This is a genomic window from Geobacillus sp. B4113_201601 (assembly GCF_001587475.1).
Classification (GTDB): Bacteria; Bacillota; Bacilli; order Bacillales; family Anoxybacillaceae; genus Geobacillus; species Geobacillus icigianus.
On record NZ_LQYX01000085.1, the window covers coordinates 3,929 to 58,839 of the forward strand.

General features: G+C 53.2%; 53 protein-coding genes, 1 other RNA gene and 6 pseudogenes. 40 read left to right on the plus strand and 20 right to left on the minus strand.

Annotated features, from left to right (window positions below; all coding sequences use genetic code 11):
- Positions 1 to 1,404 (minus strand): annotated as a pseudogene (locus B4113_RS12125) (IS1634 family transposase); the annotation flags it as partial.
- Between the two features lie 274 nt (positions 1,405 to 1,678).
- Between B4113_RS12125 and B4113_RS12130 the strand changes: the two are divergent.
- The 3 genes from B4113_RS12130 to B4113_RS12140 are packed head-to-tail and all read left to right on the plus strand — an operon-like array spanning position 1,679 to position 3,439.
- Entirely contained in the window at positions 1,679 to 1,957 is a 279-nt protein-coding gene (locus B4113_RS12130) for a DUF5082 domain-containing protein (protein ID WP_369802264.1), read from the plus strand.
- 4 nt (positions 1,958 to 1,961) lie between these two features.
- Entirely contained in the window at positions 1,962 to 3,032 is a 1,071-nt protein-coding gene (locus B4113_RS12135; protein WP_082799316.1) for a pre-toxin TG domain-containing protein, read from the plus strand.
- Positions 3,033 to 3,046: 14 nt separating this feature from the next.
- Entirely contained in the window at positions 3,047 to 3,439 is a 393-nt protein-coding gene (locus B4113_RS12140) for a hypothetical protein (RefSeq protein ID WP_033844582.1), read from the plus strand.
- 246 nt (positions 3,440 to 3,685) lie between these two features.
- Here the strand turns inward: B4113_RS12140 and B4113_RS18915 are convergent.
- The 3 genes and pseudogenes from B4113_RS18915 to B4113_RS12155 all read right to left on the minus strand — a co-directional run.
- A pseudogene (locus B4113_RS18915) lies at positions 3,686 to 4,309 on the minus strand (transposase); the annotation flags it as partial.
- Positions 4,310 to 4,565: 256 nt separating this feature from the next.
- Positions 4,566 to 4,742 (minus strand): annotated as a pseudogene (locus tag B4113_RS21220) (transposase); the annotation flags it as partial.
- Between the two features lie 427 nt (positions 4,743 to 5,169).
- Positions 5,170 to 5,385, minus strand: a complete 216-nt coding sequence (locus B4113_RS12155; RefSeq protein WP_033017712.1) for a hypothetical protein — start codon at positions 5,383 to 5,385, stop codon at positions 5,170 to 5,172.
- Positions 5,386 to 6,040: 655 nt separating this feature from the next.
- Here B4113_RS12155 and secG point away from each other — a divergent pair.
- From secG to B4113_RS12210, 11 genes and pseudogenes are all read left to right on the plus strand, one after another.
- Complete coding sequence (gene secG / locus B4113_RS12160; protein WP_033017713.1) at positions 6,041 to 6,271, plus strand: preprotein translocase subunit SecG; 231 nt, start codon at positions 6,041 to 6,043, stop codon at positions 6,269 to 6,271.
- A gap of 78 nt (positions 6,272 to 6,349) precedes the next feature.
- Positions 6,350 to 7,093, plus strand: coding sequence for a carboxylesterase (locus tag B4113_RS12165; RefSeq protein WP_108209725.1), 744 nt, complete (start codon positions 6,350 to 6,352; stop codon positions 7,091 to 7,093).
- A 23-nt stretch (positions 7,094 to 7,116) separates the two neighbouring features.
- Complete coding sequence (gene rnr / locus B4113_RS12170) at positions 7,117 to 9,384, plus strand: ribonuclease R (protein WP_033017717.1); 2,268 nt, start codon at positions 7,117 to 7,119, stop codon at positions 9,382 to 9,384.
- An 81-nt stretch (positions 9,385 to 9,465) separates the two neighbouring features.
- Positions 9,466 to 9,933 carry an SsrA-binding protein SmpB gene (smpB, locus tag B4113_RS12175; protein WP_033017718.1) on the plus strand — a complete coding sequence of 156 codons (468 nt, stop codon included), beginning with the start codon at positions 9,466 to 9,468 and terminating at the stop codon, positions 9,931 to 9,933.
- Between the two features lie 223 nt (positions 9,934 to 10,156).
- Positions 10,157 to 10,508, plus strand: a transfer-messenger RNA (tmRNA) gene (ssrA, locus tag B4113_RS12180).
- Between the two features lie 648 nt (positions 10,509 to 11,156).
- Positions 11,157 to 11,790 (plus strand): annotated as a pseudogene (locus tag B4113_RS12185) (ATP-binding cassette domain-containing protein).
- Positions 11,791 to 12,184: 394 nt separating this feature from the next.
- Complete coding sequence (locus B4113_RS12190; protein ID WP_033844577.1) at positions 12,185 to 12,541, plus strand: hypothetical protein; 357 nt, start codon at positions 12,185 to 12,187, stop codon at positions 12,539 to 12,541.
- Between the two features lie 12 nt (positions 12,542 to 12,553).
- Complete coding sequence (locus tag B4113_RS12195; protein WP_033844576.1) at positions 12,554 to 13,180, plus strand: PspA/IM30 family protein; 627 nt, start codon at positions 12,554 to 12,556, stop codon at positions 13,178 to 13,180.
- A gap of 134 nt (positions 13,181 to 13,314) precedes the next feature.
- Entirely contained in the window at positions 13,315 to 14,046 is a 732-nt protein-coding gene (liaF, locus tag B4113_RS12200) for a cell wall-active antibiotics response protein LiaF (RefSeq protein WP_033844575.1), read from the plus strand.
- Complete coding sequence (locus B4113_RS12205) at positions 14,043 to 15,077, plus strand: sensor histidine kinase (RefSeq protein WP_033844574.1); 1,035 nt, start codon at positions 14,043 to 14,045, stop codon at positions 15,075 to 15,077. The genes liaF and B4113_RS12205 overlap by 4 nt, the downstream gene beginning before the upstream one ends.
- Entirely contained in the window at positions 15,070 to 15,702 is a 633-nt protein-coding gene (locus tag B4113_RS12210) for a response regulator transcription factor (protein WP_033844573.1), read from the plus strand. Before B4113_RS12205 ends, B4113_RS12210 begins: the two co-directional genes overlap by 8 nt.
- Before the next feature lie 144 nt (positions 15,703 to 15,846).
- Here the strand turns inward: B4113_RS12210 and B4113_RS12215 are convergent, their stop codons facing one another.
- On the minus strand, positions 15,847 to 16,182 hold the full coding sequence (locus B4113_RS12215) for a hypothetical protein (protein ID WP_033020030.1): 336 nt from the start codon (positions 16,180 to 16,182) through the stop codon (positions 15,847 to 15,849).
- Positions 16,183 to 16,357: 175 nt separating this feature from the next.
- Here B4113_RS12215 and B4113_RS12220 point away from each other — a divergent pair, with 175 nt between their 5' ends.
- From B4113_RS12220 to B4113_RS12255, 7 genes are all read left to right on the plus strand, one after another.
- The gene (locus B4113_RS12220) at positions 16,358 to 17,821 is read left to right on the plus strand and encodes a YdiU family protein (protein WP_033844572.1); all 1,464 of its coding nucleotides are present in this window, start codon (positions 16,358 to 16,360) and stop codon (positions 17,819 to 17,821) included.
- A 67-nt stretch (positions 17,822 to 17,888) separates the two neighbouring features.
- On the plus strand, positions 17,889 to 18,677 hold the full coding sequence (locus B4113_RS12225) for a MerR family transcriptional regulator (RefSeq protein WP_033844570.1): 789 nt from the start codon (positions 17,889 to 17,891) through the stop codon (positions 18,675 to 18,677).
- Positions 18,678 to 18,812: 135 nt separating this feature from the next.
- Positions 18,813 to 20,513, plus strand: coding sequence for an ABC-ATPase domain-containing protein (locus B4113_RS12230; RefSeq protein WP_033844569.1), 1,701 nt, complete (start codon positions 18,813 to 18,815; stop codon positions 20,511 to 20,513).
- Between the two features lie 317 nt (positions 20,514 to 20,830).
- Positions 20,831 to 21,199 carry a DUF2294 domain-containing protein gene (locus B4113_RS12240; protein ID WP_033020034.1) on the plus strand — a complete coding sequence of 123 codons (369 nt, stop codon included), beginning with the start codon at positions 20,831 to 20,833 and terminating at the stop codon, positions 21,197 to 21,199.
- Between the two features lie 336 nt (positions 21,200 to 21,535).
- Positions 21,536 to 23,038 carry an NADH dehydrogenase subunit 5 gene (locus B4113_RS12245; protein WP_033844568.1) on the plus strand — a complete coding sequence of 501 codons (1,503 nt, stop codon included), beginning with the start codon at positions 21,536 to 21,538 and terminating at the stop codon, positions 23,036 to 23,038.
- Positions 23,031 to 25,643, plus strand: a complete 2,613-nt coding sequence (locus B4113_RS12250) for a DUF2309 domain-containing protein (RefSeq protein WP_061912536.1) — start codon at positions 23,031 to 23,033, stop codon at positions 25,641 to 25,643. The genes B4113_RS12245 and B4113_RS12250 overlap by 8 nt, the downstream gene beginning before the upstream one ends.
- Before the next feature lie 153 nt (positions 25,644 to 25,796).
- Positions 25,797 to 26,114 carry a DUF3870 domain-containing protein gene (locus B4113_RS12255; protein ID WP_033844566.1) on the plus strand — a complete coding sequence of 106 codons (318 nt, stop codon included), beginning with the start codon at positions 25,797 to 25,799 and terminating at the stop codon, positions 26,112 to 26,114.
- Positions 26,115 to 26,198: 84 nt separating this feature from the next.
- Here the strand turns inward: B4113_RS12255 and B4113_RS12260 are convergent, their stop codons facing one another.
- Together B4113_RS12260 and B4113_RS12265 are read right to left on the minus strand one after the other, a co-directional pair.
- Positions 26,199 to 27,398 carry an acyl-CoA dehydrogenase family protein gene (locus B4113_RS12260; protein WP_061912537.1) on the minus strand — a complete coding sequence of 400 codons (1,200 nt, stop codon included), beginning with the start codon at positions 27,396 to 27,398 and terminating at the stop codon, positions 26,199 to 26,201.
- Positions 27,385 to 28,620, minus strand: coding sequence for a CaiB/BaiF CoA-transferase family protein (locus B4113_RS12265; protein WP_165570929.1), 1,236 nt, complete (start codon positions 28,618 to 28,620; stop codon positions 27,385 to 27,387). The genes B4113_RS12260 and B4113_RS12265 overlap by 14 nt, the downstream gene beginning before the upstream one ends.
- A 358-nt stretch (positions 28,621 to 28,978) precedes the next feature.
- Here B4113_RS12265 and B4113_RS19590 point away from each other — a divergent pair, with 358 nt between their 5' ends.
- Both B4113_RS19590 and B4113_RS12270 read left to right on the plus strand, forming a co-directional pair.
- Entirely contained in the window at positions 28,979 to 29,335 is a 357-nt protein-coding gene (locus B4113_RS19590) for a hypothetical protein (RefSeq protein ID WP_131385699.1), read from the plus strand.
- Positions 29,336 to 29,713: 378 nt separating this feature from the next.
- Complete coding sequence (locus tag B4113_RS12270; RefSeq protein WP_033844563.1) at positions 29,714 to 30,544, plus strand: glycosyltransferase family 8 protein; 831 nt, start codon at positions 29,714 to 29,716, stop codon at positions 30,542 to 30,544.
- Between the two features lie 47 nt (positions 30,545 to 30,591).
- On the opposite strand, the gene B4113_RS12275 is transcribed toward B4113_RS12270, so the two are convergent.
- The 4 genes from B4113_RS12275 to B4113_RS12285 form a co-directional block, all read right to left on the minus strand.
- Positions 30,592 to 30,777 carry a YfhD family protein gene (locus B4113_RS12275; RefSeq protein WP_033018872.1) on the minus strand — a complete coding sequence of 62 codons (186 nt, stop codon included), beginning with the start codon at positions 30,775 to 30,777 and terminating at the stop codon, positions 30,592 to 30,594.
- 247 nt (positions 30,778 to 31,024) lie between these two features.
- Positions 31,025 to 31,153, minus strand: a complete 129-nt coding sequence (locus tag B4113_RS18935) for a YfhE family protein (RefSeq protein ID WP_081897257.1) — start codon at positions 31,151 to 31,153, stop codon at positions 31,025 to 31,027.
- A 125-nt stretch (positions 31,154 to 31,278) separates the two neighbouring features.
- Positions 31,279 to 31,833, minus strand: coding sequence for a GNAT family N-acetyltransferase (locus B4113_RS12280; protein WP_033844562.1), 555 nt, complete (start codon positions 31,831 to 31,833; stop codon positions 31,279 to 31,281).
- Positions 31,834 to 32,075: 242 nt separating this feature from the next.
- Positions 32,076 to 32,993 carry a TIGR01777 family oxidoreductase gene (locus B4113_RS12285; protein WP_033844559.1) on the minus strand — a complete coding sequence of 306 codons (918 nt, stop codon included), beginning with the start codon at positions 32,991 to 32,993 and terminating at the stop codon, positions 32,076 to 32,078.
- A 104-nt stretch (positions 32,994 to 33,097) separates the two neighbouring features.
- On the opposite strand from B4113_RS12285, the gene recX reads away from it, so the two are divergent.
- The 4 genes from recX (at position 33,098) to B4113_RS12305 (ending at position 35,670) form a co-directional block, all read left to right on the plus strand.
- A complete protein-coding gene (recX, locus tag B4113_RS12290) occupies positions 33,098 to 33,898 on the plus strand; it encodes a recombination regulator RecX (RefSeq protein WP_033844558.1) in 801 nt (266 codons plus the stop codon).
- A gap of 431 nt (positions 33,899 to 34,329) precedes the next feature.
- Positions 34,330 to 34,671, plus strand: a complete 342-nt coding sequence (locus B4113_RS12295; RefSeq protein WP_033844556.1) for a YfhH family protein — start codon at positions 34,330 to 34,332, stop codon at positions 34,669 to 34,671.
- A 323-nt stretch (positions 34,672 to 34,994) separates the two neighbouring features.
- Positions 34,995 to 35,192: a hypothetical protein gene (locus B4113_RS19910; protein WP_033844554.1), complete on the plus strand. Its 198-nt coding sequence runs from the start codon at positions 34,995 to 34,997 to the stop codon at positions 35,190 to 35,192.
- A 151-nt stretch (positions 35,193 to 35,343) separates the two neighbouring features.
- A complete protein-coding gene (locus B4113_RS12305) occupies positions 35,344 to 35,670 on the plus strand; it encodes a hypothetical protein (protein ID WP_033844553.1) in 327 nt (108 codons plus the stop codon).
- 293 nt (positions 35,671 to 35,963) lie between these two features.
- On the opposite strand, the gene B4113_RS18940 is transcribed toward B4113_RS12305, so the two are convergent.
- From B4113_RS18940 to fdhF, 5 genes are all read right to left on the minus strand, one after another.
- Positions 35,964 to 36,125, minus strand: coding sequence for a YpzG family protein (locus B4113_RS18940; protein WP_081897256.1), 162 nt, complete (start codon positions 36,123 to 36,125; stop codon positions 35,964 to 35,966).
- A gap of 68 nt (positions 36,126 to 36,193) precedes the next feature.
- Positions 36,194 to 36,355 carry a small, acid-soluble spore protein K gene (locus tag B4113_RS12310; protein ID WP_033018877.1) on the minus strand — a complete coding sequence of 54 codons (162 nt, stop codon included), beginning with the start codon at positions 36,353 to 36,355 and terminating at the stop codon, positions 36,194 to 36,196.
- A 174-nt stretch (positions 36,356 to 36,529) separates the two neighbouring features.
- Positions 36,530 to 36,655: a hypothetical protein gene (locus B4113_RS20990; protein ID WP_255358715.1), complete on the minus strand. Its 126-nt coding sequence runs from the start codon at positions 36,653 to 36,655 to the stop codon at positions 36,530 to 36,532.
- A gap of 191 nt (positions 36,656 to 36,846) precedes the next feature.
- Positions 36,847 to 37,335 carry a DUF1641 domain-containing protein gene (locus B4113_RS12315; RefSeq protein ID WP_033844550.1) on the minus strand — a complete coding sequence of 163 codons (489 nt, stop codon included), beginning with the start codon at positions 37,333 to 37,335 and terminating at the stop codon, positions 36,847 to 36,849.
- Positions 37,328 to 40,291, minus strand: a complete 2,964-nt coding sequence (fdhF, locus tag B4113_RS12320) for a formate dehydrogenase subunit alpha (protein ID WP_061912538.1) — start codon at positions 40,289 to 40,291, stop codon at positions 37,328 to 37,330. The genes B4113_RS12315 and fdhF overlap by 8 nt, the downstream gene beginning before the upstream one ends.
- 260 nt (positions 40,292 to 40,551) lie before the next feature.
- On the opposite strand from fdhF, the gene B4113_RS12325 reads away from it, so the two are divergent.
- The 5 genes and pseudogenes from B4113_RS12325 (at position 40,552) to mutY (ending at position 43,961) form a co-directional block, all read left to right on the plus strand.
- On the plus strand, positions 40,552 to 40,899 hold the full coding sequence (locus B4113_RS12325; RefSeq protein ID WP_011229964.1) for a DUF2294 domain-containing protein: 348 nt from the start codon (positions 40,552 to 40,554) through the stop codon (positions 40,897 to 40,899).
- A 257-nt stretch (positions 40,900 to 41,156) separates the two neighbouring features.
- Entirely contained in the window at positions 41,157 to 41,948 is a 792-nt protein-coding gene (gene fdhD, locus B4113_RS12330) for a formate dehydrogenase accessory sulfurtransferase FdhD (RefSeq protein ID WP_033018881.1), read from the plus strand.
- Positions 41,949 to 41,964: 16 nt separating this feature from the next.
- On the plus strand, positions 41,965 to 42,141 hold the full coding sequence (locus tag B4113_RS21225; protein WP_369802265.1) for a hypothetical protein: 177 nt from the start codon (positions 41,965 to 41,967) through the stop codon (positions 42,139 to 42,141).
- Positions 42,083 to 42,757 (plus strand): annotated as a pseudogene (locus tag B4113_RS12335) (MFS transporter); the annotation flags it as partial. The gene B4113_RS21225 and the pseudogene B4113_RS12335, both read left to right, overlap by 59 nt.
- Positions 42,758 to 42,860: 103 nt before the next feature.
- The gene (gene mutY / locus B4113_RS12340) at positions 42,861 to 43,961 is read left to right on the plus strand and encodes an A/G-specific adenine glycosylase (protein WP_033018883.1); all 1,101 of its coding nucleotides are present in this window, start codon (positions 42,861 to 42,863) and stop codon (positions 43,959 to 43,961) included.
- Here mutY and B4113_RS12345 read toward each other — a convergent pair.
- Entirely contained in the window at positions 43,958 to 44,182 is a 225-nt protein-coding gene (locus B4113_RS12345) for a hypothetical protein (protein WP_031405621.1), read from the minus strand. The genes mutY and B4113_RS12345 overlap by 4 nt on opposite strands.
- Positions 44,183 to 44,242: 60 nt before the next feature.
- Here B4113_RS12345 and fabL point away from each other — a divergent pair, with 60 nt between their 5' ends.
- The 4 genes from fabL (at position 44,243) to B4113_RS12365 (ending at position 46,627) form a co-directional block, all read left to right on the plus strand.
- Positions 44,243 to 44,992 (plus strand): enoyl-[acyl-carrier-protein] reductase FabL, encoded by a 750-nt coding sequence (gene fabL, locus B4113_RS12350; protein WP_033018885.1) that lies wholly within the window; start codon positions 44,243 to 44,245, stop codon positions 44,990 to 44,992.
- Between the two features lie 58 nt (positions 44,993 to 45,050).
- Positions 45,051 to 45,242, plus strand: a complete 192-nt coding sequence (locus B4113_RS12355; RefSeq protein WP_033018886.1) for a gamma-type small acid-soluble spore protein — start codon at positions 45,051 to 45,053, stop codon at positions 45,240 to 45,242.
- 229 nt (positions 45,243 to 45,471) lie between these two features.
- Positions 45,472 to 45,678, plus strand: a complete 207-nt coding sequence (locus B4113_RS12360; protein ID WP_200878272.1) for a YgaB family protein — start codon at positions 45,472 to 45,474, stop codon at positions 45,676 to 45,678.
- Positions 45,679 to 46,093: 415 nt separating this feature from the next.
- Positions 46,094 to 46,627, plus strand: a complete 534-nt coding sequence (locus B4113_RS12365; protein ID WP_033018888.1) for a DUF402 domain-containing protein — start codon at positions 46,094 to 46,096, stop codon at positions 46,625 to 46,627.
- A gap of 75 nt (positions 46,628 to 46,702) precedes the next feature.
- Here B4113_RS12365 and B4113_RS12370 read toward each other — a convergent pair whose 3' ends face one another.
- From B4113_RS12370 to B4113_RS12385, 3 genes are all read right to left on the minus strand, one after another.
- Entirely contained in the window at positions 46,703 to 47,782 is a 1,080-nt protein-coding gene (locus B4113_RS12370; protein ID WP_033018889.1) for an aromatic acid exporter family protein, read from the minus strand.
- A 480-nt stretch (positions 47,783 to 48,262) separates the two neighbouring features.
- On the minus strand, positions 48,263 to 49,321 hold the full coding sequence (locus B4113_RS12375) for a hypothetical protein (protein WP_061912539.1): 1,059 nt from the start codon (positions 49,319 to 49,321) through the stop codon (positions 48,263 to 48,265).
- 598 nt (positions 49,322 to 49,919) lie between these two features.
- Positions 49,920 to 51,206 carry a glutamate-1-semialdehyde 2,1-aminomutase gene (locus B4113_RS12385; RefSeq protein ID WP_033018891.1) on the minus strand — a complete coding sequence of 429 codons (1,287 nt, stop codon included), beginning with the start codon at positions 51,204 to 51,206 and terminating at the stop codon, positions 49,920 to 49,922.
- Positions 51,207 to 51,425: 219 nt separating this feature from the next.
- Between B4113_RS12385 and B4113_RS12390 the strand changes: the two genes are divergently transcribed.
- The 4 genes and pseudogenes from B4113_RS12390 to B4113_RS12405 form a co-directional block, all read left to right on the plus strand.
- Entirely contained in the window at positions 51,426 to 52,430 is a 1,005-nt protein-coding gene (locus B4113_RS12390; RefSeq protein WP_033844528.1) for an ATP-binding cassette domain-containing protein, read from the plus strand.
- Positions 52,423 to 53,214, plus strand: coding sequence for an ABC-2 family transporter protein (locus B4113_RS12395; RefSeq protein WP_061912540.1), 792 nt, complete (start codon positions 52,423 to 52,425; stop codon positions 53,212 to 53,214). Before B4113_RS12390 ends, B4113_RS12395 begins: the two co-directional genes overlap by 8 nt.
- A 3-nt stretch (positions 53,215 to 53,217) precedes the next feature.
- Positions 53,218 to 54,003 carry an ABC transporter permease gene (locus tag B4113_RS12400; protein WP_033018894.1) on the plus strand — a complete coding sequence of 262 codons (786 nt, stop codon included), beginning with the start codon at positions 53,218 to 53,220 and terminating at the stop codon, positions 54,001 to 54,003.
- Positions 54,004 to 54,152: 149 nt separating this feature from the next.
- Positions 54,153 to 54,872, plus strand: a pseudogene (locus tag B4113_RS12405) (L-lactate dehydrogenase); the annotation flags it as partial.
- Between the last annotated feature and the right edge of the window lie 39 nt (positions 54,873 to 54,911).

The following is a 54,911-nucleotide window of genomic DNA, read 5'->3' on the forward strand; positions in this document are numbered from 1 at the left end:
CAGAAACAGATAGCCCAATACCGCGACCCGTTCTGGTTTTTTGACGTAAATCTCATCCGTAAAGAACGGGTCTTTCAAGAAAGAGAAGTTCATCTCCACGGAGATTTGGCCTTTATACAACTTCAAGATCTCTTTTGCCTCCATCGGTTGACCCTTCCATTCCTTCGGAACGGTCGTAACGAGGACAAACCGGGACGCTTTCCGTCTCGCCTGTTCCCAAGCGTTTGGGTCGAATTCGACGCCAAGACGCACGAAATACAGCGTCTCCATCTCGGGTTCTGCCCCTTTTTTCGGTCGTCCGCGCCGTTTTTTCGGGCGCACGATCTCTTCGACTGCGGCTTCCACCCGATGAAACTGGGAGCGAAGGGACGCCTTGAGGGAGGCCAAGGCTTGTTCGGCGTCTGCCCGACAAGAGAAGGGGTGGCGTTCCCAACGGGCTTGTTCCTCGCGAAGAAGCTCCGCTTCTTTGGTCCGCTCTTTGTCGAGCGTCTTTCCTTTTCGCTGGTCGAGCGCGCTCGATTCGACGACGATCAGCCGAACCGGATGGCCTTCATAAGTCGAGGCCGTTTCCCATACCCGATACGTGGCGCCGTTTTTCTCAGCCAACGGAAAGGGATCGCTCCACGCCGAATCGGGTTGGGCATCTGCCTCCAAAAGCGCGGCTTTGACGATCCGAAGCGATGAAGGGCCTCGCGTGATCAAAAAGGCGTTGGCGGCCTTCGTTTGCGTCAGTGTGTCTTTCGTCATCGCAGCGGAATCCGCCACATAAATCCAATCGTCTCCGATTTTGGCTTGCCTCAGCTGTTCATGGACACGGGAGAGCACCTCCGGATTCCACGTTTTGTCCGTCAGGTTGCCGTCGTGCACATCGCCGTAAAACGGGATGCCATCCTCGTTGCCGATCAGCCCGAAACCGATTGGTTTTTGCCAACGATGGTGCCGGTTGTAGCCATGTGTGATCTGCAGGGCCTCTGACGAGACCGATTCATACGCGCCATAAACGGTCTTGTCCGTCGTATCGGCGTGGAAGACGCGAAGAGAGAGACCTTCTTTCTTGTAGATCTGCACGAGGCAAGACGAAAGGACTTGATGGAGATTCGCCTCATACAGGCGATCCCAATGACGCGCGATGGCATCGTCGTTGAACCAAGACGGCTCCAGCCTTGGCCGAATCAGCTTCGGCAAATCGATGTCATGCGCCCATTGTTCCAAATGAACGAGCGCTTGCCGGCCGCTCAAGATATCCAGAACGATTAGCTTGACGATATCGCTGGCTCGAGTTTGGCATTACGGATTCACGGGGACGAGATGATCCATCAACTGAGGAAGGTCAAGATCTTTGAACAGGGCGCTTATTATATTCAAATAAGAACTTTCATAAATGGCCCGAATTCGAACGTCCATGATGAGCAAACTCCTTTGCTTTCCTTGTGTTTCAAGGTTTTATTCGACAGGAAGATAAAAAAATCCTCCCGATTTTTGTCGAGAGGGTGCGAAATGCGAAGCGCACCATAGACTGTTAGATATCAACAAAAACTAGAGGGAGGGTTCAATGGAGGGACGATGTAAAGTTTTTATTTGAAACAGCAGGGGATAGCTTGATATTGGCCATTATTTCGCCACTTTAACCGGGAAGGGAATACAAGTGTCATCGATAGTAGATTCGATTGAAAAGGAAATGAAGCGGAGGGCTTACGAAGCAGCGATGGCCATTTTGCAATCTTACCAAGGGCAAGTGCATGAAGCGATGGAAGAATTTCAAGGTGGCATTCGCGGCTTTTATCGCGCCAACGATGAATCTATTCCGTACTGGCAAGGGGAGGCGCGGGAAGCGTATGAGTGGGTCTATGCCGATTTAAAGCAAATCGAGGCGCGGATTGAGGCGACGGCGGATGAATTGGTCGATGAAATCAGCAGGGAAATCGCCCGTCTTCGTCGAAGGATAGAGGAGTTGTAATCACATGATTCGGTTGAAACCGGATGAGTTGGAAGCGGTCGCGAAGCACATTCCCGATGCCAAAGACGCTTGCGAGCGGGCGCGGACGACGCTGTCATGGGAGCCCTCTTCCCTTGCGATGGACCTCCCCGGCGTCAGCACGCCCGCCATCGAAGCGCTGCGGGACGAACTCGTTCATTGGCTGAAGCGTTATGAAGACAAACTGAACGAAGCGGAAGAACTTCTGTATCGCGCCGCCGCCGCGATGCACCAAGTGGACGAGACGCTCGCGGACAACATGAAGGAATTCGGTTTGGAGCTTCTCGGCTGGTATGACGTACAGCGCGTATTTGGCGAGTACGACTCGATCACCGGCGAGCGCCTTTCGATCAGGGGTCGGCTGCTGGCAGGAGGAATGTTGCTTGCGTCGATGGTTCCTCCCGCTAAAGGGGCCGGAATGGCGGGAAAAGCGGCGATCAAGGGTGCGAAGGCGATCGATGCCGCCTCCGCCCTTGCGAAAGTGAAACATGTCGTGCGCGATGATACCATGAAGACGATCTTCCACACGATCTACCATCAAGTCATCAAAGCGCCGTTTGCGGAAACGGCCCGCCTGTTCAAGACACAATGGGACGAATTAGTCAAAAGCGTCGCCTCCGTTTCCTGGCAACCGGCGTATGCGGGAGTGGGGCCGGCGCCTCGGGGGTGGATGAGTGAGGCGAAAGATGCGTCCCTCAATATGATCAAGAAAGTTGAGGGGGAAGTGGTTGAGAAGGAGATCGATGAAGCTGAGAAGCTTGCTAAGGGGACAGTTAATGCTTTAAGAAATGTAGATGATGTACTTGTTAAACCTTTAGGCAGAGGAACCACGGGTAGAACCACCCCTCAGAATCTAAATGAACAGTTGGCAATGAAACAAGTTATGTCGAATCCAAATGCAGGTAGGCCAGTTCCTATTAGGAAAGGAATGACTGATCCTCGTTGGCCAGTAGAAGAAGGTTGGATTAAGATGACACAAAATGTAAATGGGTACGAGATTCACTATTTGAAGAACACAAAAACCGGTCAATTTGATGACTTTAAGTTTAAAAATTAGGAGGGATACAAGAGATGAAAGCCAGATGCATAGCAAATACAGGAAAAGACATATCTGAAAAAGCCTTGAGTATAGGATATTCTACAGAAACGGTCTTCGAGTTAGAAATCGGAAGAGTATATACAGTATATGGAGTCTGTCTCTGGAGGGATTCTTTACATTATCTCATAAAGGGTGAGGAGCATAACTATCCTTCTTGGTATCCTTCTGAACTTTTTGATGTTTCTGATCGACTTTTGCCTGTAGAATGGTACTATGATTATTTTAGAGCATGCGATATTACTGCGATTTGGGGCTATAAAGAATTAGTTGAGGATGATAGTCATTTTGATGGATTAATGGAACGTGATAATAAAGCATTAGAAGTTTTTTTGAAACGAAAGCAAGAAATAGATGACTATATTTGATGTCTATCATAATTGGAAATAATATCCTTTTTATAGTTGTAAATTAGTACGTTATTTCGGAAAAAATGACTATTTCTTTGCAAATTTAGACACGTTTTTGCACGTTCATTCAGCCAAAGCAAATTTTCTCCCTTTTGTTTACTGAAAAACCGTTTGGTGGCTCGATATGGAGCCTCTAATGGTAACTGTAGATGAGCATTTTTATTGCAGTAATTTCCATTCTCTGAGAGACAAACAGGGTATCCCTTAGGCAACATGGAGTTGTTTTTTGATTGCATCAATGGGAATCTCTTGCTTTGCGGCGTTATCGATGAACTCGACGATGCTGTGCCCTTTCCGAGACTGAAGAAGCTCCCGTCCGGCGGAGAGGTCTTGTGGAGATTCGGCTATACTGTACACGCAAGCCAACAACACGGTGATCCAATACCGTTTCACCGCCCGAACGTGGCGAACACGGTCCCACCTGACTTCAGCTGGTCTTTGGCCTGCTGGAAAACGCATTCGATCGTCCAGCGCTGGGCATCGTAACGCAAGATGTCTTCGTCACTCAGCTCCCGATCGGTGCTCTAGATGCAATGAAGATGTTCGGGTGTCATCGGTTGATCCGCCTTCCAAGCCAGCCAGCCGCACCACTGCATCATCAAGACCGTTGAGCGCACCTTCATAGCGGTAGACACGATCACGCTCGTTCCCCACCGTGACGAGGCGGGTGTCGTTGGGCTCGATATAGCGAGCGAACTCCTTCGCTTGGACGGCGATGCCGTTCGGATAGAGAATCCGGTTCGTCTTGAGCATGGCGGTGACATGGAATCCTTGTTTCAGGCAGGTTTTGATGAGCGCTTGGGACGGATACTAGGAATCCATGAGCACATTTTGAACGAGAGGCTTGATGACCGGTTTCGAGAAATCAAGCGCCAACCCAATGTCATGAAAAATTGGTGGATTCCTTGATGATGTGTTCATCGATTCATGAGACATGAACCTCCTTGTGTGAATGGGTTTGAGCACATCTATTTTACCCAAGGAATCGGGTTCCCGAGTTCGACAGCGACTAGGCAAACAAAATGCCTCTCATCCCTGGATACCAAGGGGACGATAGGTATTTGGGCATACGTTGGGCGTGTATCTAGGTGCGAGGATGGATGCCTACAATCTTCGGAGGCGGCTCCAGCCCTAGAGCCGCAAAGAATTGAGCCTGTTTGGCTGTCAGTTCGGTTCGTTGATCAAGGTCGCCGTTTTTTGGAGAAAAATGTCCAAGCATAAGACGCTCACATTCATCTCTTACGTTCGGCCACGATTCATGATGGAGGTAAGCTACGGTGATTCCATCCTTCTTTTTGCGTGTAACCCGTCGCATGTACATATCTATGTAATGATATTCAGCTCTTTTAAAAGTTAAAATAGAAAAGTCGTGTGCCTATGAAATTCAGTGTTTTTTCCTAGGATCTGCATCATGAAATCCTTGATATTGCAGCATTTTGGCCGTTTTCATTTGCCTAAAATGTTCTCAAAACTGTCGAACTTGGGCGCTAGGTGAAGGAGAACATTGAGGCGTTTGGCGGCGATCCGGACAACATCACGATTTTCAGTGAATCGGCCGGAGTGCGAGGCGATCGCCAACGAAATGCATTACGCTTGGCTTTCGTTCGCCCGCACCGGCGATCCGAATGGCGCGCATTTGCCAGAGGAGCGCATAAGGAAAAAAGGAACGGCCAGCCGCCGTTCCTTTGTTATTCGTTTGCTCCCGGTGAAGGAAGCCCGAACTGTTCCACGAGCGCCGGGTCGCGGTCGATCGCCTCAAGCAGTTTCCGCATGACGTTGACGTCAAACGTAAAGTTCGCCCCGATCGGCGAGGTGACGAAAATTTTTCCTTCCTTCGCCTCCCGCGCCCGTTTGAATTGGTAGCCGTCAATCGCGATGACGACTCGTTCGTCTGGTCTTGCCATTGGAGTTCCTCCCGTCGTTGCCGATTTGCTTTCATTGTAACTTATTTTGGCTGCGGACGACAATGATCATACCGCGCCCAAGGCATGGAGGGTCAAGCAGATGGAGGATCTATGCAAAGGGAGAGGCGGGGAGTTTTTTGTCTCCCGCCCTTCGATTCGGCTGTCTAGTAGGCTGGTGAAAAACCGCTGATTCGCTTCATCAATGGAAGAGCGCATGAGAAGTAGGATCGATGGAAGCAAGGTTTTTCTAATTGAGAAATGACATGGTAAACACGTATCCGCGATTAAGTCACCAGCCTCCTAGATGGCTGATGAAAAGCGGTCGTTTCTCTTGAGCAATGGGGAAACGTTTGAAAGGCGCTCCTGACGTGACAAGGCTTATCTGTTTAAGAAGCGGGCTTGATAAGAGAAGAGGCTTGCCCCCTTAAATCCCCAGCCTTCTAGGCTGATCAAGTCAGATGCGTTGCGATTTTTGCCACACATTCGTCAATGATTTCATCGATTTTCTCCATTTGAGCGTCTCCCTTATTGTGTTTTTTGTAAAAAAAGCGAATCTATGCCTTTCGGCGTGTGGAGACAGGTGAGGCAGTTGCCGCCAACAGCGATGTATGGTATAGTAAAACTATTGCAACGTAGGTCGTTGGAGGTGTCAGGCATGCATGCCTTGCTTGTGACGCTGCTTGTCATTGTGTCGGTTGCGCTGATCGTTGTCGTGCTGCTGCAATCGGGCCGCAGCGCTGGGCTGTCGGGAGCGATCACCGGCGGTGCCGAGCAATTGTTCGGGAAGCAAAAAGCGCGCGGACTCGATGCGTTGTTTCAGCGCGTGACGATCGTATTGGCCGTGTTGTTTTTTGTGCTGTCGTTTGTCATTGCCTATCTTGAATGAGCATAAGCGAAAAGCGGGGGCGGTCCTGACACGAAAACGGGCTGCCTTTTCTATTTCATCCAGAGAGGAAGGAGAACGATGATGAAACTAGTTCCACCCAAACCGTTTTTCTTTGAGGCTGGGGAGCGCGCTGTGTTGCTTTTGCATGGGTTCACCGGCAACTCCGCTGACGTTCGGATGCTTGGGCGATTCTTGGAGTCGAAAGGCTACACGTGCCACGCGCCGATTTACAAAGGGCACGGCGTGCCGCCGGAAGAGCTTGTCCATACCGGTCCGGATGATTGGTGGCAAGACGTCATGAACGGCTATCAGTTTTTGAAAAACAAAGGCTATGAAAAAATCGCCGTCGCCGGATTGTCGCTTGGAGGCGTATTTTCGTTAAAATTAGGTTACACTGTACCTATAGAAGGCATTGTGACGATGTGCGCGCCGATGTACATCAAAAGCGAAGAAACGATGTATGAAGGTGTGCTCGAGTATGCGCGCGAGTATAAAAAGCGCGAAGGAAAATCGCCCGAACAAATTGAAGCGGAAATGGAGCGTTTCAAGGAAACGCCGATGAGCACATTGAAAGCGTTGCAGGCATTGATTGCCGAGGTGCGCGACCATTTGGACTTGGTTTACGCGCCGACGTTTGTCGTTCAGGCGCGCCATGATGAAATGATCAACCCGGACAGCGCCAATATTATTTATAACGAAATCGGAGCGCCAATCAAGCAAATCAAATGGTATGAGCAATCCGGCCATGTTATCACGTTGGATCAGGAAAAAGAACAGCTGCATGACGATATTTATGCCTTTTTGGAGTCGTTAGCTTGGTAGCGTTGGAAAGGAGGGAAAGGCCGATGGATCAGGCGTTGGCTGAACGAATTTTGGCGTTTATGCGCGATGAAGCGTACAAGCCGCTCACTGTTGAGGAGCTTGAAGAAGCCTTTGGCATCGGGGATGCGGATGGATTTAAGGAACTGGTTAAAACGCTTGTCGCCATGGAAGAGGAAGGCCTTGTCGTCCGGACGCGCAGCAACCGCTACGGCGTGCCTGAGCGGATGAATCTCGTGCGCGGCAAAGTGACGGGCCATCCGAAGGGGTTTGCCTTCGTCACCCCGGAAGAGCCGGGAATGGATGATATTTTCATCCCGCCGTCCGAATTGAAAAACGCCATGCATGGCGACACGGTGCTTGTTCGCGTTCAGGCCGACTCATCCGGAGCGCGCCGCGAAGGGACGATCGTCCGCATTTTGGAGCGCGGGGTGAAAGAAGTCGTCGGTACATACACGGAAAGCAAATATTTCGGCTTTGTCATCCCCGATGACAAACGGATCGTCAATGACATTTTCATCCCGAAAAACGCGGCGAACGGAGCGGTCGAAGGGCATAAAGTCGTCGTCCGCCTCACCTCGTATCCGGAAGGGCGGATGAGCGCCGAAGGGGAAGTCGTCCAAATTCTCGGCCATAAAAACGACCCGGGCGTCGATATTTTATCGGTCATCTATAAGCACGGTTTGCCGCTGCAGTTTCCAGATGACGTCATCGAGCACGCCAACCGTGTTCCAGACGTCATTACGGAAAAAGATTTGGAGGGGCGCCGTGACTTGCGCGGTGAGATGATCGTGACGATCGACGGGGAAGACGCGAAAGACTTGGACGATGCGGTGACGGTGACAAAACTTGAGAATGGCAACTACAAACTTGGCGTCCATATCGCCGATGTCAGCTACTATGTTGAGGAAGGGTCGCCGATCGACCGCGAAGCGTATGAGCGCGGCACGAGCGTTTATTTGGTCGACCGCGTCATCCCGATGATTCCGCACCGGCTGTCGAACGGCATTTGCTCGCTCAACCCGAAAGTCGACCGGTTGACGCTGTCGTGTGAAATGGAAATCACCCCGCAAGGCGAAGTCGTCCGCCATGACATTTTCCAAAGCGTCATCCGCACCGTCGAGCGGATGACGTATTCCGATGTCAATAAAATTTTGGTCGATAAAGACGAGGCGTTGCGGGAAACATACGCGCCGCTCGTGCCGATGTTTGAGCTGATGGCCGAGCTCGCTGATATTTTGCGCACCAAGCGGATGAAGCGCGGGGCGATCGATTTCGATTTTAAAGAAGCGAAAGTGCTTGTTGATGAAAACGGCAAACCGTACGATGTCGTCTTGCGCGAGCGGTCGGTCGCCGAGCGGCTCATCGAAGAGTTTATGTTGGCGGCAAACGAAACGGTCGCCGAGCATTTCCATTGGCTGAACGTGCCGTTTATGTACCGCGTTCACGAAGACCCAAAACCGGAAAAACTGCAGCGCTTTTTGGAGTTCATCACGAACTTCGGCTATGTCGTGAAAGGAACGGGCAACCACATCCATCCGCGCGCCCTCCAGCAAATTCTCGAAGCGGTGCGCGGCGAACCGGAAGAGATGGTCATTTCGACCGTCATGCTTCGGTCGATGAAGCAGGCCCGCTATGACGCCGAAAGCCTCGGCCATTATGGGCTGTCAACCGAGTTTTACACCCATTTTACGTCGCCGATCCGCCGCTATCCGGATTTGATCGTTCACCGGCTGATCCGGACGTATCTCATCAACGGCCAGATGGATGCTGACACCCAGCAAAAATGGGCGGAAAAGCTGCCGGACATTGCCGAACACGCGTCCAACATGGAGCGGCGCGCCGTCGAGGCTGAGCGGGAAACCGATGATTTGAAGAAAACGGAGTTTATGGAAGACAAAATCGGGATGGAATTTGACGGCATCATCAGCTCGGTGACGAACTTCGGCCTGTTTGTCGAGCTCCCGAACACGATCGAAGGATTGGTGCACGTCAGTTATTTAACGGACGATTATTACCGCTACGACGAGCGCAGCTATGCGATGATCGGCGAGCGGACCGGGAAAATGTACCGCATCGGCGATGAAATCACCGTCCGCGTCATCAACGTCAACAAAGACGAGCGGATCGTCGACTTTGAAGTCGTCGGCATGAAAGGACGCCGCCCGTCGAAAGCGAAAGCCGCTCCGGTCGTCATCGAAGGGAAAAAACAAAAGAAAAAGGCGGAGCCGAAAGCGCAAAGCGGCCCAAACCGCAGCGCGAAAGCGAAAAAGAAGAAAAAGAAAAAACGGTGAGGAAAAGCCGAACAGGCGGCTTTTCCTTCTTTTTCGTTTTTGATAAAATAAGAAACGCTACGATGAGGAGGGAGAAAACGGATGCCCAAAGGCGAAGGAAAAGTAATCGCCCAAAACAAAAAAGCGTACCATGATTATTTCATCGAAGAGACGTATGAAGCCGGCCTTGTGCTGCAAGGAACGGAAATCAAATCGATCCGCAACGGCCGGGTGAATTTGAAAGATTCATTCGCCAAAGTGGAAAAAGGGGAAGTGTTTCTCCATAACATGCATATCAGCCCGTACGAACAAGGCAACCGCTACAACCATGATCCGCTGCGGACGAGAAAACTCTTGCTCAACCGCCGCGAAATCAACAAGCTGATCGGCTACACAAAAGAGCAAGGGTATACGCTCGTGCCGCTGAAATTGTACATCAAAAACGGCTTCGCCAAAGTGGAGCTTGGCGTCGCCAAAGGGAAGAAAAAATACGACAAGCGCGAAGACATGAAACGGAAAGAAGCGCAGCGCGAAATCGAGCGGGTGTTCCGCGAGCGGCAAAAGCTGTAGGGAGCAAGCGGCGTGTGAAAAAGTCAAAACCGATGTTTCTCAAGTGGGGAAGCCTTGAAACATCGGCTCTTCTTTCCTGGCGAATTCCATCCTTTTGGAAAAAAACGTTGGTTTTCACCGACATTGAAAACATTCCCATTGAAAATGCGCAAAGCCATGGTATAATAAAAAGTGCAACAGCCAGTTATCCATGGCTTAAGCTGTTCCGATCTCTTCGCACCGCGGGGACGATCCGGATTCGACAGGGGTAGGTCGAGCTTAAGCGGCGAGCCGAGGGGGACGTCCTCGTAAAAACGTCACCTAAAGATAACTGGCAAACAAAACTACGCTTTAGCTGCTTAATTGCTGCAGCTAGCTCCTCCCGCCATCGCCCGCGTGGCGTCCGAGGGGTTCATATGAAGCGGGCTACGCCCAAATCCGCCGCCTGAGGATGAGGGAAGAGACGAACCAGGCTAGCCGCCGGGAGGCCTGTCGGTAGGCGGAACGAACGGCGAAGCGAAATATACCGACTACGCTCGTAGATGCTTAAGTGGCGATGCCTCTGGACGTGGGTTCGACTCCCACCGTCTCCATTTCCAACATGTTGCTGTTTCGGATGAAGAATGGTGAACTGAATGGTGAACTGCTTGATGCGACCGTGTTTGCGGTCGTTTTTGCTTTTTCAAGAATCCGAAAGAAGCCAGCGAATGGGCGAAAATTTTGCGAGGATTTTGCACCGTGTTTTTTGCCTTGCATTGTATACGAGTTCGACAGTGACCAAGTAAACAAAATGCCTCTCATCCCTTGATGCCAAAGGGACGAGAGGCATTTGGGCATCCTTCCAGCCTGTATCTAGGAGGCTGGTGATTTAGTGCAAAAACGACGGATTCCACTCATTTCTCAATTAGAAAAACCTTGCAGAATCCGCTTTCTCTTCTGAATGAAAATGCCGCCGACCTGGAGTTGACAGTGGTTTTTCACCGGCCTTCTAGGAGGCTGGTGATTTAATCGTGGATACCGCTTTACAATGTTATTTCTCATTTAGAAAAGCCTTGTTACATCGGTCCTGCTTTTCGCTCATTCTCCCATTGATGGAAAGGAATCAGCGGTTTTTCACCGGCCTTCTAGGGGCGAGGATGGATGCCTACAATCTTCGGAGGCGGCCTCAGCTCTAGCTCCGCCAAGAGCTGCACTTGTCCTAACCAAGGAATCGAGTCCATGTCGCCTTTTTGGTTTGTCTGTGAATTTATGTTAGGGAATTTGTCGCCTACAGTAAAGGAGTAACTTTTTTTGATGGTGTTGATCTCAATGTGGAAAAAGGAAAATATACGGATATTATAGGGCCAAACAGTTCAGGGAAATCGGTATTGTTTAAGATGATCTGTGGAGTTTGTGTTCCCGGATAAAGGGACGATTACGGTGAACGGAGCCGAGATAGGAAAAAGAGAAAGATTTCCAGAGGATTTCCGCATTATTATAGACCGCTCTAGTTACATCGCGAATAAAACGGGATTTCAAAATTTAGAAGAATTGGCAATGATCAGAGGAAAAATTAATGATGATAAGATTTTTGAAGAAATGAAAAATGTTGGGTTCGATCCACGGACCAAACAAAAAGTCAAGCATTATTCGTTAGGGATGAAGCAAAAATTAGCTATTGCCCAAGCTATTATGGAAGATCAACAAGTGCTGATCCTAGATGAACCATTCAATGCCTTAGATGCAGAACGTGTAGATAGAATCCAGAATCTATTATTCTCTTTTAAGAATAAAGGACGTACCATTTTACTTACAAGTCATAATCAGGAAGATATTAACTTTCTTTGTGGCCATGTGTTCCGCATTAATAAATATAAACTGGAACCGGTTGAACGGTAATGGCAATCGTTAATGAGAAGCAACATATTTCTACCAGATACACGTCTGAAGTTTGCCAAGTGCCTTCTCCTCCCATTTGTATCAATGGGAGGCTTTTTTTGGCCTCGTCACTGTCGAACTTGGGAAGAACGGCAATGTTCCCACGGGGGATTGATGAGACGGCGAAACAATGTATTTCCATTGTTGCCGTAAAAAACAGCTTCACGCGGCACAAGGAGTGCTCTATTTGTCTTTTTTGTTTTGTATGGAAATGATTTCAATAAAAGTGGCGCGGCTGTAGTGATCACCTCGCTTCATATAAAATAAGCCTCCAGTCGTAGTCAAAATATATCTTCGGAACGTGATGGGAGTTTGCGGGGATGCGATACGATAGGAAGCGAAAGGAGGCGAAAGGATGGCAAAAAAGATCGGGTTGTTCGTTGCCGGCGCGGCCGCTTTGCTGGTGCTCTTGTTTCATCTCGTGGCGCTTGTCGGGCTGGCGATCACGCTGGCGATCTTGTACTATGCGTTCAAGAAATGTTTAAAAGCTCCGTCGACATTTGGAAAAGTGGTGTGGGCGCTTATTGGCTGTGCGGCATTGGTGGCCAGCGCTTCGAATGTGCCGGCGCTCATCGCGCTTGTGGCGGCGTATGTGTTGTATGTCGTGTATAAACAATGGAGCGGAGTGAAAGGGGAACGTGTCGTTTCGGAAAGCGACGATCCGTTTGTCAACTTTGAAAAACAATGGGCTGAGCTGCAAAAACAGTATTAAGAGGAGTGATCGATGGTGGGTGTATTCTCGCGTTTGAAAACGATCATTGAAGCCGATCTTCACGAATGGCTTGACGAAAAAGAAAAGAAAAACCCCATTGCGCTTCTTAATCACTATTTGCGCCAATGTGAACAAGAAGTCGAGCGGGTGCGGCAACTGCTTGAGCGCCAATATGTGTTAAAAGAGCAGTTTGCCCGTGAACATCGTGAGGCGGAACAGATGGCGGAAAAACGAAGCAAACAGGCGGAGGTGGCTGAGCGGGCCGGGGAAGTGGGGCTAGCTGAATTTGCCCGGCGCGAACAAGCGCAATATGCGGAACGGGCGGGCCGTCTGAAACAGTTGCTCGAGCAAGCGAGCCGCGAGCTGTTTGAGTTGGAAGCGAAATATGAGGAAATGAAGCATAAGCTGAAAGACATGCAGATGCGGCGCATGGAGTTGATGGGGCGGGAAAACGCGGCGCGGGCACACTACCGAATCCAGCGGGTGATCAGCGGGGATGCCGGCCCGGCGCTGGCGGCGTTCGCCGATGCGGAAGCCTACCTTGATCGCCTCGAGCGGCAAGTCCAGTCCGATGATTACCGGAGCACGATCGACGCGCGCATCGCTCAGCTGGAAAAGCAGTTGCAGGAAGGAAACTAACCGGATATGCTAGAAGGTGTCCCAATATAATGGGGCACCTTCTTTCATACTTGGTATGCACACCATGTTGGGCTTTGGGGCGAATCATCGTTTGAAACAACGTTTTTCATTTTGGACAACAGGGGGCTCCCCGCATGCTCGATCAACGGAAGAAAACGGGTTATGTCAGTTGGGCAGTTTTGATTGCGCTAGTGCTTTTGGCGATTGAAATTTCGTTTTTCCATCCCGGATGGTTGTTTTCGATCGGATTATCGGTCGCTTTGCTTTATATCGGCAAACAGTCTTGGCCGCGCAGACGGGGGAAAGTGCTCTTTTGGCTCGGCGGCATTAGTCTCGTGTTTCATATGTTTACGATGGTGACAGCCCGGTTGATCGTTGTTGCTAGTTTATTTTACTTTATTTGGAAGTTTGCTCAGTCCAAGCAGCAGCCGACCGTTATTCGTCCTGTCATCACGGAAGCGACGAGTGGAAACGAGGAAATCATCGAGCGGCAGCCGTTGTTTTGTAATGTGCTGTTTGGACGGCAGGCGACTCCCGAACATGTGTATGAATGGGATGACGTCAACATTCAAACCGGCATTGGCGATACGGTGATCGACGTCAGCAACACCGTCTTGCCGAAAGGGGAAGCGGTGATTATGGTGCGCGGGTGGATCGGTCATGTGCGCGTGCTTGTTCCGTACGAGGTGGAGACGAAGGTCGTCCATTCGGCCATCGTTGGTGGTGCGACGGTGTTTGGGCATGCGACAGAACAGCTGTTTAATCAGACGTTCCTTTATCAGACCCCTTCGTATCAAGCGGCCGAGCGGAAACTGAAAATTGTCACCTCGATGATGATCGGCCATCTTGAGGTGAAGCGGCTATGAGCCGGTCGTTGATTGTTTCCGTGTTATCAGCGCTGATTGTTTTTGGTTTGTTGTTTGTTTCCTTTGTGTACGCGTTTCCGCTGGGGACATGGGTGGAGCTGTGGGAGAGAACGGTGATGGGGGTCCCGTTTTTGCTGTTTGTGACAGCCGGCAGTTTGCTGGTTGGGATCGTGAGCGGGCTTCTGTTGGATATCGTTTGGCGGAGGCAGCGAGAGGCTCTCAGGCAGGCGCTGGAACACATTGAACGTGGTGAAATCGGGGAGCTTTACCGGACCGAAGCGCCATCGGAGCTGCAAGACGTCTGGCGACAAATCGAGAAGCTGCAAGCGCAATGGCGCGCGCAAACGAAGCGCGTGCAAAAGTTAGCGGCGGAAAAGGCCGAACAGGAAGAACGGCTCGTTGAACGCATTCTTTCGGAAGAGCGCACGCGGTTGGCGCGGGAGCTGCACGATTCGGTCAGCCAACAATTGTTCGCTGCTTCGATGATGATGTCGGCCGTCATGGAAACGATGCCGCCGGATGATGAACGGCAGCGCAAACAATTGACCATGGTCGAGCAAATGATTCACCAGTCGCAATTGGAAATGCGGGCGCTGCTTTTGCATTTGCGGCCGGTGCAGCTGAAAGGCAAATCGCTTCAAGAAGGGATGAACGAACTGCTCACGGAATTGGCGGGCAAAGTGCCGCTTGAGATAAGATGGAACATCGAAGACGTTCCGCTCGATAAAGGGGTGGAAGATCATCTGTTTCGCATTTTGCAGGAGTCGTTGTCGAACACGTTGCGCCATGCGAAAGCGAAGTCGTTGGAAGTACTGCTCATCGAACGGGACGGGTTTGCGATTTTGCGCGTCACTGACGACGGTGTCGGTTTTGATGTGGAACGTTCAAAAAGCGGTTCGTACGGGTTGAAGCACATGTATGAGCGGGCGGCGGAAATCGGCGGAACATTGAAGGTAGTCAGCTTAAAAGACCAAGGAACACGGCTGGAAGTGAAAGTGCCGCTTTTGCATAGGGGGGATGACCGTGATTAAGGTGCTGCTTGTCGATGATCATGAAATGGTGAGGCTTGGCGTGTCGGCGTATTTGTCCGCTCAACCGGACATGGAGGTGATCGGTGAGGCGGAGGATGGGCAAAAGGGAGTTGAGCTCGCTCTCCAGTTGCGGCCGGATGTCATTCTGATGGACTTGGTGATGGAACCAGTGGACGGCATTGCCGCGACACAGGAAATCATTCGCGCATGGCCGGGGGCGAAAATCATTGTCGTGACGAGTTTTTTGGATGATGAAAACGTGTTCGCGGCGCTCGAAGCAGGGGCGACGAGCTATTTGTTGAAAACATCGAAAGCGAGCGAAATTGCCGACGCCATTCGCGCTACGTTCCACGGACAATCGGTGCTCGAGCCGGAAGTAGCGGGAAAAGTCATGCCAAACCGGCGAAAACAACGAGAGCGGCTGCCGCACGAACAGCTTACGAGCCGGGAGATGGAAGTGCTTTTGTTGATGGCGCAAGGGAAGACGAATCAAGAAATGGCTGAGGAATTGTTCATTTCCCTCAAAACGGTGAAAGTGCATGTGAGCAACATCCTCTCTAAACTCGGCGTCCAAGACCGGACGCAAGCGGTCATTTATGCGTTTCGGCATGGGCTAGTGAAGTGAGGAGTGCATCATTTGGCCGCGATGGGAAAAAGATCGCCATGTTCAGACGAAAACCGCTCCGTTTCATCAAACGGAACCCGAGGATGAAACAGGAGCGGTTTTGTTCGTTGCGGTGGGTCAAAAAGGCTAACGTTTCGAGAGGAATTACGCTTGTTTGGCCAATTGGCGAAGCTTTCGGTCGTGATGGAGCACCTTCGTGGTCAACACGTCGACCGAGGTTTGCGTGTCTGCGAGTTCTTCTTCGAGGCGATCGCTTCGTTCGTTCAGTTGTCTGTTCATCTGTTGCATTTCCTCACGAAGGGAATCGATTTTGGCTTCAAGACGGGTTTCGACAGCATGGATTTCGCTGCGGAGCTGCTGGCCCATTTCGTGCATTTCGCCGCGGAGTCGTTGTTCCATTTCCTCCATTTTCGAGCTGATTTTGTCGGAATGTTGTTCGAGGGCGTGCAGCACCGCTTGGATGATCGTGTTTTCTTCCATTCGTTTCACCTCCTCATAGCCATTATAGGCGAAACGGAACGGAAGCGAAAGAGAAAAGATGGCGGGTTTCGTCGAAACAGGGCGGTCGAATTTTTGGAGCGAACCGCGTGTTTTCGATTTATTATGCCGCCTGCTTTGCCATACAATAGAACTATAGCTTGGCCGAAAAAAGGAGATGAGCAAATTGGATGCGGGGTGGACGTTTGACAACCGTTATGCAAGGCTGCCGGAACGCTTTTTCAGCCGTGTTCTCCCCACGCCGGTGCGCGCGCCGGAACTGGCGGTGCTCAACCGGCCGCTTGCGGCAGAACTTGGGTTGAATGAGAAAGCATTGCGAAGCGACGCAGGGGTGGCGGTGCTGGCGGGAAATCGGATTCCGGACGGGGCTGAGCCGCTGGCGCAAGCGTATGCTGGGCATCAGTTCGGCTATTTCACGCTGCTTGGCGACGGACGGGCGGTGCTCATCGGCGAGCATGTCACCCTAGGCGGCAAGCGGGTGGATATTCAGCTGAAAGGCTCGGGTCGGACGCCGTATTCGCGCGGCGGCGATGGGCGGGCGGCGCTCGGGCCGATGCTGCGGGAGTACATCGTGAGCGAGGCGATGCATGCCCTTGGCATTCCGACGACCCGCAGTCTGGCGGTCGTGACAACGGGAGAGACGATTCGGCGGGAAATCGAACTGCCTGGGGCGGTGTTAACCCGCGTCGCCTCAAGTCATTTGCGTGTCGGGACGTTCCAATACGCGGCGCAATGGGGGACGAAAGAAGAGCTGCGCGCGTTGGCCGATTACGCGCTCGAGCGGCATTTCCCTCGGTTTGAAGAGGCTGAAAACCGCTATTTGTTTTTGCTTGAACAAGTCATCGCCCGGCAAGCAGCATTGATCGCCCAATGGCAGCTGGTCGGTTTCGTCCACGGGGTGATGAACACCGATAACATGACGATCAGCGGGGAAACGATCGATTACGGGCCATGCGCGTTTATGGACACGTATGACTTGAAGACGGTGTTCAGCTCCATCGATATGGAAGGACGGTATGCGTACGGCAATCAGCCGTATATCGGGGGCTGGAACTTAGCCCGATTGGCGGAGAGCTTGCTGCCGCTGCTGGATGAGGATGAGGAAAAGGCGGTGGCGGTGGCGCAGGAAGCGCTCGATCAATATCCAACGTTGTATCATCGTCATTGGCTCGACGGGATGAGAGCGAAACTCGGTTTGGCTGAAGCGCAAGAGGGGGATGGCGGGCTTATCGCCGATTTATTGCGGCTGATGGAAGAATACCGCGCTGATTATACGAACACGTTCCGGGCGTTGACGTTAGGCGAGTACACCGGAATGGCACTCTTTGACGCTTCCGAGTTTCGCGAGTGGCACGAGCGCTGGCAAACGCGGCTCAGCCAAGAAGCGGTTTCGCGGGAAGAAGCGTATGAACGGATGCGCCGCCATAATCCGGCCGTCATTCCGCGCAACCATCGAGTCGAAGAGGCGTTGGCCGCCGCGGTCGATTGCGGCGACTACAGCGTGATGGAGCGTTTCCTCGAAGCGTTGGCCGACCCGTACGCTTATTCGCTGGAACAAGCCGAGTACGCGGAGCTGCCGCCGCCGTCCGACCGGCCGTACCGGACGTTTTGCGGGACGTGAAAAGGGCCCTTGGGAGCCCTTTTTTCATTTTCCTCTTTACTTTGACGTTGCGTCAAGGTGTATCGTCATCCATAGGGAGGTGAGGAACATCGAGTACACCGTGCATGAGCTGGCCAAACTGGCGGGGGTGACAAGCCGTACGCTTCGGTATTACGATCAGATTGGGTTGCTGAAGCCGGCGCGGTTGAGCGACGCCGGGTATCGGCTGTACGGGCCGCGCGAAGTCGATCGTTTGCAGCAAATTCTCTTTTACCGCGAACTTGGCGTCGATTTGGAAACGATCAAACAAATCATTCATTCCCCGTCCTTTGATGAACTGAAAGCGCTAAGGGAGCACCGCCAACAGCTGTTGGAAAAAAGACGCCATTTGGATGCGTTGATTGCGAGCGTTGAACAAACGATTGCCGCGAAAGAAGGGGGAATCTCAATGAGCGACGAGGAAAAGTTTGCTGCGTTCAAGGAGCAGCTGATTGAAGAAAACGAGCGGAAATATGGAGAAGAAATTCGCCGGAAGTATGGCGATGAACATGTCGATCGTTCCAACGACAGGCTGCGGAAGATGACGAAGGAACAGGTGGATGAGGCGGAACGACTCAGTCAAGAGGTGCTTGAGGCATTGAAAGAAGCGATGCAAGATGGCGACCCGGCCGGCGAGGCGGCGCAACGGGCGGCGGATTTGCACCGTCAATGGCTTTGCTTCTGGTGGGATCATTATTCGAAGGAAGCGCATGCCGGACTGGCGCGCCTGTATGTCGAGGACGAACGGTTCAAAGCGTATTATGACCAAGTGCATCCGGGAGCGGCTGAGTTTCTCAAAGAAGCGATTTGGATTTATACGGGGATGAAAGACCGGTAAGCGGCAGGCGGCCCGTCCGAAGAATAGGCGGGCCGCCGTTTTTGATGGCTCTGGATGAAGGCGCTCGGTTTGCGGTACAATCAAAGTGGTGCATAAGGGGTCCTCGATGAACAGCGAAAGGAAGGAGTGGGTGCAATGGAGGCGCTCAGACAACGACTGCGGGCCATTGACCAAAAGGGATATAAAGCGTACAAAACGATTGAGGGGGAGTATTCCTTTCCGGCATTTACCTTGGCGATTGACCATGTGCAAGGCGACCCGTTTGCGGAACCGTCGAAAATTCGGGTGATCGTGCCACGGGTGAAGACGGTGTTGACATCGGAGTGGACGAACACGAAACCGCGCCGCGTCCGTTGCGAAGATGTGCTGGCGCGCCGCGTCCATCACGAACTGCGGCAATGGCCGGCGCGGGCGCGCGGGTCGGGAAAAAGCGGGCTCGTGTCGATCGACGCCCCGGGGCAGAAGGTGCTCGAGCGAACGGCGGTGCACATCACCGATGAGACGATCGCCATTTGTTTATCGGTAGGCTTGCCGGCCAACGGGCGGCGCATTTTAGCGAAGGAAGCCGAGAGCATTTTTTTTGAACAAATTCCGGCCGTGATCAAGCGGGCGGTGTACGGCCTTCGTGAAGAGGAGATCCGCCCGGCGGTTGAGCTGGCCGATCAACAGCATGCCATCCGCCGCTATTTGCATGAGCGCGGATGGGTGGCGTTTGTCGCCAACGGCGCGATTTTGCCGCGCGAAAGCGGGGTGAGCGACAAGCCGCTGCGAAAAGGTGCGGTGCCGTTTCAAAGCCCGCCGGAGCTCGAGGTGGCGATTCCGGTGCCGCATCGCGCCGAACCGATCAAAGGCATGGGCATCCGGAAGGGGATCACGCTCATTGTCGGCGGGGGTTACCACGGAAAATCGACGCTGCTTCAGGCGTTAGAACACGGTGTGTATGACCATATCGCCGGCGATGGCCGGGAGTTTGTTATCACTGACAGCGGGGCGGTGAAAATTCGCGCTGAGGACGGCCGCAGCGTGGCCAATGTCGATATTTCCCCGTTTATCGGCACGCTGCCGTACGGCAAGGAGACGACGCGCTTTTCGACGGAAAACGCGAGCGGCAGCACCTCGCAAGCCGCGAGCATGATCGAAATGATCGAAGCCGGGGCGTCGGCGTTTTTGATCGATGAAGATACGAGCGCCACCAATTTGTTCATGCGCGACGCGCGCATGCAGGCGCTCATCGCGAAAGAAGCCGAGCCGATCACCCCGTATATCGACAAAGCCCGCCAGCTGTTTCACGACTACGGCATTTCCACTGTCTTGGTCGTCGGAGGGTTAGGGGATTATTTTGAGATTGCCGATTGTGTGATCAAACTGGAACAGTATGTTCCATCCGATGTGACCAGCGAAGCGAAACAGATCGCGGCCAAGATGCCATCGGGGCGGAAAGCGGAAGGCGGAGCGTCGTTTGGCCGCATTCGTGAGCGCATCCCGCTGCCGGAAAGCTTAAACAGCCAAAAAGGAAAGAAAGCGAAAGCGGCCGCGCGCGGTCGCCATGTCATTCAATACGGGCTGACGGACGTGCTGTTGTATGCGCTCGAGCAGCTTGTTGACGACAGCCAGACGCGAGCGATCGCTGCGTCGTTTTTGTATATGGAGCGAAAAGGGTGGCTCGACGGAACGAAGACCGTCCGGCAATTGCTCGATGCCATCGAGGAACGGTGGGACCGACACGGGCTTGGCTCGATTTCTTTCCGCAACGGCCATCCCGGCGAGTTCGCCCGCCCGCGCCGCTTCGAGCTGGCGGCGGCGCTCAATCGGCTGCGGACGCTTCGCTGCCGGTAGTGCTAGGAATAGAAGGACGGCACGTGGAGGGGAGGTTATGCCCGCTTTTTGCCGCCCGGCTGTGCTTCCGCCTGAACAAACGGCGCTTGTTGCGGGGAGGAGCATCAGTATCTTTGCTGGGAGCAAAATGAACATGCCCCGCTGGACCGCAGGGCAAAAGAGAAACATCAGCCCCTTTGCTCGGAATAGCGGCGGCTGTCCCCTGTTTTCCGGTGATTTGACTCTAGCGCCATGAAGCCATTGCCGCTATAATAAAGGTTATGAGTGCAACGTGGCGAAAGCGGCGGGAAGCCGCGGCAAGTGAGGGGGGACAGGGCATGAACAAATCCAAAGGCTGGATCGAATCCGAAATCAGCAAAGCGTTGACGAAATGGGAAAAAGACTTTCTTGGCCGCGGCTCGGTGTCGGTCAAAACGGATATTTTGCGCGACATGATCATCGTGTCCTTGCACGGCATTTTGACGCCAGCGGAGTATGCGCTGTGCGAGACGAAAGAAGGGATGCTGGCGGTAAAGCGGTCGAGAACGAGTTTGGTCGAATCGGGAGTCGATGAGTTGAAAGAGATGATTTTCGAGATCACCGGCGAGCAGGTGAAAAGCTTCCACACTGATTTGAGCACGCGAACAGGCGAGCGCATCATTGTTTTTAAGCTGTTTCACGATTTGGAAAAGCAGCTGACAAAGTAACGTTTTTCATGACATGTCCATCAAGATGTTGTATAATAAAAACAACTTTTGTATAGTAAGTATAAAATAAAATTGAGAGGACGATGCTGTCGGCAGCCCTTCAAAAAACCTAGGTCGGCTTAGGTTCGTTGAAGGGAAACCGACCGTCGCCCATCGCAAGACAGTTTGCGGGAGATCTTCAAACAATCGCATCGAAGATTGGTTGAAGGTAAACCGGCTATGAGCAATCGCTCGGCAATGGAACGGCCTTGTGGAGCCGCCTTGCCGGATTGACATAGCCGGTTTTTTCTTTTCTTCCACACGGAGTGCCAATCAAACAGAGGGGAGGAGACGGAAATGGGAATGGAATGGATCGCTTCGGGATGGTTTGCATCGGTGGTTGTTGTCCTCATCAGTGCGCTGATCTGGCTGTTCCCGCGTGTGCCGGAGCGATACGTGCATGTTCATGTTTGGCTGTTGCTTCTGCCGGGGGCTGTCGCGCTGATCGGGTGGATCGGCGCTGGGACGGTGGATATGGGCCGCTTTCGGTTTGATGCCGTTAGTTGGCTGTCCGGCGTGTATGTTTCTTTGTTGAGTTGGGCGATCCAACGGTTTTCGATTCGCTATTTGCATGGAGATCGCCGCTATCGGTGGTATTTCTCGCTTTTGACGTGGACGACGGTGGCCGCTTCGCTCACGTGGGCGGCCGGCGACTTGCGATTGATCGCAGTGTGCTGGGGGCTGCCGCTCGTGGGGCTTGTGGCGTTGACGGCGTTGAAAAAAAAATGGAGTCCGGTTCCGTTCGTCGTTCGGCAAATGGGGCTGATGTTTGGCGCGAGTTGGCTCGCTTTGATCATTGTGGCTGTCTGGCTTGGGGTCGACAGCGGGGAATGGACGTTGACCGCTGCGTTATCCGCCGAGCGGATCGCCCACTTGGAAGCTTGGGAACGGGCGGTGTTTAACGGGTTGCTGTTGGTGGCGGCCATCATTCCGGCCGGTCAGTGGCCGTTTCATCGCTGGCTGATGGAATCGGTTGTGACGCCGACGCCTGTGTCAGCCGTCATGCATGCCGGATTGGTGAATGCAGGTGGTTTGTTGCTCGGGCGCTTTGCCCCGCTCTTTACCGACACGTGGGCGCATGTTTTGCTCTTTTTGCTTGCCTTTGTCTCGATTTTGATCGGCACAGGCATCAGCTTTGTTCATGTTGACTACAAGCGTCAGCTCGTCGGTTCGACGATGGCGCAAATGGGTGTTATGCTTGTGCAATGCGCTCTTGGCGCTTACGGGGCGGCGGTGGTGCACTTAGTGCTGCACGGATTGTTCAAAGCTACGCTCTTTTTGCAGTCCGGTTCGGTCGTGCCGCGAGTGGGCCGGGCGGGAGAACGGGTCACGGCCGGTTCGTGGCGCGGAGGAATGGTTGTCGGGCTGGTGCTCGGTGCGGTCTTTTGGCAGGCGGCTCCGCATGAGCCGGCCCGGCTGTTGAGCGCGCTTTTGCTTGCGGCCTCGGCAACAGTTGCTTGGGGGCGGCTTGCGGATTTTCGCGAAGGACGATGGCTGGGGTTTGCGGTTGTCGCTGCTTTGGCGCTGGTGTCCGAAACGGTGCGCCATCAATTTATGGTGCTGCTTTATAACGGGATGCCATCCGCGTTTCTGCCGCCCGCTTCGTTCGAATGGCTTGTCTGCGCTCTGTTTGTTGCCGCAGCGCTGGTTGCTGTATGGGTCGCAAACCGGCGCAGCTCCATGCTTGCCACTCACCTGTACATGTGGCTTGTTCATCTTGGTGAGCCGCGTGCGGCGGCGACCGAAGCACAACCGCGTTATTTGGCATCCTATCTAAAGGAGGGGATGGCTCATGAGTAGAGCCGTTGTATCAATCGAACGGTCGTCGGCAGAAAAAAAAGGAGGCGCCCGCCCGCTCGCCGTCATGGTCAGCGAAGCGGCGAAGGCAATCGCTCCGCTTTGGCCGATTTCTGCGTTTATTGCCCGCCATCCGTGGATGGGGATGGAAGACAAGTCGTTTGTCGACGCGGCTGACCGGCTCCAAGAAGCTTATGGCATCGATTTGTATCCGCCAATGGCCGTTTTTCATTCGGCCCTATCCAAAGGGGAGATTGACGTTTCCTTCGTCGAGCGGCGTCTGCAACGATGGTTGGATGACGAGCCGCTTCCTGCGCCGCGCCATGAAGCGGAACGTCTATGCCGCTCCCTCCTTTGGAACGATGAGGTGCCAGAAGAGGCGCTTCAAGCGCCGGAATTGGCTGAGTTAGCTGCGATCACATTGCCGCGTCATGCTTCCATTCGTCCGGTGTCCGTACGCCTTCGTTTTGCCAAACGGCTAGATCAACAAATGGCAAAATGGTGCAAGCTGTTTTACGATCGGGGAGAGGCGGCGTGGGCGCTGCCGCATCGCGAACAAGGCTTTTACGGGTCTTGGCGTCGTTTGGCGCCTCTTGATCCGTCCTTGTCCAAGGAGGAGCGGAAACGGCTTTTCGATTGGCCTTGCCATCCAGAGGAGGCGCTGCAACGGGCGCTTGAGCAGCTCGGGGTGCAGGATGAGGAAGCGGTGGCCTATTTAGAAGCGCACTTATTAGCTCTGCCCGGCTGGGCGGGGATGATTGTCTGGAAATCGCGCCAGGCAGGCGATGAAGTGGATGGATTGATTGATTACTTAGCGGTTCGTTTATCGCTGGAGTGGGTGTTCGCAGCGCCGCATCTGCCGCTGAAGGAGGAAGAAAACGAAGACGATCGTACCGTTGGGCCGCTGTTGACCGCTTGGATCCATTGGGGCGGGATGACGGTGGACGACTGGCGCCGCCTGTCGCTCCAAGATCGCCAAACTCGCTTGGCGTTCGCCGATCGTTTTTGGAGGATCGGCCGCCGCCATCTTTGGCTTGAGGCGTGGGAAGACACGTATGAAGCGAAGCTGAAAGAAGCGGTTCTCGCCCGTCAACCAGAGGAGCCAAAAGAGCCGGTGACAGCGCAGCTATTGTTTTGCATTGATGTGCGCTCCGAGCCGTTCCGCCGCCATCTCGAGGAGGCGGGGCCGTTTGAAACGTACGGTTGCGCCGGCTTTTTCGGTTTGCCGATTCAAACGCGCGTACTGGATGGCGATGAAGCTCATCCGTCTTGCCCGGCGATTGTGGCGCCGCAGCATGAAATCAAGGAAACCGCTTCTCCGGAGACGGCAGCGCCGTACCGCCGGCGACGTGATCTGTTCCGCTTTGTCGGCCGAACGTTTAAAAAAATCAAGCAGCATCTGCTGGCTGGTTTACTGCTTCCAGAAATGAGCGGGCCGTGGCTCGGTTTGCATACGATCGCCCGCAGCGCAGCGCCGGCTTGGACCGGGCAAGCCATTCATCAGGCGGAAATGTCGGCGGAACAAAAACCGAAGACGACACTGTCGCTGGATTGCCAAGGGCATGACGAAACGACCGGATTGCCGATCGGGTTGACAAAAGAAGAGCAAGTGCAATACGTAAAACAACTCCTCGTCAACATTGGATTGACATCCTCATTTGCTCCGCTTGTCGTCGTCTGCGGCCATGAAAGCGAGACGACAAACAACCCGTATGCGTCGGCGCTCGATTGCGGGGCGTGTGGCGGCGCGGCTGGGGCGTTCAACGCCCGTGTGTTTGCCGCCTTGGCCAACTTGCCGCACGTGCGGGATGAATTGGCGAAAGAGGGAATCGTCATCCCGGATGAGACAGTGTTCGTCGCCGCTGAACATATCACGACCGTTGACGAGTTGCGTTGGGTGGAAGTGCCGCCGTTATCCGAAACGGCAAAACAGTCGTTTAAGCAACTGACACAGGCGCTGGCCGGCGTCAGCCGCCAAGCCAATGCTGAGAGGATGGCGAAGCTGCCGCATGTCGGCGCCATGCCGCGTGATCCGGTTGCCGAAGCCCGACGCCGCGCCGTCGATTGGAGTGAAATTCGTCCGGAGTGGGGATTGGCGGGGAACGCCGCTTTCCTGATTGGCCGGCGGGCGTTGACAAAGGGTGTTCATTTAGACGGCCGAGTGTTTTTGCACAGCTACGATTGGCGCGAAGATCCGACCGGTGAGGCGCTGGCCGGCATCATCGCTGGGCCGGCCACGGTTGGGCAGTGGATCAACTTGCAATATTATGCTTCGACAGTGGCGCCGCATCATTACGGAAGCGGCGACAAAACGACCCAGACGGTGACCGGCGGCATCGGTGTCATGCAAGGGAATGGGGGCGACTTGCTGGCCGGCTTGCCGTGGCAGTCCGTCGCCGCGTCTGACCGTGAGTGGTTCCATTCCCCGCTTCGGTTGCTTGTTGTTGTTGAAGCGCCGTCTTCCTATATCGAGCGGCTGCTCGATGAAAATAGCGAATTTCGGCGCAAAGTCCAAAACGGCTGGCTCCGCCTCGCTTCGATTGACCCAAACAGCGGGGAGTGGGTAAGCTGGGAGGCAGGCCGCCTCGCATCGGTACAGCAACGCTAAAAAAAAAAACGATCTGCCGCTTGCTGAGTTTGTTTGGCCGGCGGCTTTTTTTCGTCAACTGCCAAACAAGGCAGGGAAAATGGATGTACGCCGCGAAATAAGATAGTAGTTGGTACAACAGCAACAAGAAAGACGAGGAAAGAGGGAAAGAGGATGAAAACGCAGTTTATCGCTGGTCATGCGCGGCTGCCGGCTGGAATGGCGGCCAAAAGCTTGTATGATACGTTGACGATCACGGCGGAAATTGATAAAAAATACGGGGTGATCGTGGAAGCATCGTGCACACTGGCTACTGAACATGGGCGCGATTACGTGGCCCGCCTGCTTCGCGGCCATTCGCTGCGTGATGGCATCGACGATCTGCTCGCCGAGCTTGACGAAGGGTATTTAGGAAAAGCCCATTCTGCCCTGTGCGCGGCGCTAAAAGATTTGTACAAGCAATATTGCAAAATGGAGGAGAATGAGTTTTAAGCAGTTGCCCCCTTATCGGTTGATGGGGGCAACTGCGTTTTGGTGCGGGTTAGCGGTTTGGCCGTCCATGATCTCGTCGGTGTTTCAGTTTTCAGCCGGCCGCCATGCCGGCAGCGTTTTGCGCAGCGGTTTGTCCTGGCGGTAACCGAGCACATATTCAGCCTGCATGATTGTATGAATTTCCCGCGTTCCTTCGTAAATGACCGGCGCTTTCGAGTTGCGCAAGTATCGCTCGACCGGGTATTCGTTCGAATAGCCGTAGGCGCCATGGATTTGCACGGCGTCGTCGGCCGCCTGGTTCGCGTAGTCGCAGGCAATCCATTTGGCAAGGGATGTTTCTCTCGTGCAGCGCCGGCCTTCGTTTTTGAGAAAGCCGACTTTGTAAACGAGCAGGCGGCTGATTTGCAACCCGGCTTCCATGCGGGCGATCATTTGTTGAACGAGCTGATGGCGGCCGATTTCTTTGCCGAATGTTTTTCGTTCGTGGCAGTATTTCACGCTCGCCTCAAGACATGCCATAATAAGGCCAACTGCGCCGGCTGCGACGGTGAAGCGGCCGTTGTCAAGCGCTGACATGGCGATTTTGAATCCTTCGCCTTCCTCACCGAGCAAGTTTTCTTTCGGGACGCGGACGTTGTCAAAAAACAGTTCGCCCGTGTTGCCGGAACGGATGCCGAGCTTCCCTTTGATCGGCTGCGAGGAAAAGCCCGGCATCGTCCGCTCGACAATGAAGGCGGAAATGCCGTGATGTTTTTTGGTTTTGTCGGTGTAAGCAAACACGAGGAAATGATCTGCGATATCGGCGAGAGAAATCCACGTTTTTTGTCCGTTTAAAATGTAATCATCGCCGTCGCGAACGGCCGTCGTTTGGATGGAGGCGACGTCCGATCCAGCGTTCGGTTCGGTGAGTCCGAAGGCGCCAATTTTTTCCCCGCGCGCTTGCGGGATGAGGTATTTTCGCTTTTGTTCTTCCGTGCCCCACTGCAGCAAAGTTAAGCTGTTCAGCCCCGTGTGGACGGAGACAGCGGTGCGGAAGGCGGTGTCGCCGCGTTCGAGTTCTTCGCAGACGATAGCGAGCGAGTTGTAATCCATGCCCATGCCGCCGTACTCTTCCGGAATGCAGACGCCCATTAAGTTCAGTTCGGCGAGCCGTTTGAAGATGGCGCGGTCAAATTCGCCGCGTTCATCCCATTCCTTGATATGCGGCATAATCTCGCGGTCGACGAATTTGCGCACCGTTTGCCGAAGCATGTCTTGTTCAGGTGTAAAATCAAAGTTCATCATCGATGGATCCCCTTTCTGTCCGATTGGTTTGAATTCGATCATCAGTTGCGGCGGTTGTTTCGCCTTCATATTCCGGCCGCTTTTCCCACGCCTTGGCGGCTTCGTCGTTATGCTCGCCGGGAAGGGGCGGAGGGAGCCGGTACGACACCGGCGTGTCAGAAAGTTTCAACGGGCTGGCGACCAGCTTCAAGGAACCGATGAGCGGGTGATGCATCGCCACCGTCATTTCCCGGGCGGCGGTTTGCGGATGGCTGAACAGTTCGTCAAGCGTCTGCACCGGCCCGCACGGAATGCCTTTTTCGGCGAGCAGCCGCTGCCATTCGGCTCGCGGTCGTTGCTTGATCTCGGCGTTCAGTCGCCGATTGAGCTCGTCGCGATGGGCGACGCGGCCGGCGTTCGTCTGAAAGCGCGGGTCGGTCCCGAGAGCGCGGTCGGACAAAAGCGAACAGAGCGCTTGAAATTGCCGATCGTTGCCGACGGCGATGACGATCGGCCCGTCGCTGGCCTCATAAGTAGAGTAAGGGACGATGTTAGGATGTTCATTGCCAAGCGGCTTCGGAACCGCGCCGGACAATAAATAGTTGGCGGCGACGTTCACGAGCGCGCTGACCGCGCAGTCGAATAGCGCCAGATCAATTTTTTGTCCGCGTCCCGTTTTTTCTCTAGCGAACAGCGCTGCTTCGATCGCGATGGCGGCGTACAAGCCGGTGAACACGTCCGTGACGGCGACCCCGACTTTGAGCGGGCCGGTTTCCTCGGTGCCGTTAATGCTCATCCACCCGCTCATCGCTTGAATGATGTAGTCATAGCCGGCCAATGCGGCGAGCGGGCCGGTCTCGCCAAATCCGGTGATGGAACAATAAATGAGACGCGGGTTGAGGCGCGATAAGTCGTCATAGCCGAGTCCCCACCGTTCCATCGTTCCGGTTTTGAAATTGTGAATGAGAACGTCGGCTCCCCCAGCGAGGCGGCGAATCGCTTCCCGGCCTTTTTCCGATTTTAAATCAACTGTCATGCTTCGCTTATTCCGGTTGATCGCCGTGTAGTAGGCGCTCATGCCGTTTTGAAACGGCGGTCCCCAAAACCGAGTGTCATCCGAGCCGCCTGGCGCTTCGACTTTGATGACATCGGCGCCTAGATCGCCTAAAATCATCGTCGCATACGGACCGGCCAAGACGCGTGACAAGTCGAGCACGCGCACGCCATCTAGCGCTCCTGGCATGGCATTTCCCTCCCTTCCGCGTTCATGGAAAAAGCCGGTTCCTATGCAGTCGTTTGGATAGGAACCGGCTGGAACGGACTGAGAAGACACCCCGGCATAGGGTGGTGTCAGGCCGCACAGTTCTTTGCGAATCGGTCTAGGAGGCTGATGATTTAATCCTAGATCCCTCTTTGCCATCTCATTTCTCAACTAGAAAAACCTTGTTGCATCGGTCCTGTTTTTCGAGCGTTCCCCCATTGATGAGGGGAACTAGCGGTTTTTCACCGTCCTCCTAGGGCTGGTGATTTAAGGGAGCAGGTCGCTTACCGACCTCGTTTCTCAACTAGAAAAGCCTTGTCGTATCAGGATATTCTTTCAAATGCTCCCCCATTGCGCAAAAGAAACAACCGTTTTTCATCAGCCTTCTAGAAGGCCGGTGATTTCGGGCAAAATACTGCTGAGTTCCTCTCATTTCTCAATGAGAGAAACCTCACAGAATCAGCTTTCTTTTCTGAATGAAAATGCCTCCAATTGGTGTGACAGCGGTTTTTCACCGGCCTTATCGGTGCTGCCGATGGGGGCAGCCGCGGCGAAAAACGGATCGGCTGCGCCGTCTGATCTGCGCAGGCGGCTGTGCCGGCAGGAGACGGCTAGTTATTTTTATTATAAAGCTTCATTTGTCAATTGTAAATATTCAGATAGAAAAAGGGCCGGGCGGCGTTTGTTCAAAGGTTAGGTGGGACCAAGGCGGTTTTTGCGTCCCCGTTACGGGCGTTGGTTCATGGCGGGACTCGCCCGCTACGTGCCCTAGAAGAAGCGGAAAAGCGTTGTGATCGGAGACAGGAGGAAAGGGGGAAAGCGCCGTTTGGCTCTTTTCTTGAAAGGGAAAAAAATTTCTTCTATCCTAAAAGCGTAACCGTTTCGGTGAGACAAGCTGAGCGGTGTCGTCTTCCCTTTGAACGAACCGAGCGCCCGCTTTCCCGACCATCGGGCTTTCGAGGCGCTCAAGGGAAAAGAAGTGAAGCGTCTGGGACAATTGAAGGCAATCGAGAGAAAAGCGCGAATATACTTGGTAAGGAAGGGGAATCGATGCTGCAAAGGAAGTGATGGGTCGATGTTTCATGTGTTAGTGACGACAGACGCCAATTACCTTCCACCGCTAAAGGTGTTGATGCATTCGTTGTTTTGCAACAATCAGCGCCCGTTTACGTTTTACTTGCTTTATTCACGCATTGCCGAACAAGACCTAGAAGCGCTCGGGGAATTCGTTCGCAGACAAGGGCATAAGCTTGTATCGATCTATGTGGACCCGCAACTGTTTTGTGATGCGCCTGTGTTCCGCCACTACACGGTTGAGATGTATTACCGATTGGCAGCGCATTTATTTTTGCCTCCGCATGTTGAACGCGTCTTATACCTTGATCCGGATATTGTGGCGATCAATCCGATCGATGAGCTGTACGAGATGGACTTTGAAGGGAACTTATTCATTGCCGCTGAACACACCCATTCGACAAAAGTGGCGAATTTATTCAATAAGCTGCGGCTGAAAACGCCGAACGCCAAGGGGTATTTCAATACGGGCGTGATGATGATGAACGTGGAGTTGATGCGCACGCACGTTCATCTTGCCGACATTTATCAATTTATCCGCGATCACCGCTTTAAGCTCGTCCTGCCCGATCAGGATGTAGTGAACGGGCTGTATTGGGACAAAATTAAGCCGGTCGACGGCTATCGTTACAATTATGATGCGCGTTATTACGATTTTTTGCAGCTGTTGCCCAACCCGAAACACGATTTAGCTTGGATTGAGGAAAACACCGTTTTTATCCATTATTGTGGGAAAGAAAAACCGTGGAAAGACCATTATAAAGGGGAGCTCGGACGGTTTTACAAACGGTACAGCCAAGTGCTGGAGCTCGAGGGCGAAGCGACAGTGTAAGGAATGGGGAGAAAAAGGTGTCCCGTTGCGGCGGGACACCTTCGTTGTTACCGTTTGCGCTCTTGGCGGCGGATGCCAGCGGCGGCCGCGCGCGCTTGCGCTTCGAGATCTTCATGGTCAGCAAACTCTTGCGAATAGTCCACGTCAATGCCGTCAGATTTCAGCTGTTTTGGCACTTGCGGCAAAGTCGCTTTGTTTTTGTCGCGCGTTCGTTGTCCGCGAGAACGACCCATTCCCCATGCCCCCTTGCTGAAAGATGTGAATCGTACGATTCATCGATTAGGATGGCTTGAACGGGGCAAAGGTATAAATGGTAATCCTATCTAAGAGGCTGGTGCCTTTACAATGTTAGTTCTCAATTAGAAAAACCTTGTTGTATCGGTCCTTTTTTCCGCGCATTCTCCCATTGATGAAGGGGATCAGCCGTTTTTCACCAGCCTTCTCAGTGCGGGCTGAATCGTCAAAGCTAAGGGCGGCTTTTTAGTGGCGAGCTTTTTTCGCTGTATAGCCGCCCGCTTGGTCCGCCAGTTTGAAATCGCGGGCATAGCTGACTTCTTGCGCGCTTGTTAGCGTATGTTTCGCTTTTTCGCGTTTTCGTTTTTCCGCCATCGCTTGTTCCCTCGCTTTTCATCGATCGTTTGTTGATTTTCATTTTGGACGAATTCTTCCGTTTTTATGCATAAAAAAAGAATGTCCGGACGGACATCCTTGTTTGACTGCTCCGATCGGCGCGCCTACGCTTCCTTTCGTTTCCCCTCTTCGGCGGCGAAGGAGGGATGGCGCATCGTATAGAGCGTGTAGTTGTCTTTCGTAATTTCATACAAATCGTACACGTCCGCGCCGATTTGTTCAAGCAGCGGCCGCCGCGTTTCGTTGGCGGGCGTGACGTACGGCAGTTTTTCAGCCGCTTTGATCGAACGGACGTTAGCTTTGCGGATGCGCAAAAACACCGTTTCCATCGACAGCTCATAAAACAGTTCATGGAAAAACGCTTCTTTCGCGCGGCGATTGTAGCCGAGCCCATGATACGGTTTGCCAAGCCACGTGCCTAAAAAGCCAGCGCCATTCTCGATGTCAAACAAACTGATCGTGCCGATCGGGTTGCCCCATTCGTCCAAAATCGTGCGCGAAATCAGTTCGCCGCGTTCTTCCGCCTCGATGAGCTGTTTGGTCATAAACAAAAACTCTTCGTACGAGCCAGCTTTCTGGCGCACGAAAGGGAAGACGTCCGGGTGCACCATCAGCTCGTACAGCGCATGGCAGTCTTGCAGCTCGCGTTTTTTCAACATGGCCAATCCCTCCTTCGAGACGAGGGCAGCCTCCCAGCAGGAACCCACCCTCGAAATTTTTTATCGAACGTTCATGAAAAAAATTTCGGGGTGGGAATCGAACCCACTAGAACCAGCGCGAGCGCTGGTGGCGCACCATTTGCCTTCCCCTTCTCGTTGTCCGTATGCGGTTATGAACGAAAACTGCCTTCAAGTCCCTTTTATCATACACGATCTGTGTGAAAAAGAGAATCGCTTTTTTGTTAATTTTGTTTGGATATTTTTTGTCGGTCTTGTTGTAACAGCAAATCAGCGAGACAATCTTCCAACGTTGGAAACGAAAAGCGAAATCCGGCTTGCAGCAGTTTTTCCGGAATGACGCGTTGCCCTTTTGTCACGAGCATGCTCATTTCGCCAAGGAGAAGGCGGAGCGCTGCCTCGGGGACCGGAAGCCAATGCGGGCGGCGCAGCAAACGGGAGACGGTGCGCCCAAACTCATTCATCGAGACCGGATGGGGCGCCGTGAAGTTGATCGGGCCGGATAGCGTTTCGTGTTTGATGAGATAAGAAACGGCGCGGACGACGTCGTCAAGGTGAATCCATGACAGCCATTGCCGGCCGCTGCCGATCGGGCCGCCGACGAACAGCCGATACGGTTTGACCATCATCGGCAAGGCGCCGCCATGTCGGGCCAGCACGACGCCCAAACGGGCATAGACCGTGCGGATGCCGAGCTGTTCGATCGGACGGGCCGCCGCTTCCCACGCTTGAACCGTTTTGGCGAGAAAATCTTGTCCATACTCGCTCGTTTGTTCCGTAAATGTTGCGGTGTCCGATGTCCCGTAAATGCCGATGGCGCTCGCGTTGATGAACACGTTCGGATGGCGGGGGAGGGAAGCGATATATCGGGCCATCGCGTCGGTTGCCTGTAAGCGGCTGGCGACAATCCGCTCTTTTTGTTTGGCGGTCCAACGTTTCCGGTTGAGCGGTTCACCGGCTAAATTGACGGCCACATCGATCGTGTCCGGCCTTTTGTCATCGTCCAAGGAAAGATAATGAAGGCGGCCTTCCGAAGGACGGGGGGAGCGGGTAAAAATATAAACGTCATGCCCTTGTGCGGAAAAATGGCGGGCAAGCGCCCGGCCGATCAGTCCGGTTCCGCCGTTGATGGCGATGCGCATAGCGGTCTCTCCTTTCGCCAAACGATTTCTTTATTTACTATGTTCGTGCTGTGCGCGCCAATTCCTTTTTGTGATACGATAAAACGAGAGGAGAGATGGACAGGATGGGGACGATTATTGAAATCGCGCCCACGAAGGGAAACGGGGAACGGTTTTGGCTTGTCATTGACCGTGCCGAAGAGCCGCCGCTCAAGCTGACGGTCGACCAAGATGTGTTGCTCCAATTCCGGCTGAAAAAAGGGATGGCGGTCGATGAGGCGCTTTTGCGTGAGATCATCGCTGCCGATGGCGTAAAAAAGGCGTATCAGCAAGCGTTGTACTTTTTGGCGCGCCGGATGCGCTCCGAGCAGGAAATCATTCGCCATTTGCGCAAAAAGGGCGTTGCCGATGCGGTGGCGGAGCAGGTGCTCAACAAGCTTCGCGCCGAGCGGTATGTGGATGACGAGGCGTTTGCGCGGGCTTATGTATGCACGCAGAAAAAGGCGGCGAAAGGGCCGCTGCTCATTCGCGCCGAATTGGAGCGGCTTGGTGTACCGACTAGTTTGATCGAGCAAAGTTTGGCCGAGTATTCGTGGGAGGAACAACTGCATGGCGCCCGCGCTCTTTTCGAAAAGGCCAAACGACAACGCCGGGCTGAATCGGCCCGCGCGTTTTCTGAGCGGATTCGACAGCAGCTTGGGCGCAAAGGATTTCCTCATGAAGTGATTGCGGCGGTGCTGGAGGAAGGGAGTGGGCAAACGGACGAGCAGGAGTGGGAGGCGCTTGTCGTTCAAGCAGAAAAAGCGCACCGCCGCTATGCGCAGCACCCGCGCCCGCTGTACGAGCAAAAAATGCGCCAAGCCCTGTATCGCAAAGGGTTTTCCCTCCCTCTCATCGACGAATGGCTGCGATCTCGCGATGGCTGACGTTAGTCACCGCCGGCGATCGATCGAACGTCCGGGAGCGCCGGGGCGTAGCCATCGCGTCGCGAAGCCGTCCGGGTTCATCCGACCGACCATCAAGGTGGGTGAAAAAACGCCGTTTGCCTTGATCGATGATGGAACGCGTGAACATCGAGGCTGATGCAGCAAGTTTTTTGGCTCTTCACCAAAAGTTGTACTTGATTTTTTCGTCACGTACCTTACTTATGCAACGAAGAAAGAACAGGAAACGAATCATGTTTTGCATACACTTGTTAAGAGAAGTGAACCGTCTGTCAAGTACATGTTGTGGTGAGGGGCCAGTTTTTTCTCTTTGAGAACCGATGCCGAGAAGCGGTTGCGCGAGCCAATCACCAGCCTTCACCGGCAACGCGATTTCGCAGGCTGCAAGGGCAAAAAGAAAGGGGGAACTTCCGATGATAAACGAAGGAGCCAAGCGGTACAGCGAAATGACGAAAGAAGAATTGCAACAAGAAATCGCCGTGCTGGCCGAAAAGGCGCGCAAGGCGGAGCAAATGGGCATGGTGAATGAATATGCCGTCTATGAGCGGAAAATCGCCATGGCAAGAGCGTATATGCTCAATCCGGCTGATTTTCGCCCGGGCGAGATTTACGAAATCGAAGGGGCGCCCGGCGAGTATTTCAAAGTGCGCTATTTAAAAGGGGTGTTTGCTTGGGGATGGCGATTGAAAGGAACCGGTGAAGAGGAGGCGCTCCCGATTTCGCTTTTGCGCCGACCGGTGAGAGAGGAGAGCTAGGAGGTTGGTGATTAAATCGTGCATACCGCTCCCTAGCATCGTTTCTCAAATAGAAAAGTCTTGCAAAACTGCACACTTTTATTCATTGACAAAGGAAACCAATGTTTTTCAACGGCCTTCAAAAGGGGGATAAAAATGAAATCGAAAATTAGGAAAGTAACTTTTTCTGCAATTGCTACAAGCTTGCTTGCTACATCTGTTTTGCCAGTTGCTCATCCTGTTTATGCACAAAAAATGAGAATGACGAAAATGTAACAGTTATTTATGGTGAAGAAGAGGAAGATGTTAAGGCGCTTGAAGTTGTATTTGCAGATGAAAACCTTATGGAGCGAACTCTTCAAAGTGCTCAAAATGTAGGCCTTGAGCCGAAAATAAAGGTTCAAGTAGCTTCAACGGCAGCTGTTAAAGCCGCCATAAAAGGATTATTAAAAAATAAATCTAAAGTATTTGCTCTGGTGGAAAATATTGGTGGGAAAAGTACCAGGACAGCTCTTGAAAAGCGTTGGGATAAATTTGCTTAAATATGATTATCTTGTTTGGAAGAATATAGAAGACCAGATAGCTTCGGCTTTAACAGGAACTGGAATTAAAAATAGTACGGCTAGAAGCATTGCTTACTGGCTTACGAAAGTAGCAGAATGGTTTTTCTAAAATGTTAGGGAGGGATACATGATGAATTACGAAGAATTATTGTCTAGATTAGTGCATATGAAAAATGCCATAATATCTTTACATGAATACTTAGCTCCTGAACTAAAAACAAGAGATTTAGCGATTTTAAAATATGGATTTACAGAAAAACAAATATCACAATTAGATAACTATTTTAGAGAAATTGTGTTTAATAACGTGAGGCCTTCTAAAGAAGATTTTAGAAAAAAACTTGCTGAAATTAAAAATCTACCTGATTTAACGGATGAAGTATTAGAAGATGTATTATTAGGATATAAATCTGATGGTATGTATGTTAATATCATCGATGAGATATTAAAAAAATGAGCAGATATCTGCTCATTTTTTATTAATCAATTATCTGGGCTCATCACCACAACATGTACTTGACAGACGATTCACTTCTCTGAACAAGTGTATGCAAAACATGATTGGTTTCCTGTTCTTTCTTGGGTGCATAAATCAGGTACGTGATGAAAAAATCAAGTACAACTTTTGGTGAAGAGCCATTATCTGCTTATTCTCAATAAAAGTTTTGAAATTATGGAATATTTTTTAAATCCACTCATCTTCAATGCGGAAAAAGGGGCGTCCGCATGAAACGGAACCGCCCCTTTTGGCTAGGACTGCTTGCGCGTCTGCCGCTCCAAAATGATAAGGTCGAGCGTTTGTTGCGTTTCCCCGTTGACTTGCGAGTGGGCATGTTTCGGATTGGCCCACGGCTGTTGGAACGGATTGGAGTAAAGGTGATCGTAAAACGGTTTGTGCCGATGGCGACCCATGGCTGTTCACCTCGCTGCCGGAATGTGCCGGGGAGGGCGGTGGGCCGCACCGTGCCCCGGTGTGGCTGTTAGAAAAAGTCGCTTCGCTCTCCCGAGGCGCGCATCCGTTCCTGCGGGTGGGTGTTGGTTGTGCCGTCAGCCCGCTTCGATGCATATTCGGCTTTGGCGCGCGGCTCGCCTTCGAGCTTGTTGTTGTTTTGGTTTGGGAAATGGCGCTCTTTATTCCGCACGGCACATTCCCTCCTTTATGGCGTGCCCGTGTTGGGTGGCCAACACGGTATTTTTAGTATGGGAGGCTGTGCGGCGCTTATGTGTGAAAATGACTGGACGGCCACCCATCAGTTGTTAGGACAATACGATCATTTGTTCTGCTGGCGATCCGGCGACCGTCCGAACGGCCTCCATCAGTTGTTGGGGGCCAACTCCAGTTTTTTGCGCCGCCACGTTGGCACGGTAATGATGTCAGTGGTACCATTCACCGCGGCGCGGACGAGCTGTTGGCGGAAGCGGAGCCCGTAGTAGATGACCATGAGTCCGTAAACGGCGAGGAAGGTGTAGCCGGGATGGGCGCCGAGAAACAGGCTGCCGATGCCGGCGAAATCGTTTCATGCGTTTGGTTTGGCCGCCGAGGAGCGCTTTGGCCAACGAAAAAGGCCGATGCCCGAACGGGAGATCTGCCGTTTCGGGCCGGCCTTTTTTGCCGCGCTTGATGGAATGGACGTTACTCCTTGCTTCCAAGCTGTTGGCCGATGGCTTTCAGCGCGGACAGGCCAAACCGGATTGCCCGGTTCGTGTCTGGATCGTTGAGCGCTCGCAACAAGTCAAGCAGCCCGATTTTTTTCGTCTCCGCCTCTGTCTGTTCGTACGCGTCCATCACGCCAGCGGCAAGCTGTCCGAGCAGTTTGGCTGTCTTTTCCGGGTCGAGAGAAGCGGCCAAACCAGCGATGGAGAACAGATGGTTGATCATCGTTGTCACCGGTTTTTGATTGAGCTGGCCAACGACGATTTTGGCTACGTCTTCCCGCGCTTTCAATAAGGCGTTGGCCGCTTCGAGCAAGCCGCTTTCGTGAAGCTGCTCGATCAACGTCAAGAGCTCGCGGACCGCCTCTTCGCTGTCGCCGACCGCCGCTTTCAGTTTGGCCAAAGCTTCGGCCCGTTTTTCTTCCTCGGTCAGTTGACGCTTCTGAATGGCGGTAATCGGTTTAGCCACCGATTTTCACCCCCTTGGTTTCCTCGGTGAGCGGCACGTAATCGCGGCGCCGCCATTTCCGTTCAACTTCCACCCCGTTTTGCGGATGACGCTGTTTAAAGCGCGGGTTTGTGCGCGGCAGCGGCGTCCTGCCGGATCGTTCGATCACTTCCATGCGCACACGCGCTTGTTTGTAGGCCGGCGTGTTCGTGCGATGGTCGGTCTGCGGACCGGTCAACATATTAATGGCGCTCTCATTGGCGGTGGAGTGCATCGGCAAGAACAGCTCATTGCCTCTGACCCGATCGGTGACAAGCACGCGCACGTTGACGCGGCCGTACGGCGAGATGAGCCGGACGAGCGCCCCGTCCTCAATGCCGCGCTCGTTGGCGAGTTCCGGCGACACTTCGACGAACACTTCCGGGAATTTGTGCTCGATGCCTTTGGATTTATACGTTAAATTCCCTTCATGGAAGTGTTCCAGCAGCCGGCCGTTGTTGACGAGCAAATCGTATTCTTCCGGGTATTGCACCGGTTCGACCCAATCGGCCAGCGCAAAGCGGGCTTTGCCATCCGGGAAGTTGAACCGCTCTTTGTACAAAAGCGGGGTATCCGCGCCGTCATAGCTGCCCCAACATAAGCTGTTCCAGCCTTCGAGCCGGTCGTAATGCGCCTGCGAATAGAGCGGGGCGAGGCTGGCGATTTCGTCCATGATTTCTTTCGGACCAGCGTAATTCCAGTCGGCGCCAAGCCGTTTGGCAATTTCTTGAATGATCCACCAGTCTGGCTTGGAGTCGCCAAGCGGCTCGAGCGCTTGGTAAAACCGTTGGATGCGGCGCTCGGTGTTTGTGAATGTTCCTTCTTTTTCCAAACTTGGCGCAGCCGGCAAGATGACATCGGCAAATTGCGCCGTTTTGGACAAGAAAATGTCTTGAACGACGACAAAGTCGAGCTTCGCCAACGTCTCTTGCACGTGGTTGGCGTTGCAGTCAACAAGCGCCATATCTTCGCCGACGATATACATCGCTTTCAGCTCGCCGCGCTCGGCCGCTTCAAGCATTTGGATGTTGTCAAGCCCCGGTTTCGCATCGATGCGGACGCCGTACGCTTTTTCAAACTTCGCCCGCGCCTCATCATCGGTGACATGTTGGTAGCCAGGCAGCCAGGCAGGAAGCGAGCCCATGTCGCAGGCGCCTTGCACATTGTTATGGCCGCGCAATGGGAACGCGCCCGCCCCCGGACGGCCGTAGTTGCCGGTTGTAAGCAGCAAGTTGGAAATCGCCGCCGATGTGTCGCTGCCGCCCGTGTTTTGCGTCACGCCCATGCCCCAAAGGACGCACGTGCCGTCCGCTTCGTGAATCATTTCAGCGATGCGGATGAGATCGGCTTTGGCGACGCCGGTGACTTGTTCGGCATAGTCAAGCGTATAGTTTTCAAGCAGTTGCCGAAATTCAGCAAAGAAATGGACGCGTTCGCGAATGAACGCTTCATCGTGCCAGCCTTGGTCGATGATGTATTTCGTTACCGCCATCAGCCATACTTGGTCGGTGCCTTGTTTCGGACGGATGAACAAATCGGCCCGCTCGGCCATTTCGTTGCGGCGCAAGTCAGCGACGATCAGTTTTTGCCCAAACAGTTTATGCGCCCGTTTGACGCGGGTCGCAATCACCGGGTGCCCCTCGGCAGGGTTGGCACCGATGATGATGACCAAGCCGGCGGAAGCGATGTCATGAATCGTGCCGGAATCGCCGCCCATCCCGACCGTGCGGAACAGGCCGTCCGTCGCCGGCGACTGGCAATAGCGCGAACAGTTGTCGACGTTGTTCGTTTCAAATACTTGCCGCGCCAACTTTTGCATGAAATAGTTTTCCTCGTTGGAAATTTTCGAGGAGGAAATAAAGCCAATGGCATTGCCGCCGTATTGTTGCTTAATGGCGCCAAGCTTTTCAGCCACTAGATCGAGCGCTTCTTCCCACGTCGACTCGACGAACACGTCGCCTTTGCGGATGAGCGGCTTCGTCAGGCGCTCTTCGCTGTTGACAAAATCCCAGCCGAATTTTCCTTTGACGCATGTGGAAATCGCGTTGACCGGCGCTTCGGAAACCGGCTGGATTTTTAAAATCTTGCGCCCTTTCGTCCACACTTCAAACGAACAGCCGACGCCGCAGAACGTGCAAACCGTTTTCGTCTTTTTGATCCGCTGTTCGCGCATGGCGGCCTCGATTTCAGAAATGGCGAAAATGCTCGTATAGTTTGGCTCGACTTCTTTGACAAAATCGATCATCGGGTTGAGGACGTCTTTGTCCAAGCCGGTGAGAAAGCCCGCTTCGCCAAGCATCGATTTTTCCATTAAGGCGTTGCACGGGCAGACGGTGACGCAATGCCCGCAGCTGACGCATGACGATTCGTTGATCGGCACGCCGCCATCCCAAACGACGCGCGGCCGTTCCGCTTCCCAGTCAATCGAGAGCGTTTCGTTCACTTGCAAGTTTTGGCAAGCCTCCACACACTGCCCGCAGGCGATGCATTGGTTCGGGTCATAGCGGTAGAACGGATGCGACATGTCCACCTCGGACGGGTCGACTTTCGGCCGGTACGGATATGTTTGATGTTCGATTTGCATCATTTCCGCTGTGTTGTGCAGCTTGCAGTTGCCGTTGTTGTTGTCGCACACCGTACAGTAGAGGAGATGGTTCTCCAACAGGCGGTCCATCGCTTCTTTTTGCGCCGCCTTTGCCCGCGGCGAGCCGAGCTCGACGACCATGCCGTCCGCAACCGGCGTCGAACAGGCGCGAAGAAGCCTGCCGTTGATCTCGGCAATGCATGTGTCGCACGTTTGAATGGCGCCAAGCTCCGGCGTGTAACAAACTTGCGGATGCCCAATGCCGTGTTCATTGGCGACTTCCAAAACGGTCATCCCTTGTTTGGCGCGATACGTGCGTCCGTTGATGGTCAATGTCACCATGGATGGTTCCATTCTCGCTCCCCCTTTTTCCAAAATAAAACTCCACCAACGATGCGTGCTTCATCGTGGTGGAGTAGTTCTTTAGCATGGCGATACTAAACAACCAATCCATCGTTTTGGCGACTTCGTAGAAAAATCACAAGGTCATGACCTTGCCTTATGATTTTTCCACTATGGATACATTTGCTATAGTTTATTATAGTACGGCAAAACGAAGAACACAATGGATGGGCCGGAACTTTTTCTGGTGGCTTTCGGAAAGGGGAAGAAAAATGTCTAAAAAAGAAGCCGCTTTCAACGACATTGTGCGCAAAGTACGCAAACAGCTGTTTGGCAAAGGGCCGGAACGGATTAAAACGTATTTTGTCGACAACTTGGCGATTACGATTTTGCACGGCAATTTAACGCCGACGGAAAAATTTATCGCCCGCACCCCGGAAGGCCGGGAGATGGTGCACGCGGCGAGAACGAAAATGATTCAAGACGTGTACGCTCAACATGTGCCGGACGGCATGGAAGAGCTCATCGGTTCGAAGCTTCTTTATTTGTTCAGCGACATTAAAGTGGAAGAAGATATGGCCGTGTCCGTATTCGTGTTTGAAAAACCGATTGAATTGTGACAAATTTGTGAACAAAACGGTTGTCTTTCCCCGCTGTTCATGGTATGCTTATGAGTGTAAACAAGGTCAAACTAAAAGAAGCTTGGCCGGCTAGCCGCGGCTGTTCGGTTGGTTGGCAAGTTTCGAAAACGGATGTGCGTTGGTTTCGCTGCAGAAGCGCTGGGCGCAAACTACCGCCGCTTTTCGCTGACAGGGGCAAACAGTGCCTTTGTCCGGAAGGTGGCGGTTTTATTTTGGGGGAAAGGGGGATGGCAAGGGTGAGCGGATTTGCGGCGAAGCGGCGGCTGATTGTGAAATACCGGGACGGCCGCTTGGTTGAGGAAGAGGACGAGATCGCGCTCGAGTTTCCGTTGACCATAATGGTCAACGGCGAGGAGTTTGCGACGATCGTTTGCACGCCCGCGCATCTCGATGAACTGGTGAGCGGATTTTTAGCCGCGGAAGGAGTCATTCGGACGTATAGCGACATCAAAGCGATGACGATCGATGGCGAGCGGGGGTTTGCGTACGTCGAGCTCGCCGCAGGGGGACTGCCGGCCAAACAGTTTTATGCGAAGCGGTTCATCGGCTCGTGCTGCGGAAAAAGCCGCCAGTTTTATTTTTACAACGATATGAAAACGGCGAAAACGATTGTCGGCGGCATTACCGTGAAAGCGGATGACTGCATTCGCCTCATGGAAGCGCTACACGATCAGTCGACGGACTTTGCGGCGACCGGGGGGCTGCACAATGCCGCGCTCGCTACACCGAATGGGATAGTCGTCGCCCGTTCCGACATCGGGCGTCATAATGCGCTTGATAAGTTGTACGGCTATTGCCTGCGCCATCAAGTGGCGATGAAAGACAAGTTGATTGTATTCAGCGGCCGCGTCTCGTCGGAAGTGCTTTTAAAAGCGGCGAAAATGGGCGTGAGCGTCTTGCTCTCGAAGTCGGCGCCGACGACGCTCGCTTTGGATCTCGCCGACGAGCTCGGCATCACTGTGGTCGGCTTTTTGCGCGGACAAGCGTTTAACGTGTATACGCATGAGAATCGGATTATCAGTGGATGAAAGGGGAAAAGAGGCGATGAAAAACCGTTGGCTCATTGCGCTGTCGGCCGTTGGCATTCATCTTTCGATTGGGTCGGTGTATGCATGGAGCAATTTTACCAACCCGCTAAAACAATTGTTTGGTTGGTCGGACCAAAGTGAAGGCCGGAAAAGCGAAACCTTCGCTAGATTTGGCGCAGCTTACGGCCAATGAGGCGGTGAAAACAAGACGGTTTTGGTATTTATGGTTCATGCTGTTTATTAATGTGACATGCGGCATTGCCGTTTTGGCGGTGGCGAAACCGCTGGCAGTGGAAAGCATCGGCATCAGCCAAGCCGCCGCGGCGGCATTAGTTGGCGCCATCGGAGTGTTTAACGGGTTGGGACGCATCGGCTGGGCGTCGGCTTCGGATTATATCGGCCGTCCCAATACGTATACGGCGTTTTTCGTTTTGCAAATTTTGATTTTCTTCCTGTTGCCGAACGTGTCCATCAAATGGTTGTTTGTGGTGATGCTGACGATTGTGTATACGTGCTACGGCGGCGGATTCGCCTGTATTCCGGCGTATATCGGCGATTTGTTTGGAACAAAGCAGCTCGGTGCCATCCATGGTTATATTTTGACCGCTTGGGCCGCGGCTGGACTCGTCGGACCGATGTTTGCCGCGTATATTAAAGACACGACCGGTTCGTACGAAGGAAGTTTGGCCTTTTTTGGCGGATTGTTTGTCATCGCTTTCATCATCTCGCTGCTCGTGCGCATCGATATTCGCCGATTGCGCGCCCAACATGAACAAATCGCCTATGTTTCGGCGGCCAAGGAAAGTTGAGAACGATGTCCTTTTGCTCCCTCGGCGTGCGGCAAGCCACGCCGGGGGTTTTTTGCTATAATAAAGTGGATATTGATTATAGGCATCATGGGGGAAACATTGCATGACAAAGGAAACAGAGCGATTTCCAGCGCGCGCGTTTCAGCGCGCTTTGCTTGACTGGTTCGCCCGCGAGCGCCGCGACCTGCCGTGGCGGAAAGACCGCGACCCATATAAAGTATGGGTGTCGGAGGTGATGCTGCAGCAGACGCGCGTCGAGACGGTCATTCCGTATTTTGAGCAGTTTATCGAGCGGTTCCCGACGCTGGAGGCGCTCGCTGACGCTGAGGAGGACGAGGTGCTGAAGGCGTGGGAAGGGCTCGGCTATTACTCGCGCGTGCGCAATCTGCACGCGGCGGTGAAAGAAGTCAAAGAGCGGTACGGCGGCAAAGTGCCGGACGATCCCGATGAATTTTCCAAGCTGAAAGGAGTCGGGCCGTATACGGTCGGGGCGGTGTTGAGCCTCGCCTACGGCGTCCCGGAGCCGGCGGTCGATGGCAACGTGATGCGCGTCTTGTCGCGTCTGTTTCTCGTGACAGATGACATTGCGAAAACATCAACGAAAAAACGGTTTGAACAACTGATCCGCGAAATCATGGCGTACGAACATCCGGGGGCATTCAATGAGGCGTTGATCGAGCTTGGCGCCCTTGTTTGCACGCCGCGCCGCCCGTCGTGCCTGCTATGCCCGGTGCAAACCTACTGCCGGGCGTTTGCCGAAGGGGTAGCGGAAGAGCTGCCGGTAAAAACGAAAAAAACAGCGGTCAAACAAGTGCCGCTCGCGGTGGCGGTGCTAGCCGATGAGGAAGGCCGCGTGCTCATCCGCAAGCGCGACAGCTCCGGCTTGCTTGCGAATTTATGGGAATTTCCGAGCTGCGAAACGGCCGGTGCAGATGGAAAAGAGACGCTTGAGCAAATGGTTGGGGAACAATACGGCTTGCAAGCGGAGCTGACAGAAGCGATCGCTTCGTTGGAGCACGCGTTTTCCCATTTAGTCTGGAAGTTGACGGTCTTTCCCGGTCGCCTGATCAGCAGCCGGTCCGTCAAAGAGCCGCTTCGGCTTGTGTCTGAAGATGAGCTCGAAGCGCACGCTTTTCCGGTGTCCCAGCAGCGCGTTTGGCGCGAATACAAAAAATGGGCGGGCCAAATGCGCCGCCCCGATTAATCCGGCACCGGCATCGTGCCGTGTGTATACGTTGCTTCACGGCGCCCAAGGCCGCCGCGCGCTTCGATCTCTTCGATGATTTCCCGGTGAATCGTCTGCCCTTCGACGTTTAAATACGGAGCGATTTGTTGGAATGAATGATGAAAATAAGCAAGTTCGTCATCGGTCCATTCCGTTTTCGGAATCATCGCCAGCTCGGTCATGTCCCGGCCGACATACATAGGCAGCGCCTCCTTTGTTTGCGGAATTCGGCTATATTATACGTAAAGGAGAGGAAAAACATGAGCGGAAAAGTAGCAGTCGTCACCGGCAGCAGCCGCGGTATCGGCAAAGTGATCGCCTTGCGGTTGGCCAAGGAAGGATACGATATTGTCATCAACTACGCCCGCAGCAAAACCGCCGCCGAAGAAACGGCGCGTGAAATTGAAGCGCTCGGGAGAAAAGCGCTCGTCGTGAAAGCGAACGTTGGCGACGTTGAGAAAATTCGCGCCATGTTCGCCCAAGTCGATGAGGCGTTTGGGCGGGTCGACGTGCTCGTGAACAACGCCGCCTCCGGCGTGTTGCGTCCGGCGATGGAATTAGAAGAAACACATTGGAACTGGACGATGAACATCAACAGCAAAGCGCTGTTGTTTTGCGCGCAGGAAGCAGCTAAAAGAATGGAGCAAGTCGGCGGCGGGAAAATTGTCAGCATCAGCTCACTCGGGTCGATCCGCTATTTGGAAAACTATACGGCGGTCGGTGTCTCGAAAGCGGCGCTTGAAGCGCTGACCCGCTACTTGGCGGTCGAGCTGGCGCCGAAAAACATCGCCGTGAACGCCGTTTCCGGCGGAGCGGTCGATACCGATGCGCTGAAGCATTTCCCGAATCGCGATGAGCTCCTCGCTGACGCCGCGGCGAACACGCCGGCCGGCCGCCCCGTCAAACCGGAAGATCTCGTCAATGCCGTAATGTTTTTATTGTCCGATGCCGCTGAGATGATCCGGGGGCAGACGATCATTGTCGACGGTGGAAGATCTTTACTGTTGTAACGACAGCGGATAGAACGATCACCTCCGGGGCACAGTAAGGGATGTGGAGGTGAGAACAATGGCCAAACAAACGAACAAAACATTTGCTGGCACGAACATTCAAGAAGTAAAACAACAAAACGCACAATCGGCTCAAGCTGCTCAAGCTGGCCAATTCGGCACTGAGTTTGCGGCTGAGACGGACGTGCAACACGTCAAACAACAAAACGCGCAAGCGGAAGCCCGCAAAGCGCAAAACGTCAACCGATAAACGAGTCATCACCGACGGCTAGGGCTTGCCCCTAAGCGATGGCAGCGGGTGCTGCGGAAGCGGGAGCAAGAACTGGCCGAACGAGGAGAGACGAAAAAAGCAGGGGCGGCACGCCTCTGCTTTTTTGTCGACAAAAGCAGTCACGGTTGCGCAAAATTCGTGCAAGGGATTTTTCCATCGAACCGCGAACGGATAAGAAAAACGCATGGTCAACGGGAGGGGAGAGAACATGGGGTACGCATGGGCGGACGCAGAGGATGACGCGCTGTTTTTATGGCATGAAATGCAACGTTGTGAAGAGATCGCCCGCCAGTTGGAAGAGCTTGAGCATGAAGCGCCGACCGCCGCTCTTCGCGAGGAGGTTCGACGGATGAGACAGCAGGTGGAAGACATTCGGCGCCTCTTTTTCGCCCAGCTTTCTCTAGAAGGCCGGTGATTTAAGGGAGCAGGGAGCAAGCCGCTTATCCAGTCTGTTTCTCAAATAGAAAAGCCTTGTCGCATCAGGATCGTCTTTCAAACGCTCCCCCCCATTGCTCAAAAGAAACAACCGTTTTTCACCAGCCATCTAGAAGGCCGGTGAAAAACCGATGTCACACACCGATCGGCAGCCATTTTCATTCAGAAAAGAAAGCTGATTCTGCAAGGTTTCTCTCATTGAGAAATGGATGGAATCAGTAGTATTTGGCACTAAATCACCAGCCCCTAGGCGTTTCATGAGGCGAGATGGCTGTTTCCCACCGCTCGTTTGGCCGCTTCGGCGCGGCGAGCGGACTCGCTTTCTTTCCATTTGCGCAGGAAACAAGGTATAATAGGGGAAAGAAAAAGCTCCCATTGGAAAGTAGGGAAGAATGATGCCAACGCACCCTCGAGAAGGGAAAATCATTCAAATCCATAGTTATAAGCATAATGGGACGATTCATCGCATTTGGCAGGAAACCGTCGTGCTCAAAGGAACGCCGTCATATGTGATCGGCGCCAACGACAAAACGCTCGTCATGGAGGCGGACGGCCGGACGTGGGTGACGCGCGAGCCGGCGATTTGTTTTTTTCACGCCAAGCACTGGTTTAACATTATTGCGATGATCCGCCAAGACGGCGTGTATTATTACTGCAATTTGAGCTCGCCGTTCGTCTGGGACGAGGAGGCGCTGAAATATATTGATTACGACTTGGATATTAAGGTGTTTCCAGACATGACGTATATGCTGCTTGACGAAGACGAGTACGAGCGTCACCGTCGTGAAATGAACTATCCGGAAGTGATCGATCGCATTTTAAAAAACAACGTCCATAAGCTCATTGGTTGGATTCAAGAGCGGAAAGGGCCGTTTGCCCCCGAGTTTGTCGACAAGTGGTACGGAACGTTCCAAGCGTATCAAAGATAACATAGCGGCACGAAAAAAGCCTGTTCGGCACCGCTGGCAGGTTTTTTCTGCTTTTCGGGTGAAGCAGGCGGTCCGCTACGAGCGGCCGCCTGTTGCCTTTTCGAGCTCTTTTTCAAGTTTATCATCGTAGTGATAATGATGGAAGCTGTCAACAAGTTTGTCGAGATGTTCAAGCCGGTCCCCGTAATCGATGAGCGCTCCAATCAACGAAAACAACCGATACTCAGCAGGCGGTTCGCCGCCAGCGTAAAGAGCGGAGGCGAGCCGTTCGCGTTGGCGGCCGATTTCCTTGGCCCTTTTGTCGTGGGGGAGCGGTTTGGCCTTATGGATAAATTTCAGCAACAGCTGTTCGTGATAGTCGAGCAAGTGGCTAAGGTGCAAGCAAATGGCTTCGCGGAGTTCAGCCGGCAAGCGGGTGAACTCGTTTTCGAGCTGATGAAGCCATTTCAAGACGGACAACGCGCGATGGGCGGCGATGATCATTTGCCGGTATAACACGAGCTTGCGCGATTTTTGGAAGCGCAGGCGCCGGAAGTACGTGCGTTCTTCTTTATACATGAAATACAGATGATCCAGTTTTGTCATTTCTTCATGCAATGTTTCAATCTCGTCTTTTAAGCGATGATGATCGGCTGCCTGTTGTTTATGGAGGCGAATCCATTTTAAAATTGTTTCTGTTTTGCCGCTAATTGTTTCATACAATTTTTTTTCATATTTGGGCGGCAAAAAAATCAAGTTGACAAGAAAAGCGGCAAAAAGCCCGAGCATGATTGTGAGAAAGCGGATGGCCGCAAACTCGATAAACTGCCGGTCGGTATATTCCATAATCGCGATCACGGTCACGAGCGCGACCGAAATCGTCGAGGATTCGAGGCGCATTTTCAGGCAAAGGGCGATGACAATCATGATCGTTAACCCGACGATCAGCGGATCGCGGCCGAGAATAAGAACGGCGGCAATGGCAAACAAGGCGCCGATCACATTCGCTTGCACTTGCTCGATCAGCGATAAATACGAACGATAAATGGTCGGCTGCATCGCGAACACCGCTGAAATGCCGGCAAACACCGGAGACGGAAAATGAAAGAGCGCCCCGAGAAACAACGCCAGCGCTACGGCAATCCCCGTTTTCAAAATGCGGGCACCGAGTTTCATCTATGATCAAAACTCTCCTTTTTCGTTTTCCTGAACCATTCAGTACTATACACACTTTTCTATATGAGTTCAAGGAAAAAATAGAACGGGGGTGACCAAAAAAATGGTCTGCCTCAAGATAGCAACCCTATCAGGTGGCAGAAGGAGTTGGCATAAATAAAAGAGGGGCAGACCGAAAAGGCGATCTCGCTTCAAGAAAGACAGAGCATATCGTGTGGCAAAGGAGCAGCTAGCGCCTATATAGCGGTGAGAGAGGGGCAGACCGAAAAGGCGATCTCGCTTCAAGAAAGACAGAGCATAATCGTATGGCAGGGAAGCAGTTAGTGCCTCTATATAGCGATGAGAGAGAGGGTGGCCCAAAAGGACCGGGACGCCCTCTTTCGTCGCTATATATGCGTGCTGACTGCTTCTGCTGCACTATATGTTGTGCCTATCTTGAAAGAAGGCGACCTTTTGGGGCAGCCCCTCGTTGCCGAAAGTTTAGAACGTGACGGGAAGGCGAGGGGTGCGGCGGTTGGAAAGGCGGGCGTTTACTTCTTGCCGGAAGCGGGTTCCCTCAAGCCACAGCAATGATCCAGCGGCCGAGCGGACAAGAGCCAACGGCCGACCAGGGGGCAACGGCTCGGCGTTGTCGCCGTACGGTTCAGTAGTGATGAAGATACGGGAAAGCGATTCCGTTCTCCACAGCGCCCCTTCCGTTTCAGCCAGCCATATCGCTTCATGATCCAAGCTGGCGACGATGCATCTGCTGTACGGCCGCGGCGGGGACGAGACCGTTTCTGGCGTCAACACAAGCGCGGCCGCCTCGAGCAAGCTGTAGCCATTGTCGTAGACGAGCGTTTCCACGGATGAAGCGGACGTCTCGCCGCCATCGACGAGCAGGCCTGCTGCCCCAAGTCGCCGATAACCATGAGGCGCATCTGCCGTTTGGGTATACGCAAAGGCAGCCGATGAGGCGAAGAACGGATGGGATACATCTAGGTCGCGCCGCAATTCGTCCACGGTGTTCGCTTCGTAGATGACGTGGAGATGGCTGAGCGAAGCGACGCGGACATCCGTTTGCCGCTCCATCGCGACTGCTAGGCGGAACAAGCGATCGGATAGGGAAAACACATCGCTCGGCAGCATGGCGACTTGCCAAAACAAGGAATTTTTTTGCCAAGATGGCCGAGTCGATTCGAACAGCAGGGTGAAGCCGAACTGTTTGATCAGTTGGCGCAGGCCCGCTTGAATCGGCTCCGGACGGGCGGAGCAGGAAAGAAGCACATGGCCGACGATGAAATGGTCGTTGGCGGCAATTTCCGGGTTTTGTCCGGCGTTGGCGAGCTTATCCATCCACAGCTTGCGCGGAATATCAAATTGAACGGCAATATTCGCTTCACGACAGTGTCGGTCGGCCGATTGGCTCCAGCCGGTGAGCGTTTCTAGGACGGCGTTCGTATGGCTCTTTGTTCCCATCCCGTTGATTTCCATGACCGCCGCGAAAAAGGCGGGCTGCCCTTTCGCCGCTTGGGCCGCGTTGGCTGTTGGTTGATCCATGAACGTTAGGCGCAGGCGGAAGCGCGCGCTCCCGTGGCGCCGGCCACCTCCTCTCAAAGCATGACGGAAAAAGGGGAGTCTTAATTTTCAAAATTTGTTGTTTATCATACCATGGGGGGCAGAGGAAATCAATGGACGTTGGTTAGGGGGGGATCATGTTCACAAAATTGTCGAAAAGCTTGACGAAAACGGCCGTGTTCCCCTCGCATGGACGTTTGCGGGGCAAAAGGGAAACGTTCAACATCTTGGAGGAGGGAGATTTCATCTTGGATCGGGCTTTGCAATGTCATTTCCGAACTGGAATAAACTGTTGGTTTTCTGGCGTGCTCCATCGCCAAAAAGGAGTGAAGAGCGGCTCGGTCGTGATGGAAAGGGCGCCCAATGTTTGGAAAAGGCGCCCTTCTGGACATGTCGGTGGACAGACCGAGTTTTCTGCTCGTTCTGGCGATTCATGATCGCTTTTCTCACGTTCGGCAATCGATTGGCCCGCCACCTCCCGTTCTAGCGATTCATGATAGGTTTTTCTTCCATCATTTCCGCGCGGCGTGCTGGGAACAGCCGCTTTTCGTCCTTCCTGCTTCGGCAAGGAAAGAGGCAGTTACAGTTGTCGGAACGCTTTGCCAACGGCATCGATCGTGTAGGCGATGTCGTCTTCGGTATGAGCGAGGGTGATAAACCATGCTTCATACTTGGACGGTGCAAGATTGATTCCTTGTTTGAGCATGAGCTTGAAAAATTTCGCAAACAACGTGCCGTCGCTGCGCTGGGCTTGCTCATAGTTTTCGACTTTTTCTTCCGTAAAGAAGACGGTGAGCGCACCTTTTAAGCGGTTGACGGTCACCGGCAGGCCGCATTGGCGGGCATGGGCGAGGATGCCTTCTTCGAGCATGGCTCCTAGCCGATCCAGATGTTCGTAGACGCCCTCTTGCTTTAACACTTCAAGGCAGGCGATGCCAGCGAGCATCGACGCCGGGTTGCCGGCCATCGTCCCCGCTTGGTACGCCGGTCCGAGCGGAGCGACTTGTTCCATAATGTCTTGGCGTCCGCCGTATGCGCCGATCGGCAAGCCGCCGCCGATAATTTTCCCCATCGCTGTCAAGTCGGGTTCGATGCCGAGCAAGTTTTGCGCTCCGCCATACATAAAGCGGAAGGCGGTGATCACTTCGTCGTAAATGACAAGCGCCCCTGTTTGGTGGGCGATATCGTTCACCGCTTCTAAAAAGCCTGGTTTTGGCAGAACGATGCCGAAGTTGCCAACGATCGGTTCGACCAATACGGCTGCGACTTGCTCGCCCCAAACGTTCATCGCTTCACGGAACGATTCCGCATCATTGTACGGCACCGTAATCACTTCTTGGGCAATGCTTGGCGGCACGCCAGCTGAATCCGGCGTCCCTAATGTCGATGGTCCTGAGCCGGCGGCGACGAGCACAAGATCTGAATGGCCATGGTAGCAGCCGGCAAATTTGACGATTTTGCTGCGGCCGGTGTAGGCGCGGGCGACGCGGATCGTCGTCATCACCGCTTCCGTTCCTGAGTTGACAAACCGTACTTTTTCAAGCGACGGAATCGCCTCTTTTAACATTTTGGCGAACGTAATCTCATGCGGCGTCGGCGTGCCGTACAGCACTCCGGTCTCGGCGGCGCGGCGGATGGCCGCGGCGATGTGTGGATGGGCGTGGCCGGCGATGATCGGCCCGTAGGCGGCCAAATAGTCGATGTACCGGTTTCCATCTACATCCCAGAAATACGCTCCCTGCGCCCGTTCCATCACGACTGGTGCTCCGCCGCCGACGGCTTTGTATGAGCGGGACGGGCTGTTCACCCCGCCGACAATGTGCTTAAGTGCTTCCTCATAGAATTGTTCTGATTTGGTCCACTGCATCGTTTGATCCTCCTGTTTCCGATGACTGCGCCTTTATTTTACCATAATGGGGTTGTCAGTTGCGGCTAGGGTGTTCGCGCGCACAAACGAGCCCCTTTGGTATGGATGAGACACAAAAGAGGTGCAAATGACGATGATTTATGTATAATGAATGGCGATGTAACGGAAAACAGGCAAACCCCTTTGTTAGTCGGCAACTAAAGAGGCGGGAGGAGAACGATGAACATCATTGAAGTTGAACAGCTGCGAAAAGAATTTAAAGTCCATAGAAGCCGCTCCGGCCTCGTCGGGGCGTTTCGCGATTTATGGACGCGCCGTTACACGACCGTTCGGGCGGTTGACGGCATTTCTTTTGCTGTCAAGCGAGGTGAAATCGTCGGTTATATCGGCGAAAACGGGGCCGGCAAGTCGACGACGATCAAGATGTTGACCGGTATTTTAACCCCGACGTCAGGTCGCATCGTCGTCAACGGGATGAACCCGCATCAAGAGCGGGAGAAATTTGTGCGCACGATCGGCGTTGTGTTCGGCCAGCGCTCGCAATTGTGGTGGGATATCGCGGTTCAAGAATCGTTTCGCTTGTTGAAAAAAGTGTACCGCGTTCCCGATGAACAGTACGACCGCCATATGGGCGAGGTGATCGAGATGCTTGAGATCGGATCGCTGCTTGATAAGCCGGTGCGCAAGCTGTCGCTCGGGCAGCGGATGCGCTGCGAGCTCGCCGCCGCGCTCATTCACAATCCGCCGCTGTTGTTTTTGGACGAGCCGACAATCGGTTTGGATGTGCTTGTTAAGCTCAACATCCGTCAGTTTTTGAAACAGTTGAACGAGCGGTACGGAACGACGATTTTGCTGACGACGCACGACATGTCAGACATCGAGGCGCTGTGCGAGCGGGTGATTATGCTTGACGAAGGAAAAATCATTTATGATGGTTCGCTCGAAACGTTAAAAGAAAAGTGGGGACAAGGAAAACGGGTGGCGTTTACATTCGCAGAAGCAACGGCCGCTCCGTCTTTGCAGGAGCTGACAGTTGACTTGGATGTCGTCTGGAAAAAAGGAGAGCAGCCGAACATTTGGGTGGCGCACGTTCCATCGGGAGGAGTGCCGGAAGTCGTCAGCCGCGTCGCCGCCCGCTACCCGCTGCAAGATATTCGGATTTATGAAGCGTCGACGGAAGAGATCGTTCGCCACATTTACGAAGAGGGTGCGGTGCATGGATAAGTATATGGAAATGATTCGCATCCGCTTTTTAATGATGCTCGCTTACCGGACCAATTATTATACGGGGATTCTCATTTACGCCATTAACATTGCGGCGTACTACTTCCTTTGGTCGGCCGTTTATGGGGGCAGGCCGTCGATGCAAGGGATGTCGCTTGAGCAAATGACGACGTATGTCGCCATTTCTTGGCTGGCGCGGGCGTTTTATTTTAACAACCTTGACCGCGAAATCGCCATGGAAATCCGGGATGGAAAAGTAGCGGTGGAATTGATCCGCCCGTACAGCTATTTGGGAATGAAAGCGGTGCAAGGGCTTGGCGAGGGGCTGTTCCGCCTGTTCTTTTTATCATTGCCTGGGCTTTTGGTCGTATCGCTTTTTTTGCCGCTGCAGTTTCCAGAACACGCGAAAACGTGGTTCGCCTTCGCTCTGTCGCTTTTATTCAGTTTTATCATTTTTTCCGAGCTGAACTTGCTCGCGGGGGTTGTGACGTTTTTTACGTTCCGCAATGAAGGATTGCTGCGGGCGAAGCGGTTTATCATCGACTTGTTTTCCGGGTTGATTTTGCCGCTTTCCTTTTATCCAGATTGGGCGCAGCGATGGATGCACTATTTTCCGTTTCAGGCGATCAGCTATATCCCGAGCATGATTGTTACGGAAAGCTTCCAAGGCGCCGCCGTTCGCGATGGCCTGCTCATGCAGGCGGCGTGGTGCATCGCGTTGCTGTTCCCGCTTGGATGGTTATGGAGGGCGGCGAAACGGCGTCTCGTTGTGCAAGGAGGGTAAACGTTGTTTTACGTATCGGTGTTTGTTCAATACATGGGGCAATATATGAAGACGAAACTGCAATATCGTGCCGATTTGTTCGTAGAGTGGCTGTCCGACTTGATGGCTCAGGCCGTCAACTTGATCTTTTTGCTCGTTGTGTTCAGCCATACGCCGCTCCTTCACGGTTGGTCGCGCGATGAGATGTTGTTCATTTACGGCTTTTTCCTCGTGCCGTACGCCGTATTTGCGGCCTTTTTCAACTTATGGGATTTTAATGAGCGCTACATTGTCCAAGGCGAAATGGACCGCGTGTTGACGCGCCCGGTGCACAGCCTGTTTCAGATCATTCTCGAGCGAATGGAGCTCGAATCGTTGCTTGGCGCTGTGCCCGGGCTGGTCATTATGGTGTATGTCGGCAGCCGCTTGTCGCTTTCGTTCCATTGGTATGATGCCTTGATGTTTATTTTGCTTGTGGTCGGCGGGGTGTTGATTTATGCCGGCATTTTCATTTCGCTGGCGACGATTAGCTTTTTTGCCGATGCCCGCACATCCATCATGCCGATGATGTACAACATCAGCAGCTATGGCCGCTACCCGGTCGATATTTACCATCGCGTCATCCGCTATATTTTAACGTGGGTGTTGCCGTTTGCCTTCGTCGGCGTCTATCCGGCTTCGTATTTTCTCCGCAAGGAAGAATGGTATGGCTACGCGTTTTTCACTCCGGTCGTCGGCGCCTTGTTTTTTGCCATCGCCGTCATGCTTTGGAACGCTGGGGTGAGGTGGTATCGCGGGACGGGGAGCTGACTGCCCCGTCCGTTTTTTGCTTAACGGAGGCTGTCATAAAAATGCCAAACAACGGCCAAACAATTGCCATAATCGTTTATGCATAGTTCTCGCTTCATCGTGTAAAATAATTTGTGAATATATTCACAATAATGAGGAGGGAGACAGCGATGAAAAACGGAGGAGGAAATCGCGTGGCGGTCATCGGCACCGGGTTTGTCGGCGCCAGTTATGCTTTTGCTTTATTGAACCAAGGGATTGCCGATGAAATTGTGCTCATCGATGCGAATGAAAATAAAGCTGCGGGCGATGCGATGGATTTCAACCATGGGAAAGTGTTTGCGCCGAAGCCCACGGACATTTGGCATGGCGATTACCGCGACTGCCGCGACGCTGATTTAGTCGTCATTTGCGCCGGCGCCAATCAAAAACCAGGCGAGACGCGGCTTGATCTAGTGGATAAAAATATCGCCATTTTCCGCTCGATCGTTGAATCGGTTATGGCATCCGGGTTTCAAGGATTGTTTCTTGTCGCCACCAATCCGGTTGATATTTTAACATATGCGACGTGGAAGTTCAGCGGCCTGCCGCCAGAACGAGTAATCGGATCGGGCACGATTTTGGACACCGCCCGCTTTCGCTTTTTATTAGGCGAGTATTTCGCCATCGCCCCGACGAATGTCCACGCCTACATTATCGGGGAACACGGCGATACCGAGCTTCCGGTCTGGAGCCAGGCTGACATCGGCGGGGTGCCGATCCGCAAGTGGATCGAATCGAAAGGAGAACAGGCAAGGGAGGATTTGGAGCGCATTTTTGCCAACGTTCGTGACGCTGCTTATCAAATTATCGAGAAAAAAGGAGCATTCCCGTTAGGAGCTTTTCCGGGGACTTGATCAAAAAAAGCCCTCTTGGTATGATGCAGGGGT

What these genes read in the sequence shown, in the direction of transcription:
- B4113_RS12385 (WP_033018891.1), bottom strand. Translation starts at nt 51,206, where the DNA reads ATGCAGTGGACCAAATCAGAACAATTCTATGAGGAAGCACTTAAGCAC.
- B4113_RS12305 (WP_033844553.1), top strand. Translation starts at nt 35,344, where the DNA reads ATGAATTACGAAGAATTATTGTCTAGATTAGTGCATATGAAAAATGCC.
- secG (WP_033017713.1), top strand. Translation starts at nt 6,041, where the DNA reads ATGCATGCCTTGCTTGTGACGCTGCTTGTCATTGTGTCGGTTGCGCTG.
- B4113_RS12345 (WP_031405621.1), bottom strand. Translation starts at nt 44,182, where the DNA reads ATGTATGTCGGCCGGGACATGACCGAGCTGGCGATGATTCCGAAAACG.
- B4113_RS12135 (WP_082799316.1), top strand. Translation starts at nt 1,962, where the DNA reads ATGATTCGGTTGAAACCGGATGAGTTGGAAGCGGTCGCGAAGCACATT.
- B4113_RS12260 (WP_061912537.1), bottom strand. Translation starts at nt 27,398, where the DNA reads ATGATGAACTTTGATTTTACACCTGAACAAGACATGCTTCGGCAAACG.
- B4113_RS12365 (WP_033018888.1), top strand. Translation starts at nt 46,094, where the DNA reads ATGCCAACGCACCCTCGAGAAGGGAAAATCATTCAAATCCATAGTTAT.
- B4113_RS12265 (WP_165570929.1), bottom strand. Translation starts at nt 28,620, where the DNA reads ATGCCAGGAGCGCTAGATGGCGTGCGCGTGCTCGACTTGTCACGCGTC.
- B4113_RS18935 (WP_081897257.1), bottom strand. Translation starts at nt 31,153, where the DNA reads ATGGCGGAAAAACGAAAACGCGAAAAAGCGAAACATACGCTAACAAGC.
- rnr (WP_033017717.1), top strand. Translation starts at nt 7,117, where the DNA reads ATGGATCAGGCGTTGGCTGAACGAATTTTGGCGTTTATGCGCGATGAA.
- B4113_RS12370 (WP_033018889.1), bottom strand. Translation starts at nt 47,782, where the DNA reads ATGAAACTCGGTGCCCGCATTTTGAAAACGGGGATTGCCGTAGCGCTG.
- recX (WP_033844558.1), top strand. Translation starts at nt 33,098, where the DNA reads ATGGGGACGATTATTGAAATCGCGCCCACGAAGGGAAACGGGGAACGG.
- B4113_RS12325 (WP_011229964.1), top strand. Translation starts at nt 40,552, where the DNA reads ATGTCTAAAAAAGAAGCCGCTTTCAACGACATTGTGCGCAAAGTACGC.
- B4113_RS12195 (WP_033844576.1), top strand. Translation starts at nt 12,554, where the DNA reads ATGGTGGGTGTATTCTCGCGTTTGAAAACGATCATTGAAGCCGATCTT.
- B4113_RS12220 (WP_033844572.1), top strand. Translation starts at nt 16,358, where the DNA reads ATGAGCAAATTGGATGCGGGGTGGACGTTTGACAACCGTTATGCAAGG.
- B4113_RS12240 (WP_033020034.1), top strand. Translation starts at nt 20,831, where the DNA reads ATGAACAAATCCAAAGGCTGGATCGAATCCGAAATCAGCAAAGCGTTG.
- B4113_RS12255 (WP_033844566.1), top strand. Translation starts at nt 25,797, where the DNA reads ATGAAAACGCAGTTTATCGCTGGTCATGCGCGGCTGCCGGCTGGAATG.
- B4113_RS12165 (WP_108209725.1), top strand. Translation starts at nt 6,350, where the DNA reads ATGATGAAACTAGTTCCACCCAAACCGTTTTTCTTTGAGGCTGGGGAG.
- B4113_RS12275 (WP_033018872.1), bottom strand. Translation starts at nt 30,777, where the DNA reads ATGGGTCGTTCTCGCGGACAACGAACGCGCGACAAAAACAAAGCGACT.
- B4113_RS18940 (WP_081897256.1), bottom strand. Translation starts at nt 36,125, where the DNA reads ATGGGTCGCCATCGGCACAAACCGTTTTACGATCACCTTTACTCCAAT.
- B4113_RS12205 (WP_033844574.1), top strand. Translation starts at nt 14,043, where the DNA reads ATGAGCCGGTCGTTGATTGTTTCCGTGTTATCAGCGCTGATTGTTTTT.
- B4113_RS12270 (WP_033844563.1), top strand. Translation starts at nt 29,714, where the DNA reads ATGTTTCATGTGTTAGTGACGACAGACGCCAATTACCTTCCACCGCTA.
- fdhF (WP_061912538.1), bottom strand. Translation starts at nt 40,291, where the DNA reads ATGGAACCATCCATGGTGACATTGACCATCAACGGACGCACGTATCGC.
- smpB (WP_033017718.1), top strand. Translation starts at nt 9,466, where the DNA reads ATGCCCAAAGGCGAAGGAAAAGTAATCGCCCAAAACAAAAAAGCGTAC.
- B4113_RS12360 (WP_200878272.1), top strand. Translation starts at nt 45,472, where the DNA reads ATGGGGTACGCATGGGCGGACGCAGAGGATGACGCGCTGTTTTTATGG.
- B4113_RS21225 (WP_369802265.1), top strand. Translation starts at nt 41,965, where the DNA reads ATGAAAAACCGTTGGCTCATTGCGCTGTCGGCCGTTGGCATTCATCTT.
- mutY (WP_033018883.1), top strand. Translation starts at nt 42,861, where the DNA reads ATGACAAAGGAAACAGAGCGATTTCCAGCGCGCGCGTTTCAGCGCGCT.
- B4113_RS19910 (WP_033844554.1), top strand. Translation starts at nt 34,995, where the DNA reads ATGGAGCGAACTCTTCAAAGTGCTCAAAATGTAGGCCTTGAGCCGAAA.
- B4113_RS12190 (WP_033844577.1), top strand. Translation starts at nt 12,185, where the DNA reads ATGGCAAAAAAGATCGGGTTGTTCGTTGCCGGCGCGGCCGCTTTGCTG.
- B4113_RS12215 (WP_033020030.1), bottom strand. Translation starts at nt 16,182, where the DNA reads ATGGAAGAAAACACGATCATCCAAGCGGTGCTGCACGCCCTCGAACAA.
- B4113_RS12285 (WP_033844559.1), bottom strand. Translation starts at nt 32,993, where the DNA reads ATGCGCATCGCCATCAACGGCGGAACCGGACTGATCGGCCGGGCGCTT.
- B4113_RS12395 (WP_061912540.1), top strand. Translation starts at nt 52,423, where the DNA reads ATGGATAAGTATATGGAAATGATTCGCATCCGCTTTTTAATGATGCTC.
- B4113_RS12140 (WP_033844582.1), top strand. Translation starts at nt 3,047, where the DNA reads ATGAAAGCCAGATGCATAGCAAATACAGGAAAAGACATATCTGAAAAA.
- B4113_RS19590 (WP_131385699.1), top strand. Translation starts at nt 28,979, where the DNA reads ATGCTCCCCCATTGCGCAAAAGAAACAACCGTTTTTCATCAGCCTTCT.
- B4113_RS20990 (WP_255358715.1), bottom strand. Translation starts at nt 36,655, where the DNA reads ATGGTCATCTACTACGGGCTCCGCTTCCGCCAACAGCTCGTCCGCGCC.
- B4113_RS12355 (WP_033018886.1), top strand. Translation starts at nt 45,051, where the DNA reads ATGGCCAAACAAACGAACAAAACATTTGCTGGCACGAACATTCAAGAA.
- B4113_RS12130 (WP_369802264.1), top strand. Translation starts at nt 1,679, where the DNA reads ATGAAGCGGAGGGCTTACGAAGCAGCGATGGCCATTTTGCAATCTTAC.
- B4113_RS12295 (WP_033844556.1), top strand. Translation starts at nt 34,330, where the DNA reads ATGATAAACGAAGGAGCCAAGCGGTACAGCGAAATGACGAAAGAAGAA.
- B4113_RS12230 (WP_033844569.1), top strand. Translation starts at nt 18,813, where the DNA reads ATGGAGGCGCTCAGACAACGACTGCGGGCCATTGACCAAAAGGGATAT.
- fabL (WP_033018885.1), top strand. Translation starts at nt 44,243, where the DNA reads ATGAGCGGAAAAGTAGCAGTCGTCACCGGCAGCAGCCGCGGTATCGGC.
- B4113_RS12245 (WP_033844568.1), top strand. Translation starts at nt 21,536, where the DNA reads ATGGGAATGGAATGGATCGCTTCGGGATGGTTTGCATCGGTGGTTGTT.
- B4113_RS12155 (WP_033017712.1), bottom strand. Translation starts at nt 5,385, where the DNA reads ATGGCAAGACCAGACGAACGAGTCGTCATCGCGATTGACGGCTACCAA.
- B4113_RS12280 (WP_033844562.1), bottom strand. Translation starts at nt 31,833, where the DNA reads ATGTTGAAAAAACGCGAGCTGCAAGACTGCCATGCGCTGTACGAGCTG.
- B4113_RS12375 (WP_061912539.1), bottom strand. Translation starts at nt 49,321, where the DNA reads ATGGATCAACCAACAGCCAACGCGGCCCAAGCGGCGAAAGGGCAGCCC.
- B4113_RS12250 (WP_061912536.1), top strand. Translation starts at nt 23,031, where the DNA reads ATGAGTAGAGCCGTTGTATCAATCGAACGGTCGTCGGCAGAAAAAAAA.
- liaF (WP_033844575.1), top strand. Translation starts at nt 13,315, where the DNA reads ATGCTCGATCAACGGAAGAAAACGGGTTATGTCAGTTGGGCAGTTTTG.
- B4113_RS12390 (WP_033844528.1), top strand. Translation starts at nt 51,426, where the DNA reads ATGAACATCATTGAAGTTGAACAGCTGCGAAAAGAATTTAAAGTCCAT.